This window comes from Pseudomonas baetica, from assembly GCF_051216495.1.
In the GTDB taxonomy this organism is placed as follows: domain Bacteria; phylum Pseudomonadota; class Gammaproteobacteria; order Pseudomonadales; family Pseudomonadaceae; genus Aquipseudomonas; species Aquipseudomonas baetica_B.
In genome coordinates, this window is record NZ_JBPKAM010000056.1 from 1 (window position 1) to 42,671 (window position 42,671).

Annotated in this window: 32 protein-coding genes and 2 pseudogenes; 20 read left to right on the top strand and 14 right to left on the bottom strand. The window is 59.7% G+C overall.

Annotated features, from left to right (window positions below):
* Window positions 1-108 precede the first annotated feature (108 nt).
* Complete coding sequence (gene gpmI, locus ACSFE6_RS19450; RefSeq protein WP_435429110.1) at window positions 109-1,638, bottom strand: 2,3-bisphosphoglycerate-independent phosphoglycerate mutase; 1,530 nt, start codon at window positions 1,636-1,638, stop codon at window positions 109-111.
* Between the two features lie 153 nt (window positions 1,639-1,791).
* Between gpmI and ACSFE6_RS19455 the strand changes: the two genes are divergently transcribed.
* Genes ACSFE6_RS19455 through secB form a run of 3 tightly spaced genes read left to right on the top strand, consistent with a single transcriptional unit; the run spans window position 1,792 to window position 2,990 of the window.
* A complete protein-coding gene (locus ACSFE6_RS19455; RefSeq protein WP_110965898.1) occupies window positions 1,792-2,205 on the top strand; it encodes a rhodanese-like domain-containing protein in 414 nt (137 codons plus the stop codon).
* Between the two features lies 1 nt (window position 2,206).
* Complete coding sequence (gene grxC / locus ACSFE6_RS19460) at window positions 2,207-2,461, top strand: glutaredoxin 3 (protein ID WP_053153180.1); 255 nt, start codon at window positions 2,207-2,209, stop codon at window positions 2,459-2,461.
* Between the two features lie 43 nt (window positions 2,462-2,504).
* Window positions 2,505-2,990, top strand: a complete 486-nt coding sequence (gene secB, locus ACSFE6_RS19465) for a protein-export chaperone SecB (protein WP_435429111.1) — start codon at window positions 2,505-2,507, stop codon at window positions 2,988-2,990.
* 130 nt (window positions 2,991-3,120) lie between these two features.
* Here secB and trmL read toward each other — a convergent pair whose 3' ends face one another.
* Window positions 3,121-3,576, bottom strand: a complete 456-nt coding sequence (trmL, locus tag ACSFE6_RS19470; RefSeq protein ID WP_433768022.1) for a tRNA (uridine(34)/cytosine(34)/5-carboxymethylaminomethyluridine(34)-2'-O)-methyltransferase TrmL — start codon at window positions 3,574-3,576, stop codon at window positions 3,121-3,123.
* On the opposite strand from trmL, the gene ACSFE6_RS19475 reads away from it, so the two are divergent.
* Window positions 3,575-4,015, top strand: coding sequence for a hypothetical protein (locus tag ACSFE6_RS19475; protein WP_435429112.1), 441 nt, complete (start codon window positions 3,575-3,577; stop codon window positions 4,013-4,015). The two genes, trmL and ACSFE6_RS19475, sit on opposite strands and share 2 nt — an antisense overlap.
* Before the next feature lie 552 nt (window positions 4,016-4,567).
* On the opposite strand, the gene ntrC is transcribed toward ACSFE6_RS19475, so the two are convergent.
* The 5 genes from ntrC to glnA form a co-directional block, all read right to left on the bottom strand.
* Complete coding sequence (gene ntrC, locus ACSFE6_RS19480; RefSeq protein WP_435429113.1) at window positions 4,568-6,004, bottom strand: nitrogen regulation protein NR(I); 1,437 nt, start codon at window positions 6,002-6,004, stop codon at window positions 4,568-4,570.
* Window positions 6,001-7,086 (bottom strand): nitrogen regulation protein NR(II), encoded by a 1,086-nt coding sequence (gene glnL / locus ACSFE6_RS19485; RefSeq protein WP_435429114.1) that lies wholly within the window; start codon window positions 7,084-7,086, stop codon window positions 6,001-6,003. The genes ntrC and glnL overlap by 4 nt, the downstream gene beginning before the upstream one ends.
* 220 nt (window positions 7,087-7,306) lie before the next feature.
* The gene (locus ACSFE6_RS19490; protein WP_435429132.1) at window positions 7,307-7,903 is read right to left on the bottom strand and encodes a DUF4124 domain-containing protein; all 597 of its coding nucleotides are present in this window, start codon (window positions 7,901-7,903) and stop codon (window positions 7,307-7,309) included.
* 14 nt (window positions 7,904-7,917) lie between these two features.
* The gene (locus ACSFE6_RS19495; RefSeq protein ID WP_435429115.1) at window positions 7,918-8,427 is read right to left on the bottom strand and encodes a DUF4124 domain-containing protein; all 510 of its coding nucleotides are present in this window, start codon (window positions 8,425-8,427) and stop codon (window positions 7,918-7,920) included.
* 214 nt (window positions 8,428-8,641) lie between these two features.
* Window positions 8,642-10,048, bottom strand: a complete 1,407-nt coding sequence (glnA, locus tag ACSFE6_RS19500) for a type I glutamate--ammonia ligase (protein ID WP_110965907.1) — start codon at window positions 10,046-10,048, stop codon at window positions 8,642-8,644.
* A 329-nt stretch (window positions 10,049-10,377) separates the two neighbouring features.
* On the opposite strand from glnA, the gene thiI reads away from it, so the two are divergent.
* Complete coding sequence (thiI, locus tag ACSFE6_RS19505) at window positions 10,378-11,832, top strand: tRNA uracil 4-sulfurtransferase ThiI (protein WP_435429116.1); 1,455 nt, start codon at window positions 10,378-10,380, stop codon at window positions 11,830-11,832.
* A 139-nt stretch (window positions 11,833-11,971) separates the two neighbouring features.
* Window positions 11,972-13,792, top strand: coding sequence for a translational GTPase TypA (typA, locus tag ACSFE6_RS19510; protein ID WP_435429117.1), 1,821 nt, complete (start codon window positions 11,972-11,974; stop codon window positions 13,790-13,792).
* Window positions 13,793-13,858: 66 nt separating this feature from the next.
* Here the strand turns inward: typA and ACSFE6_RS19515 are convergent, their stop codons facing one another.
* From ACSFE6_RS19515 to ACSFE6_RS19530, 4 genes are all read right to left on the bottom strand, one after another.
* Window positions 13,859-15,226, bottom strand: a complete 1,368-nt coding sequence (locus ACSFE6_RS19515) for an efflux transporter outer membrane subunit (RefSeq protein ID WP_435429118.1) — start codon at window positions 15,224-15,226, stop codon at window positions 13,859-13,861.
* Window positions 15,223-18,312: an efflux RND transporter permease subunit gene (locus ACSFE6_RS19520; protein WP_435429119.1), complete on the bottom strand. Its 3,090-nt coding sequence runs from the start codon at window positions 18,310-18,312 to the stop codon at window positions 15,223-15,225. The genes ACSFE6_RS19515 and ACSFE6_RS19520 overlap by 4 nt, the downstream gene beginning before the upstream one ends.
* Window positions 18,312-19,490 (bottom strand): efflux RND transporter periplasmic adaptor subunit, encoded by a 1,179-nt coding sequence (locus ACSFE6_RS19525; protein ID WP_435429120.1) that lies wholly within the window; start codon window positions 19,488-19,490, stop codon window positions 18,312-18,314. Before ACSFE6_RS19525 ends, ACSFE6_RS19520 begins: the two co-directional genes overlap by 1 nt.
* Before the next feature lie 588 nt (window positions 19,491-20,078).
* On the bottom strand, window positions 20,079-20,519 hold the full coding sequence (locus ACSFE6_RS19530) for a YkgJ family cysteine cluster protein (protein ID WP_435429121.1): 441 nt from the start codon (window positions 20,517-20,519) through the stop codon (window positions 20,079-20,081).
* Window positions 20,520-20,774: 255 nt separating this feature from the next.
* On the opposite strand from ACSFE6_RS19530, the gene ACSFE6_RS19535 reads away from it, so the two are divergent.
* The 5 genes and pseudogenes from ACSFE6_RS19535 to ACSFE6_RS19555 all read left to right on the top strand — a co-directional run bounded on the left by ACSFE6_RS19535 (window position 20,775) and on the right by ACSFE6_RS19555 (window position 29,914).
* Window positions 20,775-23,225, top strand: coding sequence for a glycogen/starch/alpha-glucan phosphorylase (locus ACSFE6_RS19535; RefSeq protein ID WP_435429122.1), 2,451 nt, complete (start codon window positions 20,775-20,777; stop codon window positions 23,223-23,225).
* A 272-nt stretch (window positions 23,226-23,497) separates the two neighbouring features.
* A pseudogene (locus ACSFE6_RS19540) lies at window positions 23,498-26,702 on the top strand (DUF2339 domain-containing protein).
* Window positions 26,699-28,069, top strand: coding sequence for a DUF3999 domain-containing protein (locus tag ACSFE6_RS19545; RefSeq protein ID WP_435429123.1), 1,371 nt, complete (start codon window positions 26,699-26,701; stop codon window positions 28,067-28,069). The pseudogene ACSFE6_RS19540 and the gene ACSFE6_RS19545 overlap by 4 nt, the downstream one beginning before the upstream one ends.
* A 228-nt stretch (window positions 28,070-28,297) precedes the next feature.
* Window positions 28,298-29,308: a class 1 fructose-bisphosphatase gene (locus tag ACSFE6_RS19550; RefSeq protein ID WP_110965915.1), complete on the top strand. Its 1,011-nt coding sequence runs from the start codon at window positions 28,298-28,300 to the stop codon at window positions 29,306-29,308.
* A 3-nt stretch (window positions 29,309-29,311) separates the two neighbouring features.
* Entirely contained in the window at window positions 29,312-29,914 is a 603-nt protein-coding gene (locus ACSFE6_RS19555; protein ID WP_435429124.1) for a DUF924 family protein, read from the top strand.
* Window positions 29,915-30,046: 132 nt separating this feature from the next.
* Here the strand turns inward: ACSFE6_RS19555 and ACSFE6_RS19560 are convergent, their stop codons facing one another.
* Together ACSFE6_RS19560 and ACSFE6_RS19565 are read right to left on the bottom strand one after the other, a co-directional pair.
* Window positions 30,047-30,811, bottom strand: coding sequence for a methyl-accepting chemotaxis protein (locus ACSFE6_RS19560; protein ID WP_435429133.1), 765 nt, complete (start codon window positions 30,809-30,811; stop codon window positions 30,047-30,049).
* Window positions 30,812-30,904: 93 nt separating this feature from the next.
* A pseudogene (locus tag ACSFE6_RS19565) lies at window positions 30,905-31,939 on the bottom strand (HAMP domain-containing protein); the annotation flags it as partial.
* A gap of 281 nt (window positions 31,940-32,220) precedes the next feature.
* On the opposite strand from ACSFE6_RS19565, the gene ACSFE6_RS19570 reads away from it, so the two are divergent.
* Both ACSFE6_RS19570 and ACSFE6_RS19575 read left to right on the top strand, forming a co-directional pair.
* A complete protein-coding gene (locus ACSFE6_RS19570) occupies window positions 32,221-32,475 on the top strand; it encodes a hypothetical protein (RefSeq protein WP_435429125.1) in 255 nt (84 codons plus the stop codon).
* Between the two features lie 31 nt (window positions 32,476-32,506).
* Window positions 32,507-33,076: a lipocalin family protein gene (locus ACSFE6_RS19575; RefSeq protein WP_435429126.1), complete on the top strand. Its 570-nt coding sequence runs from the start codon at window positions 32,507-32,509 to the stop codon at window positions 33,074-33,076.
* A gap of 113 nt (window positions 33,077-33,189) precedes the next feature.
* Here ACSFE6_RS19575 and ACSFE6_RS19580 read toward each other — a convergent pair whose 3' ends face one another.
* On the bottom strand, window positions 33,190-34,554 hold the full coding sequence (locus tag ACSFE6_RS19580; RefSeq protein WP_435429127.1) for a formimidoylglutamate deiminase: 1,365 nt from the start codon (window positions 34,552-34,554) through the stop codon (window positions 33,190-33,192).
* A gap of 146 nt (window positions 34,555-34,700) precedes the next feature.
* On the opposite strand from ACSFE6_RS19580, the gene hutC reads away from it, so the two are divergent.
* From hutC to ACSFE6_RS19615, 7 genes are all read left to right on the top strand, one after another.
* Entirely contained in the window at window positions 34,701-35,411 is a 711-nt protein-coding gene (gene hutC, locus ACSFE6_RS19585; RefSeq protein WP_173677901.1) for a histidine utilization repressor, read from the top strand.
* Window positions 35,408-35,977 (top strand): HutD/Ves family protein, encoded by a 570-nt coding sequence (locus ACSFE6_RS19590; protein ID WP_435429128.1) that lies wholly within the window; start codon window positions 35,408-35,410, stop codon window positions 35,975-35,977. Before hutC ends, ACSFE6_RS19590 begins: the two co-directional genes overlap by 4 nt.
* A 521-nt stretch (window positions 35,978-36,498) precedes the next feature.
* Window positions 36,499-38,181 carry a urocanate hydratase gene (gene hutU / locus ACSFE6_RS19595; protein WP_435429129.1) on the top strand — a complete coding sequence of 561 codons (1,683 nt, stop codon included), beginning with the start codon at window positions 36,499-36,501 and terminating at the stop codon, window positions 38,179-38,181.
* A 152-nt stretch (window positions 38,182-38,333) separates the two neighbouring features.
* On the top strand, window positions 38,334-39,806 hold the full coding sequence (locus ACSFE6_RS19600) for a purine-cytosine permease family protein (RefSeq protein ID WP_435429130.1): 1,473 nt from the start codon (window positions 38,334-38,336) through the stop codon (window positions 39,804-39,806).
* 69 nt (window positions 39,807-39,875) lie between these two features.
* Window positions 39,876-40,844 carry an ABC transporter substrate-binding protein gene (locus ACSFE6_RS19605; protein WP_435429131.1) on the top strand — a complete coding sequence of 323 codons (969 nt, stop codon included), beginning with the start codon at window positions 39,876-39,878 and terminating at the stop codon, window positions 40,842-40,844.
* Window positions 40,845-40,915: 71 nt separating this feature from the next.
* Window positions 40,916-41,767 (top strand): ABC transporter permease, encoded by an 852-nt coding sequence (locus ACSFE6_RS19610; RefSeq protein WP_175390019.1) that lies wholly within the window; start codon window positions 40,916-40,918, stop codon window positions 41,765-41,767.
* Window positions 41,764-42,594, top strand: coding sequence for a quaternary amine ABC transporter ATP-binding protein (locus ACSFE6_RS19615; protein ID WP_433738255.1), 831 nt, complete (start codon window positions 41,764-41,766; stop codon window positions 42,592-42,594). Before ACSFE6_RS19610 ends, ACSFE6_RS19615 begins: the two co-directional genes overlap by 4 nt.
* Window positions 42,595-42,671 lie beyond the last annotated feature (77 nt).

The following is a 42,671-nucleotide window of genomic DNA, read 5'->3' on the forward strand; positions in this document are numbered from 1 at the left end:
CCCCCCCCCCCACCCCCCCCCCCCCCCCCCCCCCCCCCCCCCCCCCCCCCCCCCCCCCCCCCCCCCCCCCCCCCCCCACAGGGTTTTGCAGTGTTTGGGCGAGCGGAATTAGACGAGAATCGAAGTCCCGGTCATTTCCGCCGGTTTTTCAAGGCCCAGCAGCTTCAGCATGGTCGGTGCCACGTCCGCCAGTACGCCGCCTTCACGAACCTTGAGGTCGCGCTTGCCGACATAAATGAACGGTACTGGCTCGGTGGTGTGTGCAGTGTGTGCCTGGCCGGTGGTTTCGTCGGACATTTGCTCGACGTTGCCGTGGTCGGCTGTGATCAGCGCTTCGCCGCCGACTTTTTCCAGGGCATCGACAATGCGGCCGACGCACTGGTCCAGGCACTCGACGGCTTTTACCGCGGCTTCGAACACACCGCTGTGGCCAACCATGTCGCCGTTTGCGTAGTTGACGACGATCACATCGTAACGCTGGTTTTCGATGGCATCGACGATGCGGTCGGTCACTTCCGGCGCACTCATTTCTGGTTGCAAGTCGTAGGTGGCGACTTTCGGTGACGGGATCAGGATGCGCTCTTCGCCCGGGAAGGGTTCTTCGCGACCACCGGAGAAGAAGAAGGTCACGTGGGCATACTTCTCGGTTTCAGCGATGCGCAGCTGGGTCTTGCCGTTTTTCGCCAGGTAATCGCCCAGCACGTTTTCCAGGCTGCCGGGGGCGAAAGCTGCGGGGGCCGGGATGCTGGCGGCGTATTGGGTCAACATCACGAAACCGGCCAGCTTTGGCTGACGGTCGCGCTCGAATTCCTTGAAGTTGTCTTCGACGAACACGCGGGACAGCTCCCGGGCACGGTCGGCGCGGAAGTTCATGAACACCACGGCGTCGCCGTCTTCGACTTTCACCGGCTCGCCGATGGAGGTGGCTTTGACGAATTCGTCACTTTCGCCGCGCTCGTAGGCAGCTTGCAGGCCTTCCTGGGCGGAGGCGGCGTTGAACTCGCCTTGTCCATCGACGATCAGGTTATAGGCCTGGGATACGCGGTCCCAGCGGTTGTCACGGTCCATCGCATAATAACGACCGATCAGGCTGGCGATGCGGCCTTTGCCCAGCGCCTGGAAGGTGGCATCGAGCAGTTCGATCGACGATTGCGCGCTTTTCGGCGGTGTATCACGGCCATCGAGGAAAGCGTGCAGGTAGATGTTTTTCGCACCGCGCTTGGCCGCCAGTTCGGCCATGGCGACCAGATGGTCCTGATGGCTGTGCACGCCGCCGTCGGACAGCAGGCCCATGAAGTGCACGGCCTTGCCGGCAGCAACGGCTTTATCTACCGCGGCGCAGATGGTTGGGTTCTCGAAAAACTCGCCGTCGCGGATCGATTTGGTCACACGAGTGAAGTCCTGGTACACCACGCGGCCGGCACCGAGGTTCATGTGGCCGACTTCGGAGTTGCCCATCTGGCCGTCCGGCAGGCCGACGTCCATGCCGCTGCCCGAGATCAGGCCGTTCGGCACCGTGGCCCACAGGCGATCGAGCACAGGCTTTTTAGCCGCATAGATGGCGTTGGCTTCCTGGCTTTCACTGTGACCGAAGCCGTCGAGAATCATCAGGACCAAAGGTTTAGGCGTGGTAGTCATGGAATTCACTCTGGCTTGAGTTAAAAAGGTGCGATGGAAAAGGGAGTGGCAGTTTAAAGCGAAGTTCCGGCCACGTCACCGCCGGACGGGGTTTGGCCCACCATGGGGGCTGTGTATACTGGCCGACATTTTAACGCCCTGGAACCTCCTTCGATGGTTGCTCACCTGATTGAATTTGCCACTAACCACTACATTCTCGTCGGAATCTTCGTCGTACTGCTGGCCCTGCTGATTGCCTATCAGATGCAAGGCGGCGGCCGCAGCCTGAGCACTGGTGAGCTGACCGCCCTGGTCAACAAAGACGCCGGCGTGGTGGTGGACATCCGTCCAAGCAAGGACTACGCCGCCGGTCACATCGTCGGCGCCGTGAACATTCCTCAGGACAAACTGGCTGCACGCATCGGCGAGTTGGAAAAGCACAAGGCCAAGACCATCATCCTGGTCGACGCCCTGGGCCAGACCGCCGGTACCCACGCTCGCGAACTGATGAAGGCCGGTTTCACCGCCGCCAAGCTGTCCGGAGGCGTTTCCAGCTGGAAAGCCGACAATCTGCCGCTGGTGAAGTGATATGAACAACGTCGTCGTCTATTCCAGCGATTACTGCCCTTACTGCTCGCGAGCCAAGTACCTGCTCGAGAACAAAGGCGTGGCCTTCGAGGAGATCAAGGTCGATGGCAAGCCGCAGGTGCGCGCCGCAATGGCTCAGAAAGCCGGACGTACGTCCGTGCCGCAGATCTGGATCGGCAGTACCCATGTGGGTGGTTGTGATGATTTGTTTGCCTTGGAGCGCGCCGGCAAGCTCGACGCATTGCTCAAGGCCTGAATTTCGTACCCAATAAAAGACCCAAGATCACTAAGGATCTGAGATGACTGACCAACAGAACACTGCAGCTGGCGAAGAAGAATCCGCACCGCAATTCTCCTTGCAGCGCATCTACGTACGTGACTTGTCCTTTGAAGCCCCGAAAAGCCCGGCGATCTTCCGCCAGCAGTGGGAGCCGAGCGTCGGTCTGGATCTGAACACCCGTCAAAAGGCGCTGGAAGGCGACTTCCACGAAGTCGTGCTGACCTTGTCGGTTACCGTGAAAAACGGTGATGAAGTGGCATTCATCGCTGAAGTGCAACAGGCGGGGATCTTCCTGATCAAAAACCTGGATGCACCTTCGATGAGCCACACCCTCGGTGCGTTCTGCCCGAACATCCTGTTCCCGTACGCTCGCGAAGCGCTGGACAGCCTGGTGACCCGTGGTTCGTTCCCGGCACTGATGCTGGCTCCGGTGAACTTCGACGCGCTGTACGCGCAAGAGCTGCAACGCATGCAGGCGGCCGGCGAGACGCAGACTGTTCAGTAAACGGTCTAAAGCACCAAGGCGATTTCAATGTGGGAGCGAGCCTGCTCGCGAATAGGGAGTGTCAGAGACTTCAATGTCGACTGATGCACCGCATTCGCGAGCAGGCTCGCTCCCACATTTGTTTTGAGTGTTATTTGAAGTCGTTCTGGCGCCAGGCTTCGTAAACGGCCACCGCCACGGTATTGGACAGGTTCAGGCTGCGGCAGCCTTCGCGCATCGGCAGGCGCAGGCGTTGTTCTCCGGGCAGGGCATCCAGCACTTCGGCGGGCAACCCACGGCTTTCCGGGCCGAACAGGAAGGCATCGCCCGGGGCGAAACTGACGTCGTGGAACGGCCGCGAGCCTTTGGTGGTGAAGGCGAACAGCCGCGGGTTCCCCAGGCTTTCCAGGCAGCTGGCCAGGTCCGCGTGGCGTTGCAGGGTGGCATACTCGTGGTAGTCGAGTCCGGCCCGACGCAGGCGCTTGTCGTCCATCTCGAAGCCCAACGGTTCGATCAAATGCAGGTGGCAGCCACTGTTGGCGCACAGCCTGATAACGTTGCCGGTATTCGGCGGAATTTCCGGTTGAAAAAGGATGACGTGAAACATGCACGGCTCCGAAGGTAAAGATGAGCGGCATTCTACGCCGCAAGCCGACCCTCGTTCGAAACTATTCCCGCGTGTGATGGCCTCACTGGCGATTTTCGGGGTGATGGTGGGGATGATGATCGGTCGCCTGACCACGCCAGACCCCAGCGAATTGCAGCAGGTCGAGGTGACGAATGACGGGCTGGTGGTGTGGTTCAACAACGAACCCAAGACCCATGGCGAGATCGTTGATGGCAGCGTCGCGTTGCTGTTCGATGCGCAAGGCAAGGCGCAACAAGGCCAGCTCAAGCTCAACGACAGGAGCGTGAACTGGCGGGTGCGTTTGAGTGATGGCGGATTGTTGTTGACGGCGGTGGCGGCCCGCCCCCTGAAGGGCGACTGGGCGGGTAGCGAGGTCGATGACCGCTGGCGGTTGGAGATCCATCTCCGGGAGCAATAAAAGAGGGAATCCCCGGCCTGCCTGTACCAAGGTTCCCGAAACGGGAGGGCTCGCGCATGGCGTCGTGAGCCCGGTGTAAAGAGGGAATCCCCGGCCTGCCTGTACCAAGGACCCCAAAACGGCAGGGCTCGTCGCTTGTGCGTCGTGAGCCCGGTGTAAAGAGGGGAATCCCCGGCCTGCCTGTACCAAGGTCCCCGAAACTGGGTCGTGAACTGAATCACTGATGAGACCATTGCAGGGGGCGTGCCAGGTTTAAACAGGTTGAAACAGAAAGTCGCGTAAGAACATTAAAAGCCCCGTAATTCCGGGCTTTCGTGTTTATTCGACAGGGGTTCGATTGCGAACTCAGGCGGGATTTCGGATCAGGTGCTGTGCGCGATTGCGGTTCACGGTGCATTGCGGCGGTGCATGAATACCCTAAAAGCTTCGCGAGCAGGCTCGCTCCCACAAGGTCCAGTGGTGCTCACTCGAAAGTGAAAACACTGCAAATCCACTGTGGGAGCGAGCCTGCTCGCGAAAGGGGTGTGACTGCCCGTGAAGAACCAGGGCTAGTTAACCCTCATCCCCCTCATCCTCATCGCCGCCATCTACTTTCATCCCCAGCTCCTTGATCTTGCGGGTCAAGGTATTACGCCCCCAGCCCAGCAACACCGCGGCATCCCGACGGCGTCCCGCCGTGTGCTTGAGGGCGGTTTCGATCATGATCCGCTCGAAGGCCGGTACGGCGCTGTCCAGCAGGCTCGACTGACCGCGAGCCAGGGCCTGGTCGGCCCACTGGCGCAGTGCCTGCTCCCAGTTGGTCACCGGTGCCGAGTCCTGTGGCAGGCTCAACAGTTCTGGTGGCAGGTCACCGATGTGCACTTCGCGGCCCGAAGCCATCACCGTGATCCAGCGACAGGTGTTCTCCAGCTGGCGCACATTGCCCGGCCAAGGCAGGTTTTTCAGGTATTCCTCGGTTTCGTTTTTCAGCAGTTTCGGCTCGACAGCCAACTCTTGCGCGGCACGGCTGAGGAAATGCTTGGCCAGGGTTGGAATGTCTTCACGACGATCCGAAAGACGCGGGATGTGAATACGGATCACATTGAGGCGGTGGAACAAGTCTTCTCGGAATTTCCCGGCGTGCACCAGGGTTTCCAGATTCTGGTGGGTCGCAGCGATGATCCGCACATCGACCTTCACCGGTACATGTCCGCCAACCCGGTAAAACTCGCCATCGGCCAGGACCCGCAGCAGACGTGTCTGGGTGTCGGCCGGCATGTCGCCGATTTCATCGAGGAACAGCGTACCGCCGTCGGCCTGCTCAAAACGCCCGCGACGCAGGTTGGCAGCCCCGGTGAACGCGCCCTTTTCATGGCCGAATAGCTCGGATTCCATCAGGTCTTTCGGAATCGCCGCCATGTTTAGCGCGATGAACGGCGAAGCCGCGCGCGGGCTGTGGCGGTGCAGGGCGTGGGCCACCAGTTCTTTACCGGTGCCCGATTCACCGTTGATCAGCACGGTGATGTTGGAATGGCTCAGGCGACCGATGGCGCGAAACACCTCCTGCATCGCCGGTGCTTCACCGATGATTTCCGGGGTGCGGGTCAGGGTCGGAGCGACTTCCAGGCCTTGCTGTTCCTGGGCGTGCTGGTTGGCGCGCTTGACCAGGGACACCGCTTCGTCGACATCGAATGGCTTGGGCAGGTATTCGAACGCGCCGCCCTGGTAGGACGCGACAGCGCTGTCCAGATCGGAATGCGCCGTCATGATGATCACTGGCAGCCGTGGATGCTGTTCGCGAATCCGCGCCAGCAGGTCCAGGCCGCTGGCGCCGGGCATGCGGATGTCGGAGATGATCACGTCCGGTTGCTGGCGCGCCAGGCGGCTCATCACGCCATCGGCGCTGTCGAAGCTTTGCGTGGTCATGCCTTCCTGCTGCAAGGCTTTTTCCAGTACCCAACGGATAGAACGGTCGTCATCGACGATCCACACGGTTTCACTACGGCTCATGTCGATGTGGCTCCTTGTTCCAGTGGCAGAAAGATCGAGAACGTGGTGTGGCCGGGGTGGCTGTCACATTCGATCAGGCCCTGGTGCTGGCTGATGATGTTCTGGGTAATGGCCAGGCCCAGCCCGGTACCGTCCGGACGACCGCTGACCATGGGAAAGAAGATGGTTTCCTGAAGTTCCGCAGGAATGCCCGGGCCGTTGTCGATGATTTCGATCTTGGTTACCAGGCGGTGGCGCACGTGGCCGATGGTGAATTGACGCATGGTTCGAGTGCGCAGGGTGATGCGGCCCAAGCGCAGTTCGTTCTGGCTGCTGATGGCCTGCATCGCGTTGCGCACGATGTTCAGCACGGCCTGGATCATCTGCTCGCGATCGATCAGCACGTCGGGAATGCTCGGGTCGTAGTCGCGCACCAAAGTGATGCAACCCTGGCTTTCGGCCTCGACCAGCTGGCAGACGCGCTCCAGCACTTCGTGGACGTTGCACATGGCCAGCGATGGCAGCTTGTTGGAACCGAGCATGCGATCGACCAGATTACGCAGGCGGTCGGCTTCCTCGATGATGACGTTGGTGTAGTCACGCAAGCTTTCTTCCGGCAGCTCGCGGGCCAGCAATTGCGCCGCGCCACGGATGCCACCCAGCGGGTTCTTGATCTCATGGGCCAGGCCACGCACCAGCATCTTGCTGGTTTCCTGCTTCGACAGCTGTGCTTCTTCCTTGGTGATCCGCAGCAGACGGTCGCGCGGATGGACTTCAAGCAACAACAGGGTTTCGCCACTGCTCAGGATCGGCGTAACCGCGTAATCAACCGTGAGGGTCTGGCCGGTGAGGGCGGTGAGCATCGCTTCGCGCTTGGTGAACGGATGCGCCTGCTGAACCGCCTGGCGCAAGGAATTCAGCGCCTCGGTGGATTCGGTGAACAACTCGCTGATGAACTGCCCATGGCTACGCTGGCCGCTGATGGCCAGGAGCATCTCCGCCGCCGGGTTCATGTACTCGAGGCGCAATTCGGCATCGAGCAGGATGGTGGCGGTGGTCAGGTTGTCGAGTAGCAAACGATGCAGTGCGTCGCTGATGGTCATTCAGGACCTCTTTTGGCGCATGAATAAAGAGCTGATGCGAGGAAACTGCAAAAACCAAACCAAGGCTCCGAAAAGAAGCGCTCATCGCCTGAAACGGGCGTTTGACGCTCAATTGCGTGGCGCTTTGCCTGTTTTTGCGGGTACTTTCGAACCAAAATGGGTTGCAATTCGAGCGAGGTGCAACCAATCGCACCAATATAGTGCGCAAAGCTGAACAAGGTTAAAAGAAGCGCAAAAGCGGGTTTCTTTCTTCAGCGGGTTTGTCGGCGAGTGGACATTCCGGCCGTTGGCCGTAGTCGTCGAGGGCGCAGGGTTTGGCCTTGCGTTTCTGTGCCAGGGACACGCGTTGCATGTGGAATGGCTGATTGGCTGTGCGCTCGACGGTTTGACCTTGTTCGTCGAGGATCTCCACGGACAGCTGATGTGTGCCGCGGTCGATATTGTTCAGCGCAAAGACCGGGCTTGAACCCGGTTCGGCGGTGGGGCGGCCATCAAGTAACAATCGATAGCGATGACCTGATTGCAGCCCTGGTTCGCTGGTAACGCTGACGATGATTTCGCCGGCGGTGCTGCGTACGGTGGCATCGGGTTCTGGCACCAATATGCGCAGCAGATCGTAATGCAAGGGTGGCTTTTTCCCGGCCTTCTTTGCAGGGCTGGCGGGGGTGCTCTCCGTGGCGGATATACGATTGCTTGGTGCCAGCGGCACGCGTTTGGCGTTGCCGGATGTTGGCTGATCGGTGAAAACCCGATTGCCTTGAGCATCAATGTAAGTGAACACCTCCGCCGTTGCCGGCCATGCAAACAGGCAGGCCATCAGCAGCCAGCCCCTCACGGCCTGTGCACCCGCTGCACGGTAAAGGTCACGGTGGGGCTTTGCTGGATCACGGTTCCGCCTTCGATCACTTGCACGGCGAGGCTGTGCAGGCCGCGGTCGATGTTCACCAGTTGCAGGGTCGGTACGTTGCCTGGCTGGCCATAGGGTTGATCGTCCAATAACAGCCTGAACAGATGCGGGCCTTGCAGGCGTGGCTTGATCAGCACGTTGACGGTGAACGTGCCGTTGTTGGCGCGCAGGGCTTCGGTGGTGGGCAGGCCGGTGAGTTCGAGTACCTCATAAGCGATTTGAGGTGGTTCGGTGGTTTTGGCGTCTGGCGCAGGCTTGTCGGGCGACTGCGAATCAACGCTATTGAGTGGCGACAGCTCGACCGACTGAGCCTTTACGCCATCAGGCGGTTGATTGCTGTAAGCGGTGTTTCCGTCGGCGTCAGTGTATTTGTAGATCTGCGCTGCGGCGGGCAGGGCGATCAGCAACAGGATGAAGAGAAAACCACGACCCATAAAATCGACCGGAAACGAAAAGCGTTGGGGGCAGCATAGGCCAGAGGTGGTGGTTGGCCCAGCGTGTTAACAATTGGGTATGGATTTACCCGACTGTCCCAGGCGCCACAACTCCCACAAAGGGATTTTCGGTGATCGTTAAATTGCGGGCATAAAAAAGGCCTTCCGAAGAAGGCCTCTTTTTTGTCACGCCGCTTGCGCAGGCGCTACTGGATTAGCAGCTGTAGTACAGGTCGTATTCCAGTGGGTGTACGAAGGTGCGTACCTTGATTTCTTCTTCGCTTTTCAGAGCAATGTAAGCGTCGATGAAGTCGTCGGAGAACACGCCGCCTTTGGTCAGGAACGCACGGCCTTTGTCCAGCTCTTCCAGGGCTTCTTTCAGGCTGCCGCAAACTTGTGGGATCTCTTTCGCCTCTTCAGGCGGCAGGTCGTACAGGTTTTTGTCAGCGGCATCGCCAGGGTGGATCTTGTTCTGGATGCCGTCCAGGCCAGCCATCATCAGTGCGGCGAAGCACAGGTACGGGTTGGCAGCCGGATCCGGGAAGCGGGCTTCGATACGGCGGGCTTTCGGGCTCGACACGTAAGGAATACGGATCGAAGCGGAACGGTTACGGGCCGAGTAGGCCAGCATTACCGGAGCTTCGAAGCCTGGAACCAGACGCTTGTAGGAGTTGGTAGCCGGGTTGGTGAAGCCGTTCAGGGCCTTACCGTGCTTGATGATGCCGCCGATGAAGTACAGAGCGGTATCGGACAGGCCGGCATAGCCTTCGCCTGCGAATGTGTTCTTGCCGTCTTTCCAGAGGGACATGTGTACGTGCATGCCCGAGCCGTTGTCGCCGTACAGAGGCTTAGGCATGAAGGTCGCGGTACGGCCGTAGGCATCGGCAACGTTGTGCACGACGTACTTCAGGGTTTGGGTTTCGTCGGCTTTCTTCACCAGGGTGTTGAACTTGACGCCGATTTCGTTCTGGCCGGCAGTTGCCACTTCGTGGTGGTGAACTTCGACGGTCAGGCCCATTTCTTCCAGTGCGTTGCACATGGAGGTACGGATTTCGTGGTCGTGGTCGAACGGTGGAACCGGGAAGTAGCCGCCTTTGACGCCTGGACGGTGGCCTTTGTTGCCGCCTTCCACGTCCTGATCGGACATCCAGGAGCCTTGTTCGGAGTAGATCTTGAACATGGAACCGGAAATGTCGGACTTGAACTTAACCTGGTCGAAGATGAAGAACTCTGGCTCTGGACCGGCGTATGCGGTGTCACCGATGCCGGTGGACTTCAGGTACTCTTCGGCGCGCTTGGCGATCGCTCGTGGGTCGCGGTCGTAGCCTTGCATGCTCGAAGGATCGACGATGTCGCAGACCAGGATCAGGGTCGGCTCTTCGGTGAACGGGTCCAATACGGCAGTGCTGTCGTCCGGCATCAGGATCATGTCGGAAGCTTCGATGCCTTTCCAGCCAGCGATGGAGGAACCGTCGAACATCTTGCCGACTTCGAAGAAGTCTTCATCCAGCGCGTCGCGAGCCGGCATGGTCACGTGGTGCTGAGTACCGCGGGTGTCCGTGAAGCGCAGATCAATCCACTTGACGTCATGATCTTTAATGAGTTGAACCGACTTCGACATACTGTCCTCCGGGGTGGCTTAGGGCGGGTAGTGGATGCCCTTAAATGTTTGTGATGCCGGCGCGAATACTCTGCCAAGGCAACCTGCCTCACAAGGGAGCAAATTGCATGCCAGTGCCCCAGCATGGGTTTTTTGCCCCAAATTCACGCTTATAGAGGTGAAAAAGGCTTTAAGGCTGAAAATCTCGCCCCTTAATGTAGCGCTTAAATTGAAAAGTGACCCGTTTTGGTGCGTTCAAAGGTTTCTGCACATTAACTGGTTAAACCTTGAGCAATTTCCGCTATAATCCGCGCCCCCCTTTTTCGGCAGGCCTCGCGCGCGCTGTTTCCATGAAATTAATCGTAAAAGTCTTTCCCGAGATCACCATCAAGAGCCGCCCTGTCCGGACGCGTTTCATCCGTCAGCTGGCCAAGAACATCCGTGCCGTGCTCCGCGATCTGGACCCGGCCGTGGTGGTGAACGGCGTGTGGGACAACCTCGAGCTGGAAACCCGCGTCACCGACCCCAAGGCCCTGAAAGAGATGGGCGAGCGCCTGAGCTGCATGCCCGGCATCGCGCACTTCCTGCAAATCGACGAATACCCGCTGGGCGACTTCGACGACATCGTCGAAAAGTGCAAGCAGCACTATGGTGATGCGCTGGCCGGGAAGATCTTCTCCGTGCGTTGCAAACGCGCCGGCAAGCACCCATTTAGCTCTATCGACATCGAAAAGTATGTCGGCAGCCAGTTGCGCCGTCAGTGCGGTGCCGCCGGGATCGACCTGAAAAAGCCGGAAATCGAAGTCCGCATCGAAGTTCGCGACCAACGGTTGTTCGTGATCCATAGTCAGCACAATGGCATCGGCGGTTATCCGCTGGGCGCGCTGGAACAGACGCTGGTGCTGATGTCCGGTGGTTTCGACTCCACCGTGGCGGCTTACCAGATCATGCGCCGTGGCCTCATGGCCCACTTCTGCTTCTTTAATCTGGGCGGACGTGCCCATGAACTGGGCGTCATGGAAGTCGCGCATTTCATCTGGAAGAAGTACGGCAGCTCGCAACGCGTGTTATTTGTCAGTGTGCCGTTCGAGGAAGTGCTGGGAGAAATTCTCGGCAAAGTCGATAACAGTCATATGGGCGTAGTATTGAAGCGTATGATGTTGCGCGCTTCCTCCCAAATTGCCGATCGACTGCACATCGAGGCGCTGGTCACCGGCGAGGCGATCTCCCAGGTGTCCAGCCAGACGCTGCCGAACCTGTCGGTGATCGACTGCGTGACCGACAAGTTGGTCCTGCGTCCACTGATCGCCAGTCACAAGCAGGACATCATCGATACGGCCAATGAAATCGGCACCGCCGATTTCGCCCGGCACATGCCGGAGTACTGCGGGGTGATTTCGGTCAATCCGAAGACCGCCGCCAAGCGCTACCGCGTGGAGCACGAAGAGAAAGAATTCGACATGGCCGTCCTTGAGCGCGCGCTCGAGAACGCCAAGCTGGTACCGATCGATCGCGTGATCGATGAACTGGGCCAGGACCTGCAGATTGAAGAAGTCAGCGAAGCGCTGGCCGGTCAGATCGTTATCGACATCCGTCACCCGGATGCCGCCGAAGATGATCCGCTGGAACTCGCTGGCATCGAGGTACAAACGATGCCGTTTTATGCACTGAACGCTCGTTTCAAGGAACTGGACCCTACTCGCCAGTACCTGTTGTATTGCGACAAAGGCGTGATGAGTCGCCTGCATGCCCACCATTTGCTCAGTGAGGGGCATGCCAATGTGCGCGTTTATCGACCGAGCTAAGTGCCCGGGGCTGTTTGCCTGTGGCCTGCGTCACCGGCCCCCCGATGCCACCGTCAAGCTGTAACGGCTTTCACGGACGCTACTGTTAATCGCTGCCAAGACTTGTCAGCACACCGAATCCTCTGATCGAGATACACAAGTGATCGAAAATCTACGTAACATCGCCATCATTGCCCACGTTGACCACGGTAAAACCACCCTGGTAGACAAACTCCTGCGTCAATCCGGCACCCTGGAGCGCAACGAGCTCAACGACGAGCGCGTGATGGACTCCAACGACCAGGAAAAAGAGCGCGGTATTACCATTCTGGCGAAAAACACCGCCATCAACTGGAACGGCTACCACATCAACATCGTGGACACCCCGGGCCACGCCGACTTCGGCGGCGAAGTAGAGCGCGTAATGTCGATGGTCGACTCCGTTCTGCTGCTGGTTGACGCTCAAGACGGCCCTATGCCGCAAACCCGTTTCGTGACCAAGAAGGCTTTCGAAGCCGGTCTGAAGCCGATCGTCGTGATCAACAAGGTTGACCGTCCGGGCGCGCGTCCTGACTGGGTTCTGGACCAGATCTTCGACCTGTTCGACAACCTGGGTGCCACCGACGAACAGCTGGACTTCAAAGTTGTCTACGCCTCGGCCCTGAACGGCATCGCCGGTCTGGACCACACCGACATGGGCGAAGACATGACCGCGCTGTATCAAGCGGTTGTCGACCACGTTCCAGCGCCAGCTGTTGACCGTGACGGTCCGTTCCAGATGCAGATTTCCGCTCTGGACTACAACAGCTTCCTGGGTGTGATCGGTGTTGGCCGTATCGCTCGTGGTCGCGTCAAACCGAACACTCCGGTCGTGGCTATCAGTGCCGACGGCAAGCGCCGCAACGGTCGTATCCTGAAGCTGATGGGTCACCACGGTCTGCACCGTGTGGACGTTGAAGAAGCAGCGGCTGGCGACATCGTCTGCATCAGCGGTTTCGACGAGCTGTTCATCTCCGACACCCTGTGCGACATCAACACCGTCGAGGCAATGAAGCCTCTGACCGTTGACGAGCCAACCGTTTCCATGACCTTCCAGGTAAACGACTCGCCATTCTGCGGTAAAGAAGGCAAGTTCGTGACCTCCCGTAACATCAAGGATCGTCTGGACAAAGAGCTGCTGTACAACGTTGCACTGCGCGTTGAAGAAGGCGACTCGGCTGACAAGTTCAAGGTTTCCGGCCGTGGTGAGCTGCACCTGTCGGTACTGATCGAAACCATGCGTCGCGAAGGCTTCGAGCTGGCCCTGGGCCGTCCTGAAGTGATCATCCGTGAAGTCGACGGCGTGAAGCAGGAACCGTTCGAAAACGTGACCATCGACATCCCTGAAGAATCCCAGGGCAAGGTCATGGAAGAGATGGGCCTGCGTAAGGGCGACCTGAGCAACATGGTGCCGGATGGCAAAGGCCGTGTTCGTCTGGAATACAACATCCCTGCTCGCGGTCTGATCGGTTTCCGTAACCAGTTCCTGACCCTGACCAACGGTGCTGGCATCCTGACCTCGATCTTCGATCGCTACGCCCCAGTGAAGTCCGGTCACATGTCCGGTCGTCAGAACGGCGTTCTGGTATCGGTAGAAACCGGCAAGGCGCTGACCTACTCCCTGGAAACCCTGCAGGCTCGTGGCAAGCTGTTCGTTGAACACGGTCAAGAGATCTACAACGGTCAGATCGTCGGCCAGAACAGCCGCGACAACGACCTGGGCGTGAACCCTACCAAGGGCAAGAAGCTCGACAACATGCGTGCTTCGGGTAAAGACGAAACCATCGCGCTGGTTCCACCTGTTCGCTTCACCCTGGAACAGGCTCTGGAGTACATCCAGGAAGACGAGCTGTGCGAAGTGACTCCTAAGTCCATCCGTCTTCGCAAGAAGATCCTGGACGAAAGCGAGCGTACCCGCGCTGCCAAGAAAGCCAAGGCTTAATTAGCCCCGGCTGAATGAAAACGCCCCCGGTCGAAAGGCCGGGGGCGTTTTTGTTTGTGTGGCGTCTTATTCAAGCTGTTCCTGCGTGGGGGCAATCCCCAGGCTATGGTTGATTGCCACCCAGTGCAGTGCAACATCCGTTTGTGCTTGTACTTGGCTGCGTCGCACGTTGAACAGGCTACGCTCGGCATCCAATACTTCCAGCATGGAAACGGTGCCTGCCTGGTACTGCTGCCTGGCCAGGTCGACCGCGCGGGACGCTGCAGCAGTGGCTTTATCGAGTTCGTTCTGTCGACTGATACCCTGGCCGTAAGCCTGAATCGACGTGTGCGCTTCGCGCAGTGCCTGCAGAAGGCTCTGCTGGTAAGCCAATCTCGCCTGTTTACGACGGGCATCGCCCGCCTCGATGCGTGAGTTGTTCCGACCGAAGTCGAACAACGGTTGGAACAATTGGCTGGTCAATGCCCAAGGCGCTGCGCCGCCCTGCTCAAATAATGCCAGTGCACTCAACGTCAATTGAGGGTAGCGAGCTGCTTTCACGGCTACCAAAGATTCATCGGCGGCGTGCAAGCGTTGTTCTGCCGCTCGTACATCCGGCCGTTCACGGAGTACCTCCGCGGGAATCGACAACAGTTCCGGTAGTGCAGACTCGGAAAATTGAATGGATGGGGGAGGTGGTTCGGCAAGAAGGTGATCGATCCTTGTCTGCTCGCTGGCCAGCAGGTAAGCAAGGTTGTAGCGGGCAGACATTGCCTGTTGCCGCGCGGTGGGTATTTCTGCCTGGGTGATCGCGAGTTGGGATTCGATGCGTTCCAGATCAAGGCGGTTTGCCGATCCTGACTCCAGGCGTGCTCGCGTGATGCGCGCGGTCTGTGTCTGATTGATACTTGCCTCGGTGGCGATGTCCATCAACCGTTGGGCCAGTCTGTGCTCAAGGTATTGGTTGGCCACTTCCGCCATCAAGCTGAGCCGCAAACTCAGATAGTCCTGTCGGGTTGCCTCCAGCTGCGCACTGGCTTCATTGCGCAGGGCTTTCAGGCGACCGAACAGGTCCAGTTCCCAAGCCAGGTCCACACCGTAGGAATATTGGCTGTTAGCACCGTCCAATGCCGTCCGGGACCTTTCGTACTTGGCTGTGATAGCGACCTCGGGATACCGCCCGGCCGTGGCCAGGTTGTGTTGGGCGCGTACTTCCCGGGTCCGCTCGATCGCTGTTGCCAGGTCCAGGTTGTCGCGAAGTGCATCTGCCATGAGGCGATTCAGCACCGGGTCTTCGAAGCTTTCCCACCAGCGTTGCGAAAGGGACGCCAGGACCGGATCGGCCTGCGTCAGTGACGCGGTTTCCACCGTCGGTCTCGCGGTACCGGGATGACTGGTACAGCCTGTGATGGCAGACAACAGGAACAGCGTGATCAGGGGCGTTCTGAACATCATTTCGAATGCTCCATTTCGAGAACCTGGTGGCGCTTGTCTCCATGGAACAGACGCTCCAGTGCCAGGAAAACCACCGGTGTGGTCAACAAGGTCAGTACCTGGCTGAGCATCAGGCCGCCAACGATCACCACACCCAGTGGCTCACGCAGTTCCGCGCCAGTGCCGAAAGCCAGCATCAACGGCACCGCGCCCAACAGGGCCGCCAGGGTCGTCATCAGAATCGGTCGAAAACGCGCCAGGCACGCCTGATGGATCGCCTCTCGGGCCGACAGGTCATGTTCGCGCTGGGCTTGCAGGGCAAAGTCGATCAGCAGGATGCCGTTCTTCTTGACGATGCCGATCAGCATGATCAAACCGATCAACGCCATGATCGAGAAATCCAGTTGCCACGCCCACAGCAACAAAATCGCGCCGATTCCTGCCGAAGGCAGGGTGGAAAGGATGGTCAGCGGATGCACCAGGCTTTCATAGAGCACACCGAGAATGATGTAAACGGCGACCAGCGCAGCAAGGATCAGAAACGGCTGGCTGGCCAGCGATGCCTGGAATGCTTGAGCGGAGCCCTGAAAGGTACCGTTCACTGACGTCGGCATGCCAATCTCCAGCTCCATATTCTGCAGCGTGGTCACTGCCTGGCCCAAGGCGACGCCCGAGGCAAGATTGAAGGACAGGTTGGCCGCTGGCAGCATGCCGTTGTGGTTGATCACCACAGGGCCGCTCGTGGGTGGTTCTATCCGCGCAAAGGCCAGCAGTGGGACCATCTCGCCGGTCAGTGGAGCGCGTAAATGGAAATAGCTCAGGCTTTCGGTGTTGCCACGTTGCTCGGTGGATAGTTCGAGCACAACCTTGTACTGATTGGCTTCGGTTTGATACTCGCTGATCTGGCGCTGTCCGAAGGCGTCGTAAAGCGCATTATCGAGGTCGCGAGCGGTGAAGCCATAGCGTGCAGCTTCGTCGCGATCCAGTGTAATTCGCGTGATGTTGGCATCCAGTTGCAGGTCGTGGGACACGTCACGGAACAACGGACTGGTGCGCAGACGATCGGCCAAGGCTGTAGCCCAGATCGCGAGCTCATCGCTGTTCTGCGCTTGAAGGACGTATTGATACTGGGCTCTGGGCTGCCCCGCGCTGAGGTTGATGTCTTGAACCGCGCGAAGGGATATCTGGATACCCGGTACCTGCGCCAACTGTGGACGCAGTCGGTCGATGACCTGGCTGATGGTGACGTCGCGTTCCCCGGGATCGCTCAGGACCAGCCACACCCGACCGTTGCCGATCGAGTCGGTGGTGCTGCCACCGACGGCATGGTTGTAGCTGATGACCGCCGGGTCCTTGCTGAATATCGCCTCCAGCTGCTTGTGCCTGGCGACCATTTCCTCAAAGGAAATATCGGCGGATGCACGGGTAAAGCCCATGATGAAGGCCGTATCCTGCAAAGGAAAAAAACCTTTGGGGATCATGACGAAGCTGGCAACGCTGAGTAACACGCTTGCCAGAAACACTGCCAGTGTGCAGCGCTGGTGTCCCAGCACCCACTCCAGCGCACGGTTATAGGCTCTCAGCAGGCAACTGAAGAAGCCCTTCGATTGCGTGTGTTTGGGAGCCTTCATAAACAGGGACGCCAGTGTCGGCGCGAGTGTCAGGCAGGCCAGGACCGAAATGACGAGTGTGGCGACCAGGGTGAGCGCGAACTCGCTGAACAGCCGTCCCACGACGCCTCCCATGAACAGCAAGGGGATCAATGCGGCCATCAAAGACACGCTGATCGTGACCACCGTGAAGCCGATTTCGCTGACACCCTTGAGTGCAGCGGTGCGCTTATCCTCTCCGAGCTCAAGATGGCGGTGAATGTTCTCGACCACGACGATCGCGTCGTCGACGATGAATCCCACGGAGATGACGATGGCCACCAGTGTCAGGTTGTTCAGGCTGAATCCCGCCAGGTACATCACCGCGCAGGTCGATACGATGGATACGCCGAGCACGAGGGTGACAATCAGCGTCGCCGACCACTGCCGCAGAAACAGCGCCATCACGCCAATCACAAGGACAATGGCGATGGCCAGCGTCAACTCGACTTCATGCAATGACGAACGGATGGTACGGGTACGATCATTGATCACCTCGAGCTTCAAATCCGCCGGCAAAATGGCCTGGAGCCCCGGTAAGGCTGCCTTGATGCGATCGGCGGTGGCGACGATGTTCGCTCCGGGTTGGCGCCGGATCAGCAGCGACACACCGGACTCGCCATTGGGCCAGCTTTGCACGTAGTCGTCCTCCGCGCCCAGGCTGACACTGGCCAGATCCTGCACCCGAACGGGCGCCCCGTCGCGATAGGTGACGATGACGTCGTCATACTGCGCGGGTTCGAACAATTGGTCGTTCACCTCCAGATTCGATACCCGATGCCCTCCGAACAGTGCCCCTTTGGGCAGGTTGACACTGGCGTGCTGCACTGCGGTGCGGATATCCGCCAGGGTCACGCCAGCGGCCGCGAGTACCTCCGGCCTTGCCTGGATGCGGATGGCCGGGCGACGCTGGCCGATCAGGTTGATCAGGCCGACGCCATCAAGCTGGCTCAGCCGACGCAAAAGCACCGTCTCGGCCAAGTCGCTGACTTCGGTCAGGGGAAGCGTGTCGGAGCGGACGCCAAGGATCATGACCGCGCCATCCGCCGGATTCACCTTGCGCCAGACCGGCAGGCTGGGCATGTCGCTGGGCAGTCGGGCCGAGGCCGTATTGATAGCCACCTGCACTTCTTGAGCGGCCGTATCGATGTTTTTCTCGAGGCTGAATTGCAGCGTCAGGGTCAACTTGCCCAGAGAACTGGTCGAGGTCATTTCGGTGATGCCGGCAATTGAACTGAGTTGCGCTTCCAGAGGTGTCGCTACCGATGACGCCATGGTTTGAGCGCTGGCACCGGGCAGGCTGGCGGTAATCTGGATCGTGGGGAAATCCGCTTCAGGTAAAGGCGCGATGGACAGGCGCAGGTAGGCGACAACACCGAGCAGAACCAGGGCGAAACTCAACAGAAGGGTGCCAACCGGGCGGTCCACGCACCAGGTGTAAACGTTGCGGCTTGTCATCAGAGCGCACTCCGGCTGGCAACGGGCATCACTGCTGCTTCGTTGGCTTCGATAAGGTTGACCGGCAATCCAGGACGCAGTCGCGAGTAGCCGTCCGTGACGATCTTTTCACCCGGCTGAACGCCTTCCACCACGGCGATGGCTGCATCGGAGTACGTGACCTGAACGGGTTGGGAGAAGGCTTTGCCATCGCTGACGCGCCAGACAAACGTGCCTTTCGCTCCCTGGCGTAATGCCCGTTGCGGTACGACAAAGGCATCGTTCAAGGTGCCGGCCTGAAGCTTGATCACGACCGACTGATCCGGCCATAGATGTTCTTGAGAATTGGCTACGGTGCCTTTGATCCGCACGGTCCCGGTAGCGGCGGAAACCCGGTTATCGATCAGTTCCAGATTTCCCTCCCCTAGAAGGGGGCCGCCGTCACCGGCGTAGGCGCGCAGCACCACCGCCGATTTATCGACACTGGCCATCAGCGTTCGTAGCTGGGGAAGACGGGCCTGGGGCAAAGCGAATTCAATGCTGATGGGGTCCAGTTGCACGAGCGAGAACAGCGCCTGCGCATCGCTTGCCCTCACATAATTGCCTTCGTGGCGGTTGTGGATGCCGATGCGACCATCGGCAGGCGCATGAATCCGTGTGTGGGACAACTGGACTTGAGTGGCTGATACCGTGGCTTGCTGACTGTTGACCGTCGCTCGTAACTGGGCAACCACCCCGATTTGTTGATCCAGTGTCTGTGTCGAGACAGCTTGTGTGCTTGCCAGCGCGCGATAACGCTTGAGATCGAGCGTTGCCGACGCCAGTTGAGCTTGCGCAACGGCCTGTTGGGCCTTGGCCGCTTCCAGCGCGGCGACAAGGGCGCGATCGTCGAGGCGCGCCAGCAAATCACCCTGCTTGACGAACTGCCCCTCGCTGACCGGCAACTCCAGTAACAGTCCATCCACCTGCGGCCGGATATCGATGCTGCGCAGTGAGCGTACGTTACCAATGGCATTGAGCAGGATCGGAACGTCGCGCCGTCCGACCTCGACGACGGTCACCGGCACGGCGGGAGCGGCTGACGGGGCGGTCGTTGACCCGGCTGGCCATAGCCGGTAGGTCAGGCCGCCGATGATGAGCAGACTGCAAAGCGTCAATGAGACGCTGATCAGCGTCTGACGTATTTTGTTTGATTGCATGGTGGGCACTTCCCTGGTGGTTGATGTTTTCACCACAGAAAGCGAATCAATGATTAGCCAGGCAGCCTTGAGATCAGAGCATGACGATGCGTTGGTCGCTGACGGTTAATGCATATTCCGGGTGAGTGGCCCGATGTTGTTTTCCAGGTATTAACGAACGGTTATCAAGCAGTCATATGATTGATGCGGATTAATTCATGTTGTTACGGTTGTAGTTGTGTATTGGAGTGCATAACTTCAAATATGGATGTTTCCTATAAAGTTACAGGAATGGTCCTACATTAAATAAATGGTTAATGGTGTAGGCGAAGTAGTATCGGCGTCAGTGACACTCTTCGGAAACTGAGTGCCAGCAGGCGCTATAGCGGCCTGAAAGGGATGGCGCAGCTTGTGCTTGATGGGTGGCTGATGGCCAAGCCAGCTGGTGTTTATGGCGGTAATTGATCAAGAGCGTTTTTTCGCTAATCAATAGGTCGCTGAAATGACTATGCTTCTGAAGTGCAGAAGCCCGAGCAATTTTCGGGCTTCTGTCAGTGTCGATTAATTGTTGCTGAATAATCTTTTCAGGCGTGCATTTGCAAGCAATCGTCAGAACTTTTCCAGCGTTCGACGGCTATTGGTTTCGCGCTCAACTTCCTTCGGCTTGTAGGCGCAATATCCCGGGCGTGGCCCGATCTTCGGATGGTTGCGGCAGGTGTCCGGGCGCTTGTCATAAATGGTGCACAGTCGGCTCTTACGATCCAGGTAATAGCAATCGTTGTTGCTCATGCGTTGCAGGGTGAAGATGCCCGACTTCTGATTGAAGCGCTCCACCAGCCCTTCCTTTTGCAGGCGCTTGGCGATGTTCTTTGGTGGATCGCCCAGCTCGAACTCATCGACCACGCCGATGCGCACCAGGTCTTTGATCTTGACCTCGACCGGCAGGGTGCAGCAGCTGGAAATGCACGAGCCGCACATCGGGGCGGAGTACTTGGCCCAGGTATCGAGTCGGTCGATCTCGGCGGCGGCGATCAGGTTGGGCTTCATCATCGGTTGTTACCAGGCGTGTGCATCAGGGCGCGCGATCATACCGGGACTGGTGGATTTTTGAACAACCTTTCACCGGATTTTTTCGCCGTAGTCCGATAAACAGCCAATCCGGCACGGCATCTGCATTGATTAACGGACATGACAATCAATTGCCGACCCCATTGCACTCATAGGAAAAACTGCCGAACCAGAGCCTCTACCGCCTGTCAGACCGTCTAGGCTCAGACAACTCCAAGCTCGCTCGAGGTCCGATCGATGACTCAAGAACCACTTGTTCGCGAAGCAGAGGTGGCCGCATTCCGCGACGCCGTCTTGACCAAACTCACCTACGCGGTGGGCAAAGACCCGGATCACGCCTTCGACCATGACTGGTTCGAAGCCATTGCGCTGGCGGCGCGTGATCATATGGTCGAGCACTGGATGGACCACACGCGACAGATCTACCGCAAAGGTCAGAAGCGTGTTTATTACCTTTCCCTGGAGTTTTTGATTGGCCGACTGCTTTACGACAGCCTGAGCAATCTCGGCCTGCTCGACGTAGCCCGCGAGGCGCTGACGGAATTGGGTGTCGACATCGAGCGTATTCGTCTGCTGGAACCGGATGCTGCGCTGGGCAACGGCGGCCTCGGTCGTCTGGCGGCGTGCTTCATGGAAAGCATGTCGACCCTGGGCATCGCCGGTCATGGCTACGGTATTCGCTACGAACACGGCTTGTTCCGCCAGGCCATCGTCGACGGTTGGCAGCAGGAGCAGACTGAACACTGGCTGGATTTCGGCAATCCCTGGGAGTTCGAGCGCCCTGAGGTGGTTTACCCGATCGGCTTCGGTGGCAGCGTCGAGACCGTGACCGATAGTGAAGGCAAGTCCCGGCAAGTCTGGCATCCGGCCGAAACCGTTCGGGCCATTGCCTACGACACACCAGTGGTCGGCTGGCGCGGGGCGAGCGTGAACACCTTGCGTCTGTGGCGGGCCCGGGCCATGGAAGATTTGCATCTGGAACGCTTCAACGCCGGTGACCACTTGGGTGCAGTGGCCGAAGTGGCCCGGGCCGAAAGCATTTCCCGGGTGCTCTATCCGGCGGACAGCACCGAGGCCGGCCAGGAGCTGCGTCTGCGCCAGGAATATTTCTTCGTCGCAGCATCCCTGCAGGATCTGCTGCGCCGCCATCGCAACATGCACACCTCGGTGCTGACCCTGGGCGATCACGCGGCCATCCAGCTCAACGATACGCACCCGTCGATTGCCGTGGCCGAACTGATGCGTCAGTTGGTCGACGTGTATGACGTGGCGTGGGACGCGGCGTGGCAGATCACGGTCGATACGCTGTCCTACACAAACCACACGCTGCTACCCGAAGCGCTGGAAACCTGGCCGGTCGGTTTGATGGAGCGCATGTTGCCGCGGCACATGCAGATCATCTACCTGATCAATGCCCAGCACATCGACTCGCTGCGGGCCAAAGGCATTCACGATTTCGACGTGTTGCGCGCGGTGTCGCTGATCGAAGAGGACAACGGACGACGCGTGCGCATGGGTAACCTGGCGTTCCTTGGTTCCCACAGCGTCAATGGCGTGTCGGGGTTGCACACGCAACTGATGCGCAAAACGGTGTTCTCCGAACTGCACAAACTCTATCCGCAGCGGATCAACAACAAGACCAACGGCATCACCTTCCGCCGTTGGCTGTACCAGTCCAACCCGGAATTAACCTCGATGTTGGTTGATGCGCTCGGGCCTGAGGTGCTGGACAAACCCGAGGAGCGCTTGCTCGATCTGGAACCGTTCGCCGAAAAGACCGCGTTCCGCAAGGCGTTCGCCGAGCAACGCCTGCACAGTAAAAAGGCCTTGGCCTACATCATTCACGAACGACTGGGAGTGGCGGTCAATCCGGCGGCGATGTTCGACGTGCAAGTCAAACGGATCCACGAGTACAAGCGTCAGCTGCTCAACCTGATGCACACCGTGGCGTTGTACCAGGCGATCCGCGCCGAGCCTGAAATCGACTGGGTACCGCGGGTGAAGATCTTCGCCGGCAAGGCGGCGGCCAGTTATCACCAGGCCAAGTTGATCATCAAGCTGACCAACGACATCGCTCGGGTGGTGAACAACGACCCGACCGTGCGCGGATTGCTCAAGGTAGTGTTCCTGCCCAACTACAACGTCAGCCTGGCGGAGAGCATCATTCCGGCGGCGGATCTGTCCGAGCAGATTTCCACCGCTGGCTTCGAGGCCTCTGGCACCAGCAACATGAAGTTCGGCCTTAACGGGGCGCTGACCATCGGTACGCTGGACGGTGCCAACGTAGAAATGTGCGAGCGCATCGGCGCCGAGCATATGTTCATCTTCGGCCTCAGCGCCCAGCAGGTAGAAGCGCGCAAGCAGAACCACGAATTCAGCGCGGTGCCGGACATTGCCGCGTCCCATCGACTCAACGACGTGTTGCAGGCCATTCGTGGCGGGGTGTTTTCGCCGGATGACCCGTCACGCTATGCCGGGTTGGTCGATTCGCTGGTGGACTACGACCGCTTCTTCGTCTGCGCCGATTTCGACTCTTACTGGGCCGCACAAATGCGCGTTGAGGCCCACTGGCACGATTCCAAGGAATGGTGGCGCTCGGCGGTGCTGAACACGGCGCGGATGGGCTGGTTCTCGTCGGACCGGACGATTCGCGAGTACGCCACGGATATCTGGAAGGCGTTGGGCTGACTTTTAGCCGTAATTGCGAGCAAGGCCCGGCGCTTGTTGGGCCTGATCGATATACTAAGCATCAGTTCAGCCAGGCTCGGGGCTTGGCGCGATCCATTGTGGGAGTGAGCCTGCTCGCGATAGCGGCCTGACATTCAACATTTATGCTGACTGTCATGACCTCTTCGCGAGCAGGCTCGCTCCCACATGGTTTGTGTGGTTTCACACTAGACTGATTCGAGCGCTGTACCGCTTGGACTTGCTCCCCACGGGGCTGCTTAGGGATATCGACCATGCAATGGATGTTCATGTTGATTGGCCTGTTGCTGGGCTGGGTGCTGGACGAGTCATTTGGCGATGCGCTGCTGGGTGCGTTGCTCGGCTTGGCGATCGGCCAGGCCATTCGCCTCGGCCGGTTGGCATCGCAAGTCAGTGAGCAGCGCCGGTTGCTGGAACAGGCACAGGTGGCATTGCATGGAGTCGAGCAACGGTTGGCCCTGCTGGAAGCGTCTGGCGCCACTGTCCCGCCATCCAGTGAATCCGTCATCAGTGAATCCGTCATCAGTGAAACCGTTCAGGTCCCTGACAGGGTTGTCGTCGAGCCCCCTGAACTGATCTGGGAGCTGCCGCCGGAACTCGAAGCGGCTGCCGAAACCAGCCCTCGACCGCCGGTCGACCCCTGGAAACCTCAACCAACGGCCCGCGAACCACAACAACCCGCTATCCCACGGGGCCCCAACTTCATCGAAAAAGCCATCAACGCTGCCCGCGCGTGGCTGTTGGGCGGGAATACGGTATTGCGGGTCGGTGTGGTGCTGTTGTTTCTCGGTCTGGCGTTCCTGTTGCGTTACGCCACCGAAGGCATGGTGGTGCCGATCGAGTTGCGTTACGCCGGTGTCGCGATGGCGGCGCTGAGCCTGTTGGGGCTGGGTTGGTGGTTGAGATCGCGCAACAGCAGTTACGCCTTGATGCTGCAAGGCGCTGGCGTGGCGGTGTTGTACTTGACGGTGTTTGCGGCGATGCGCTTGCATCCGTTACTCGATCCTTCGGCGGCGTTTGGCATTCTGGTCGCCATCACGGTGTTCTCGGCGATTCTCGCCGTGACCCAAAATGCCATGGGGTTGGCTGCCGCCGCCGCGCTGGGTGGATTCGCGGCGCCGATCCTGGCCTCCACCGGTTCCGGCAGCCACGTCGCCTTGTTCAGCTACTTCGCCTTGCTCAACGCCGGCATCCTCGCCATTGCCTGGTTCAAGGCCTGGCGCTTGCTCAACGTTATCGGTTTTGTGAGCACCTTCGGCATTGGTGTCGCCTGGGGCCTGCGGTCCTACACGCCGGATTTGCTGTGGAGTACCGAGCCTTTCCTGGTGCTGTTCTTCCTGCTGTACCTGGCCATCGGGCTGCTGTACGCCCGCCGCAAGTTACAGGCGTTAAATGACCCGCCCGAGGATGAGGGTCGAGAGGCGCTGTTGCGCTGGTCGGCGCGCAAGGGTGATTACGTCGATGGCACGCTGCTGTTCGGTCCACCGTTGGTGGGCTTCGGGTTGCAGTTCGCCCTGGTGCAGCATCTGGAGTTTGCCGCTGCCTTCAGCGCCTTGGTGCTGGGGATGATCTACATGGGGCTGGCCCGCTTGCTGATGGGAGGCCGCGCTATCCTGTTGGGGGAAACTTGTCTGGCCCTGGGGGTGATTTTTACCAGCCTCGCGATTCCATTGGGGTTGGATGCTCGCTGGACGACCGCCGCTTGGGCAGTGGAAGGCGCGGGGATTTTCTGGCTTGGCCTGCGTCAGCAACGACCGTTGGCCCGCGCCTTTGCCTTGCTGTTGCAACTGGGAGCTGCGCTGGCGTTTCTCAGCGAGTTGGGCCGTGGCGAGAGTAGTCTGCTCGACGGCACACCGTTAGGCGCACTGATGTTGGGCGCTGCCCTGTTGTTCAGCTTCTATCAGCTGCATAAAGCGTTACCGGAGCAAATCAAGCCCTGGGAGCGCATGGGCACTCCGGTATTGGCCTGTCTAGGTTTGGCGTTCCTTTATCTGCTGGCGCCGCTGTTTTTCTTTAGCCATGGCACGGTGATCGGTTGGGCCTTGGCCGGTCTGGTGACGTTGCTGGCCGGCCTGCGCATTGTGTCGCGCACCGTGCTGTTCATGGCGCTTGCGATCCAGTTGTTGGCGGGCGCGTTGTTTCTCATGCAATGGCCGCTGCCGGGTGAGACGCTGCGACCATTGGCCCACGGCGCATTCTGGGCACCACTGATGCTGGGGTTGGCTGGGTTGATCGGTGCTTGGCGTTTGCATCTCGGCAACGCTGATGGATTGAATCTTCAGCGGTTGTCCCAAGTGTGGCTGGTTTGGGGCGCGGCCTGGTGGGCATTGGCGTGGGGCAGTGAAGTGCTGCGCTTGGCGCCATTGCCGCTGCAAGCGACGTTGATGCTGATTGTCGCGGCCGTGAGCGTTGCACTGTGGACCGTGTTGGCGCTGCGCCTGAAGTGGCCGTCGCTGGGGATGCTCTGCACAGTGTTGATGCCGGCAGCTGCGCTGGTGTTGCTGGCGGCATGGCACTCGCGTTTTCACCCGGCCGCCCATTTTGGCTGGCTGGCTGGCCTGGCCCGCGCTGTTCGTGGTGCATTTCGTCTCCCTGCGGCGCCTGGCGTCGATGTTGCCAGTGCGGTTTTTGAGCACCGCTCACGTGCTGGGCTGCTGGTTGCTGATCGCTGTGCTGGCCTTGGAGCTGCGCTACGGCTTGTTGCTGTTGTCCGAGCAATACAACGCCTGGCGCTGGCTGGGCTGGGCGATTCTGCCGAGCCTGTATCTGGTGTTGATCGCAGCGCCCCGCGACTGGCCGTGGCCGGTATCGTCTTACCCCCGCGAGTATCGCCTGTACGCCGCTGCGCCACTGGCGCTGTTGATGCTCGTTTGGTTCTGGTTGGCGAACGTCTTCAGTGACGGCGCCGCCGAACCGTTGCCTTATGTGCCGCTGATCAATCCATTGGAATTGGGTTTGATGTTTGCGTTGTTCGGCATTTATGTCTGGTCCCGCAGCGCCCTGAGTCAATTGGCGGTGCGCTGGACATTCGCGGGCGCAGCCATACAGGCGATCACGGGCGTCTCGCTGTTCGTATTCTTCACGGCATTGGTCATGCGTACCGCGCACCAGTGGAGTGGGGTGCCCTTCGAGCTTGATCTGTTGCTTGATTCCATGCGGGTGCAGGCGGGCCTGTCCATCGTCTGGACCTTGATAGCCCTGACCCTGATGATCGGCGGTCATCTGCGTGGGCGACGCGAGGTCTGGTTGATTGGTGCTGTGCTGATCGGCGTTGTCGTGGCCAAACTGTTTTTTGTCGAATTGAGTAACCGTGGCGGACTCGCCCGGATCGTCTCGTTCATTGGCGTGGGCGTGTTGCTGCTGGTCGTGGGCTACTTCGCTCCGTTACCGCCCAAACGCGTCGAGGCTGTGCCGGAAGCTGAAAAACCGGCCCCGAAAACCGAAGGAGTGTCGTCTTGAGTCAGAAGCTGAACCTGAGCTGGTTGGGTGCGGTTGTGATGGGTATGGCGCTGACGGCCGGCGCTTCGGAAAAACCGGCGGACTTCGCCACGCAGATACCGCTGTCGGTGAGCGGCGAAGGCCCCTGGTATCGCCTGGAACTGCCCCTGGCGGTACAGCTGAATGCATGGCAGGCAGACCTCGGCGATGTACGCGTGTTCAACGCCGTCGGCGATGTGCAGGCCTATGCCCTGGCCCGGGAAACCGCGAAGTCCGATGACAATCGCACGCTGACGGACGTCAAATGGTTCCCACTGTACAACTCGGCGGACGACACCGAACGCGCGCCGAGCGTGCGGGTGCAATCTAACGCCAACGGTGCACTGGTCGAAGTCCAGCCCTCCAGTCAGTTGGAGGTGGGTGAAGAGGTGTTGCGTGGCTGGTTGCTCGATGCCAGTGGCATCAAGGCACCGTTACATCAGTTGATACTCGACTGGACCAGCGAGCGTGACGGTTTCCAGCGTTTCAGCATCGAGGCCAGCGACGATTTGCAAAATTGGCAGTCCTGGGGCGAAGGGCAGGTGGCGCGCCTGACCTTTGCCGACGAACGGGTCGAACAGCATGAAATCGGCCTGCCGGGGCAGTCGGCGCGCTATCTGCGATTGCTGTGGAGCACGCCGCAAGCGGCTCCCATCCTGACGTCGGCGCAATTGCAGAGCGCCAATCCCCGCAACCTGCCGTTGCCGTTGGTCTGGTCGCAAGCATTGGCCGGCACCAGCGTGAAGGCCGGTGAGTACACCTGGCAATTGCCGGCGGGGCTGAATGTCGAGCGTGTGCAGGTGACGCTGGACCAGCCCAACAGCCTGGCACCCGTGATCTTGTCCGGACGTCGGGAGACCAGCCTGCCGTGGCAGCCGCTGAGCAGTGGTCTGTTGTATCGCCTGACCCAGAATGGCCAGGACGTGGTGCAGAACGAATTGCAGTTGCCGGGGCAAACCGTGCAGCAGTTGAAACTGACCGTGGACGAGCGTGGCGGTGGCCTGGGTGCGCAAGCGCCCACCGTGAAATATGCCGTGCGCGCCACGCAACTGGTTTTTCTGGCACGGGGGCCGGGGCCGTATACGCTGGCGCTGGGCAGTGCGACGGCGAGAGCGGCCAACTTGCCGTTGTCGACCCTGATTCCGGATTACAGTGCGGCAAAACTTTCGACCTTGGGCCGGGCTTCGGTCGATGGAGACACGTTGCTGAGTCCGCCGGCCACGACCGTTCCGGTACCCATCGGTACGGACTGGAAAAAATTCGGCCTATGGGCGGTATTGTTGCTCAGTGTGCTGTTTCTGGCGGTGATGGCGTTCAGTCTGCTGCGCAAACCCCCGGTTAAACCCTGAAAGTTGCCATTCGCGAGCAGGCTCGCTCCCACCGTTGGAATGTGTATTGCTGTGGGAGCGAGCCTGCTCGCGAAAGCGATTTACCGGTCGGTAAAGTCTCCATTTCCATCTACGCTAATCCCCGCGCATGAACTCTCTTCAACCGATCACGTCTGATAGGAGGAAATGCGCCCCGACTCGCGTTAAACTGCGCGGGTTTTTAGCCCCCCCATTCCACCGGAGCCGTCCATGTCCCGCGTTACCTTGAGTCGCTATTTGATTGAGCAGACCCGCAGCAACAACACTCCTGCCGATCTGCGCTTCCTGATCGAAGTGGTGGCGCGTGCTTGCAAGGAGATCAGCCACGCCGTTTCCAAGGGCGCCCTGGGTGGCGTTCTGGGCAGCATGGGCACTGAGAACGTTCAGGGCGAAGTGCAGAAGAAGCTCGACGTACTGTCCAACGAAATCCTGCTCGAAGCCAACGAGTGGGGCGGTCACCTGGCCGGCATGGCGTCCGAAGAGATGGACAACGCCTACCAGATCCCGGGCAAATATCCGAAAGGCGCGTACCTGCTGGTATTCGACCCACTGGACGGCTCGTCGAACATCGACATCAACGCGCCAGTCGGCACCATCTTCTCCGTGTTGCGTTGCCCGAACGAATATCTGAGCCAGAACGAAGCCCTGAATGAAAAGGCCTTCCTGCAGCCAGGCACCCAGCAGGTTGCCGCCGGTTATGCGATCTATGGCCCGCAAACCATGCTGATCCTCACCCTGGGCAATGGCGTCAAGGGCTTCACCCTGGACCGTGAAATGGGCAGCTTCGTCCTGACTCACGAAGACATCACCATTCCTGAATCCACCCAGGAATTCGCCATCAACATGTCCAACCAGCGTCACTGGGAAGCCCCGGTGCAGCGCTACGTCAGCGAATTGCTGGCTGGCGAAGAAGGCCCGCTGAAAAAGAACTACAACATGCGCTGGGTTGCCGCGATGGTTGCGGACGTGCACCGTATCCTGACCCGTGGTGGCCTATTCATGTACCCACGTGACGCCCGTGAGCCATCCAAGCCAGGCAAGCTGCGCTTGATGTACGAAGCCAACCCGATGTCGTTCCTCGTGGAGCAAGCGGGCGGCGCGTCCACCGACGGCCACCAGCGCATCCTCGATATCCAGCCTGAAGGCCTGCACCAGCGCGTAGCGGTGTTCCTCGGCTCGAAGGAAGAAGTGGCCCGCGCCACGGCGTACCACAAGGAATAAGCCATGAAGGCGCCCTGGCAGCCGTTGCTCGATTGGTGGTTCGGACATGCCGGATCAGCTAAGGAAGTGGCGGCGCAGAAGGGCAAGTTATGGTTTGGCAAGCGTGACAGCCAGGACCTCGAAGCGCGCGAGCGATTCGGGGCCCAGGTCGAACAGGCACTGGCCGGCGGATTGACCGAGTGGACGCAATGTCCTGAAGGTTGGCTGGCCCTGGTGCTGTTGCTCGATCAACTGCCACGCATGCTCTTTCGCGATTCTCCCAAAGCCTTTTCCGGTGACATCAGAGCCCAGGCGCTGGTGGCACAGGGCATTGCCGCGGATTTCGATCGGCAATTGCAGCCGATCCAGCGGGTATTCATCCTCCTGGTATTCGAGCACTGCGAAAACCTCGACGTGCAAAACGAATGCATCTCGCGCTACATCGAACTGCTGGAGCAACAGCCGGACAGTGACAAGGCGCTGTTTGCCGATTACCTGGACTATGCCGAGAAGCATCAGAAGGTGATTGCGCAGTTTGGGCGGTTTCCCCATCGCAATGAGGTGTTGGGGCGCGAGTCTACGGCGCAGGAAATTGAGTTTCTTTCGAAGCCTGGTTCCAGGTTTTAAATCTCCTTTGCCAGTGATGGCCTCTTCGCGGGCAAGCCCGCTCCCACAGTGGTTTGTGTCGTACACATATATTGTGCTCACCGCGATACCTGTGGGAGCGGGCTTGCCCGCGAAGGGGTCCGCAAGAGCGCCTTAGATCCTGAAACTACCCACCAACTGCTTCAATCGCGCTGCCTGCTGTTCCAGATCGGCACACGCGCGCAAGGTCGATTGCAGGTTCTCCACGCCTTCCTGGTTCAGCGTGTTGATCTCGGTGATGTCAACGTTGATCGATTCCACCACGGCCGTCTGTTCTTCCGTCGCTGTGGCCACGGATTGGTTCATGCCGTCGATTTCACCAATGCGCTGGGTCACGCTGCCCAGGCGTTCACCGGCCTGGTTGGCGATGCCGACGCTGTTTTCGCTCTGGCGCTGGCTGTCGGTCATGATGGTGACCGCCTCACGGGCGCCGACTTGCAGCTCTTCGATCATTTTATGCACTTGCTGCGCCGAATCCTGAGTGCGGTGGGCGAGGTTGCGCACTTCATCGGCCACTACCGCAAAACCACGCCCGGCTTCACCCGCGCGCGCGGCTTCGATGGCGGCATTGAGGGCCAGCAAGTTGGTCTGTTGGGAGATGCTGGTGATCACTTCCAGGATCTGCCCGATGTTGACGGTGTTGCTGTTGAGCGTCTCGATGTTGCCGCAGGAATCGCTGATCTTTGCAGACAGTTGATGCATCGCCGAGATGGTTTTATCCACAACCTGCTGACCCTCTTCGGCCAGGGAGCGGGCATCGCTCGAGTGCTGGGAGGCGAGGGCGGCGTTCTGGGCGATTTCCTGGGCGGCGGCGCCGAGCTGGTTGATCGCCGCGGCGACGCTGCTGGTGCGCGAGGCTTGCTGATCTGAGTTGAACATCGACGAGTTGGAGGCGGCCACTACGCGCAGTGCCACTTCGTTGACCTGCCCGGTGGCCGAGGACACTTCGCGGATCGAGGTGTGAATCCGTTCGACAAAACGGTTGAACGACAGTCCCAAGGCACCGAATTCGTCGTGACCGTGAATGGTCAGGCGTTTGGTCAGGTCGCCTTCGCCTTCGGCGATGTCGTGCATGGCACGACCCATGGTAAGCAACGGCCGCATCAGGAAGCTGATCAGCATGCCCAGCAAAGCGATGATGATCACCACCGCAATTACCATGGCAATGATCGCCGAGGTGCGGAATTCGCTGAGCATCGAGAAGGCGGTCTCCTGGTCCAGCACCAGCGCGACATACCAGTCCGCCGACGGTACGCCGTTGACGTGGGTGAAGGACATGAACTGACGCTTGCCGTCGATTTCCACCTCTTTCATACCTGGGCTGACTTTGGGCGCACCGTTCGGGTAGGCATCGGCCAGGTTCTTGAGCACCAGTTTGCTGTCGGGGTGGATCAGGATCTTGCCGTCGGCGCCGACGATGAAGGCATGGCCGTGACCGCCAAAGTTCAGCGAGTTGATGATCGCGCTGACGCTGGACAGGTCAATGTCGGCGCCTGCCACGCCGATCATCTGGCCTTGCTGCTTCACGGGCGTGGCGACGGTGATCACTAGTTTGCCGGAGGAGGCGGCGATGTACGGTTCAGTGACGATGGTCTGTTGTGCGCTGTTGGCGGCTTTGTACCAGCCACGGGCGCGCGGGTCGTAATCCGCTGCGCGGTTGCCCGCCGGGATTGAGAACATCACACCATCAGTGCCGCCGAAGTAGCTCAGCTGGAAATTGCCGGTGTAGGCGGGCAGGTCGATGGCGCGTTTCAAACTGGCCGGCGCACTGCCGTCGACGGCGATTTGCTGGGACAGCGATTGCAGCAACTGGATGCGGCTTTCCAGCCAGGTCTGGATGTTGCTGGTGGTCAGGCTGCCGAGCTCCTGCATCGAGGCCTCGGTGTTGCTGCGCAACGTCTGACGCTGGCGATAGTCGTTGAACAGGATGAAACAGGCGAATGCAACGGCCACCACGAGGGCGGCAGCCAACAGGATTTTGTGGCTGAACTTCATGTTTCTGGTCATTAAGTGAGCTACCGCGGAAAGTCTCGTGGACAAGGGAGGCACATGCCACGGGTAGGGGCATTGCGCTGCCCTGCATGTCGGCTGAACGGCGCCAAAGATTAGGCGGATTCCTAAAAAGTCGACGAAATGCTCCGAGGAAACGGAAAGTGGCTGATTTTTAGGCAAAAGGTAGACGAGCGGCCCGATAAATAGCCCGCGAGGAAGGGAACCCGCGAGGGGTTTTCACTTCTAAGGTCTTGCTTGGCAGCCATGCCAACCCCCTTCGTCCCCGGAGTTACACCATGTCGCTGCGTTCCCTCGCCCTGCTTTCGTTCTGCGTGTTGTTGGCTGCGTGCAGTAAGGTCAATCAGGAAAACTACTCGAAACTCTCTTCCGGCATGTCCAAGACCGAGGTTGAAACCTTGCTGGGCAAACCGGCCGACTGTTCGGGCGCGCTCGGCATGTCCAGTTGCACCTGGGGCGACAAGAACAGCTTTATCAGCGTGCAGTTTGCCGGTGACAAAGTGCTGATGTTTTCCGGCCAAGGCCTGAAGTAAACCGGGGCCAAGCGCCCACGGGAGAAAAATAATGAAGCGGTTATTGATAATGCTTTTTGCCGGCCTGGTGTTGGCCGGCTGTGCCACTTCTGGCCAGGATCCGTTGGCGCCCAAGACCGTCAACAGCGTCAACCTCAAGCGCTACCAAGGCACCTGGTACGAGCTGGCGCGCATGCCGATGTACTTCCAGCGCAATTGTGCGCAATCCGAAGCTCACTACACGCTCAAGCCTGACGGCAATGTGGCGGTGCTGAACCGCTGCCTGACCCCGCAGTGGGAGTGGGAAGAGGTCAAGGGCACGGCTTATCCACAAGTGCCGGGCAAGACCGACAAGTTGTGGGTCGAGTTCGATACCTGGTTCTCGCGGCTGATACCGGGTTCGGCGAAGGGCGAATATTGGGTGCTGTACGTCAGCGATGACTACAAGACCGCCATCGTCGGAGACCCGAGTCGTCGTTACCTGTGGCTGCTGTCGCGCACCCCGACCGTCAATGGTGTGGTGCGTGAAGAGTTGCTGAGCAAGGCGCGTCAGCAAGGCTACGACACCACGCGGCTGATCTGGCGGGCGTCGGATACGCAGATGGCGAAGACTTCCAACTGATCACACATTCCCTTGTGGGAGCTGGCTTGCCAGCGATGAGGCCGTCAGATTCTGCATCATTGCTGTCTGATCGACCGCCATCGCTGGCAAGCCAGCTCCCACAGGTATTTGTATTAGCCTAAAAGATCGCGCAGGACTTGAGTGAATGCGCGATTACTTTCTTCTTCCCCAGCATGCCGCCCGTCACGCACAACCCACTGGCCATTGACCAGCACATCCCGCACCTGACGGTCACCACCAGCAAACAACCACCGGTTCAGAATTCCGTCACCACTGGCCGTCGCCAAGTACGGATCGCTGCCGTCCAGCACCAGCCAATCGGCACGCTTGCCCACTTCCAATGCACCAATCGGCTGGCCCAGTGCCTGAGCACCGCCATCCAGTGCTGCATCAAACAGCGTGCGCCCGACCATCGGTTGATCCGCGCCATACAAACGATTACGTCGCTGATCGCGCAGGCGCTGCCCGTATTCCAGCCAGCGCAACTCTTCCACCACGCTCAAGGACACGTGGCTGTCGGAGCCGATGCCCATGCGTCCGCCCTGGGCGAGGAAGTCCACGGCCGGGAAGATCCCGTCGCCGAGGTTGGCTTCGGTGGTCAGGCACAAGCCGGCGATGGCGCGACTCTTGGCCATCAGCGTGACTTCTTCCGGATTGGCGTGGGTGGCGTGGACCAGGCACCAGCGTTGATCGACTTCGACGTTTTCATACAGCCATTGCAGCGGACGGCGGCCACTCCAGGTCAGGCAGTCGTCGACTTCCTTCTGCTGTTCAGCGATGTGAATGTGCACAGGGCATTGTTTGTCGCTGGCCGCCAACACTTCGCTGATTTGCTGCGGTGTTACCGCGCGCAACGAGTGGAAGCACAGGCCCAGCGACTGTGCCTTTTGCTGAGCCAGCAAGGGTTGCAGGCGTGATTGCAGCTTCAGATAGTTTTCAGTGCTGTTGATAAAACGGCGCTGGCCTTCGTTCGGAGTCTGGCCGCCGAAACCGGAGTGGCTGTAAAGCACTGGCAGCAGAGTCAGACCGATGCCGGCGGAGCTGGCGGCCTGGCTGATGCGCAGGGCCAGTTCGGCTGGATCCGCGTAAGGCTGGCCATTGTTGTCGTGGTGTACGTAATGAAATTCCGCCACCGAGGTGTAACCGGCCTTGAGCATTTCGATGTACAGCTGGCGGGCGATGACGCCGAGTTGTTCCGGGCTGATTTTTCCGACGAGGCGATACATCAGATCGCGCCATGTCCAGAAACTGTCATTCGGATTACCGGCCACTTCCGCCAGCCCGGCCATGGCCCGCTGGAAAGCGTGGGAGTGCAGATTCGGCATGCCCGGCAGCAGCGGGCCACTCAACCGCTCGGCGCCATCTGCATGGGAATCGGCCTGGATATGGGTCAGGACGCCATCGGCGCTGACCTCAAGACGTACATTGTTGGCCCATCCACTAGGCAGCAGCGCGCGTTCGGCAAAGAAGGCGGACATGGTTCAGCACCCCATCGTGTGTTATTTGTATATACATATACAGACGTTTGCCTCGTCGGTAAACTCCGGCAAGCTAGCGACATTAACCAAATGACCAAGGATTAACCGTGCCGACTCCGCCTCCAGTCTCTCCGTTGGCCGCGAACATGGGCGACAGTCCGGCGCCCTTGTACGCCCGCGTCAAACAAATGATCACCCAGCAAATCGACAGCGGTAACTGGCCACCGCACTACCGCGTTCCGTCGGAAAGCGAGCTGGTCAGCCAGTTGGGCTTCAGCCGCATGACCATCAACCGCGCCCTGCGCGAGATGACCGCCGACGGTCTGTTGGTGCGCATGCAAGGCGTCGGCACGTTCGTCGCCGAGCCGAAAAGCCAGTCCGCACTGTTCGAAGTGCACAACATCGCCGACGAAATCGCCTCCCGTGGTCATCGCCACACCTGCAAGGTCATCACCCTTGAAGAAGAGGCCGCCGGTTCCGAGCGGGCCCTGGCCCTGGACATGCGCGAAGGCCAGAAAGTGTTCCATTCGCTGATCGTGCATTTCGAAAACGACATTCCGGTGCAAATCGAAGACCGTTTCGTCAACGCACTGGTGGCCCCGGACTACCTCAAGCAGGATTTCACCCTGCAAACGCCTTACGCCTACCTCAACCAGGTCGCGCCGTTGACCGAAGGCGAGCATGTGGTCGAGGCGATTCTGGCTGAGTCTTCCGAATGCAAGTTGCTGCAGATTGAAAAGGGCGAGCCGTGCCTGCTGATCCGCCGACGTACCTGGTCCGGTCGTCAGCCGGTGACCGCCGCCCGTTTGATCCACCCCGGTTCCCGTCATCGTCTGGAAGGTCGGTTTCATAAATGAATGAGCTGAAAGTTTTACGTGCAGTTGATTACCCGCGTATGCCGTGGAAAAACGGCGGCGGCAGCACCGAAGAAATCACCCGCGATGCCGGCACCGGTCTTGAAGGCTTTGGCTGGCGCCTGTCGATTGCTGACATTGGCGAGTCGGGCGGGTTTTCCACCTTCGCCGGTTACGAGCGGATCATCACCGTGTTGCAGGGCGACGGCATGACCCTGACGGTGGATGGTCAGAACACACGACCGCTGTTACCGCTGGACCCGTTTGCCTTCAGTGGCGAGAGCAAGGTGTCCTGCACGCTGCTTGGCGGAGCGATCCGCGATTTCAACCTGATCTATGCACCGCAGCGCTACAGCGCACGGTTGCAGTGGCTGGATGGCAAGCAGCGGTTTTTCAGTGAGGCCGGGACTGTGCTGGTGTTCAGCGTCAGTGATGAGCTTGAGGTGAAAGTCGGTAACAGTGCCTCGCAGCTGGGTCGTCATGATTGCCTGCAACTGGTCGGTAACACCGGGTTGCTGGAAGTCTCCAGTAATGGCGCCTGCTGTGTGATCGAACTGACTGCACGCTGATTACGGGTTGATTCGATCTTTTGTGGCGAGGGAGCTTGCTCCCGCTGGACTGCGAAGCAGCCCCGAAACCATTCAACCGTGATTTAACAGTTGAATCCGACTAGCCGGGTTTACGACGGCTTCGCCGCCGAGCGGGAGCAAGCTCCCTCGCCACAAAAGCAGTAACCCACGTCGTTCCCCAAAGCGCACCACTTTGTTACCGAACGCCCCAGCGTGGCGCAAAACCGCACTCAAGTAACAACTGCTAGCTCCCCACCAAAATCCCCCCGAAAAATTTCATCTACGCCTGAGCCCTTGATCCAGGCGCTCTCCAGCCCTTTCAGAATTTTTCTTGAATGCTCATCCAACAAGTTGGCCGCTTGATTGCATATGCTTGTATGTACAAGTAAAGACGTATGCGTATGAGTCGCTCGAGAGACTCCTCGCAACGTCCACTGATTCGCCTGTCGCGCAACGATGCGCACAGGCTGGCTTACCCACCGCCAGGGTTGGTTTGGATTGATCGCTGAGGAGTCTTTTTCGTGACTGACAACAAAATTACCAAGTTCCGTGACGTCGAAATCCGTGCTGCGCGCGGCAACAAGCTGACCGCCAAAAGCTGGCTGACCGAAGCGCCGCTGCGCATGCTGATGAACAACCTCGACCCGGAAGTCGCCGAGAACCCTAAAGAGCTGGTGGTTTACGGTGGTATCGGTCGCGCGGCACGTAACTGGGAGTGCTACGACAAGATCGTCGAGAGCCTGACCAACCTGAACGACGACGAAACCCTGCTGGTGCAATCGGGCAAGCCGGTCGGCGTGTTCAAGACCCACAGCAACGCCCCGCGCGTGCTGATCGCCAACTCCAACCTGGTGCCACACTGGGCCACCTGGGAACACTTCAACGAACTGGACGCCAAGGGCCTGGCCATGTACGGCCAGATGACCGCCGGCAGCTGGATCTACATCGGCAGCCAGGGCATCGTCCAGGGCACCTACGAAACTTTCGTCGAAGCCGGTCGCCAGCACTACAACGACAACCTGACCGGCAAGTGGGTCCTGACCGCAGGCCTGGGTGGCATGGGCGGCGCCCAGCCGCTGGCCGCGACCCTGGCCGGTGCCTGCTCGCTGAACATCGAGTGCCAGCAGATCAGCATCGATTTCCGCCTGAAAACCCGCTATGTCGACGAGCAAGCCAAGGATCTGGACGACGCCCTGGCGCGTATCGCCAAGTACACCGCTGAAGGCAAGGCGATCTCCATCGCCCTGTGCGGCAACGCCGCTGAAATCCTCCCGGAACTGGTGCGTCGCGGTGTGCGCCCGGACATGGTCACCGACCAGACCAGTGCCCACGACCCGCTCAACGGCTACCTGCCAGCCGGCTGGACCTGGGACGAATACCGCGCTCGCGCCAAGACCGAGCCGGCCGCCGTCGTGAAAGCCGCCAAGCAATCGATGGCCGTACACGTCAAAGCCATGTTGGACTTCCAGAAAATGGGCGTGCCGACCTTCGACTACGGCAACAACATCCGTCAGATGGCCCAGGAAGAAGGCGTGGAAAACGCTTTCGACTTCCCTGGCTTCGTACCGGCCTACATCCGTCCGCTGTTCTGCCGTGGCATCGGCCCGTTCCGTTGGGCGGCACTGTCGGGCAACGCTGAAGACATCTACAAGACCGACGCCAAGGTCAAAGAACTGATCCCGGACGATGCCCACCTGCACAACTGGCTGGACATGGCCCGCGAGCGCATCAGCTTCCAGGGTCTGCCAGCGCGTATCTGCTGGGTTGGCCTGGGCTTGCGCGCCAAACTCGGCCTGGCCTTCAACGAAATGGTCCGCAGCGGCGAGCTGTCGGCGCCGATCGTGATCGGTCGCGACCACCTGGACTCCGGCTCGGTGTCGAGCCCGAACCGTGAAACCGAATCGATGCAGGATGGTTCCGACGCCGTGTCCGACTGGCCACTGCTCAACGCACTGCTCAACACCGCGAGCGGCGCGACCTGGGTTTCCCTGCACCACGGCGGCGGCGTCGGCATGGGCTTCTCCCAGCACTCGGGCATGGTGATCGTCTGCGACGGTACTGACGAAGCGGCCGAGCGTATCGCTCGCGTGCTGCACAACGACCCGGCCACTGGCGTGATGCGCCACGCCGATGCCGGCTACCAGATCGCCATCGACTGCGCCAAGGAACAAGGGCTGAACCTGCCGATGATCACCGGCAAGTAACACAAAAAACTGTGGGAGCTGGCTTGCCAGCGATGGCGATGGCATTGCTGGAATTGATGTTGAATGTGCCGACGTCTTCGCGGGCAAGCCCGCTCCCACAGGAATCGAGTAAACCGGGCGGAACAATTAAAACAATCCACAGAGGTTGAACCATGGCGGTTAACAGCGAACGTGCAGGCAACAAACCGTTGATCGAGAAACGCTCGATCGACTACATCCCGGAAGCGGAAAGACACGGTCGTCTGTTCAGCCAGTTCACCCTGTGGATGGGTGCCAACCTGCAAATCACCGCGATTGTCACCGGGGCCCTGGCTGTGGTGCTGGGCGGTGATGTGTTCTGGTCTTTGATCGGTCTGCTGATCGGGCAACTGCTCGGCGGCGGGGTGATGGCACTGCACGCGGCGCAAGGTCCCAAGCTTGGCCTGCCGCAGATGATTTCCAGCCGGGTGCAGTTCGGTGTTTACGGCGCGGCCATCCCGATCGTGCTGGTATGCCTGATGTACCTCGGTTTCACCGCCACCGGTACCGTGTTGTCCGGCCAGGCCCTGGGCCAGTTGTTTGGCGTCAGTGACACCGTCGGTATCCTGATTTTCGCCAGTGTCATCGTGCTGGTCACGGTGCTCGGTTACCGGGTGATCCACTGGATTGGCCGTGTCGCCAGCATCATTGGTGTCATTGCCTTTGTGTATCTGTTCAGCCGTCTGATGAGCCAGACCGACGTTGGCGCACTCCTGCAAATCCGCCACTTCAGCTGGAGCAGCTTCCTGCTGGCGGTGTCGCTCGCGGCGTCCTGGCAGATCGCTTTCGGCCCTTACGTGGCTGACTATTCGCGCTACCTGCCAAGCAAGACGTCTTCGGTGAAAACCTTTTTCGCCGCGGGTGCAGGCTCGGTGATCGGCGCGCAGGTGGCGATGATCCTCGGCGTGTTTGCCGCCGCCTCGGCCAACGGCCAATACGCCGGCCATGAGGTGGCCTACATCGTTGGTTTCGCCGGCAGTGGTGCCACCGCTGCGCTGCTGTACTTCAGCATCGCGTTCGGCAAGGTCACCATTTCCACGCTGAACTCCTACGGCAGCTTCATGTGCATCGCGACCATCATCAGCGGCTTCCGAGGTGACCTGAAGGTCTCGCGGTTGCAGCGTCTGGTGTGGGTGCTGGTCATCGTCGGTGCCGCGACCCTGATGGCGTTGCTCGGCCAGCATTCGTTCCTCGGTGCATTCAAGTCCTTCATCCTGTTCCTGCTGGCATTCTTCACGCCATGGAGCGCGATCAACCTGGTGGACTACTACTGCATCACCCGCGAACGCTATGACGTGCCGGCACTGGCCGATCCGAACGGTCGCTACGGTCGTTGGAATGTCCTGGGTATCAGCGTCTATGTCTTCGGCGTGCTGGTGCAGCTGCCGTTCATCTCTACTAAGTTCTATACCGGTCCGCTGGTGGCAGCCCTGGGTGACGTGGATATTTCCTGGATCATCGGTCTGGTGCTTCCCGCCGCCCTGTATTACGTGTGCGCGAAAAAATGGCATGGCACAGTGCCCGATCACCTGATTCTGCCGGTCGAGCAGGACAGTGTTGTACAACCAGAAACAAGTGGGGCCGGTCGCGCTGCGGCGCGGGCCTGATTGGACGTGGACAGGGCTGGATGCCTCTTGACTGCCGTAAGCCAATTCATGATTAGGAGCGTCACAACAATGAAATCGAACAAGACCCTGCTGACCACATTGCTTTCCATGGGCCTGCTGGCCAGCGCCGGCGCCACTCAGGCGGCGGGTTGGTGCGAGTCGGGCAAACCGGTGAAGTTCGCCGGCCTGAACTGGGAAAGCGCCATGCTCCTGACCGACGTGCTGCAAGTCGTGCTGGAGAAAGGCTACGACTGCAAGACCGACAGTCTGCCGGGCAACTCCATCACCATGGAAAACGCCCTGAGCAGCAACGATATCCAGGTGTTTGCCGAGGAGTGGGTCGGCCGCAGCGAGGTCTGGAACAAGGCCGAGAAGGCCGGCAAGGTTGTCGGCGTCGGCGCACCGGTTGTCGGTGCCGTTGAAGGTTGGTATGTGCCGCGTTACGTGATCGAAGGCGATGCCAAGCGTAAGCTGGAAGCCAAGGCGCCGGACCTGAAAAACATTGCCGACCTGGGCAAGTACGCCACCTTGTTCAAGGATCCGGAAGAACCATCCAAGGGCCGCTTCTACAACTGCCCGGCCGGCTGGACCTGTGAGCTGGACAACAGCGAAATGCTGAAAAGCTATGGCCTGGAAAACAGCTACACCAACTTCCGCCCAGGCACCGGCCCGGCGCTGGATGCCGCCGTGCTGTCGAGCTACAAGCGTGGCGAGCCGATCCTGTTCTACTACTGGTCGCCAACGCCGCTGATGGGCTTGGTCGACGCGGTGAAACTCGAAGAGAAGCCGGGCGTGAACAAGAGCGTGACCATCAAGGTCGGCCTGTCCAAGACCTTCCACGACGAAGCGCCGGAACTGGTGAGCGTGTTCGAAAAGGTCAACCTGCCGATCGACCTGCTGAACCAGAACCTGGGTCGCATGAGCAAAGAGCGAATCGAGTCGCCAAAACTGGCCAAGATCTTCCTGAAGGAACATCCTGAAGTCTGGCACCAGTGGGTGAGCGAAGACGCAGCCAAGAAAATCGACGCGGCCTTGTAGGTTGAGCTTCTCCGGCTGTCGACAGCGACAGCCGGATGCTTGATCGCAACCCCTTGATTGAGAGTCTCTTTATGTTTCCCGAAAGCTTTACCTTTTCCATCGCCGACTGGGTCAACGGTTGGGTCGATTCGCTGGTCACCAACTACGGCGACGTGTTCCGGCACATCTCCGACACCCTGTTGTGGGCCATCGTCAATCTCGAAGGGCTGCTGCGTGCGGCGCCCTGGTGGCTGATGCTGGCCATCGTGGCCGGTGTGGCCTGGCACGCGACCCGTAAAGTCGTGACCACGGCAGTCATCGTCGGTTTGTTGTTCCTGGTGGGTGCGGTCGGCCTCTGGGACAAACTGATGCAAACCCTGGCGCTGATGATGGTGGCGACGGTCATCTCGGTGCTCATTGGCATTCCGCTGGGGATTCTCTCGGCGCGCAGCAACCGCCTGCGTTCGGTGCTGATGCCGCTGCTGGACATCATGCAGACCATGCCGAGCTTCGTGTACCTGATCCCGGTGCTGATGCTGTTCGGCCTGGGCAAGGTTCCGGCGATTTTCGCCACCGTGATCTACGCCGCACCGCCGCTGATTCGCCTGACCGATCTGGGCATCCGCCAGGTCGACGGTGAAGTGATGGAAGCGATCAACGCCTTCGGTGCCAACCGCTGGCAGCAACTGTTCGGCGTGCAACTGCCTCTGGCCCTGCCGAGCATCATGGCCGGGATCAACCAGACCACCATGATGGCCCTGTCGATGGTGGTGATCGCTTCGATGATCGGTGCCCGTGGCCTGGGCGAAGACGTGTTGGTGGGGATTCAGACCCTCAACGTCGGACGTGGCTTGGAAGCCGGCCTGGCGATCGTGATTCTGGCAGTGGTGATCGACCGCATTACACAGGCGTACGGTCGCGCACGGCATGAGGTGAGCAAATGAACAACGCAACCGTAAGCAAGATCGAAGTCAAAAACGTCTTCAAGATTTTCGGCAACCGTTCCAAAGACGCGCTGGAAATGATTCGCCAGAAAAAGACCAAGGACCAGGTGCTGGCCGAGACCGGTTGCGTGGTCGGCGTCAACGACCTTTCGCTGAGCATCGGCAGTGGCGAGATCTTCGTGATCATGGGCCTGTCGGGCTCCGGCAAGTCCACACTGGTCCGTCACTTCAATCGTCTGATCGACCCGACCAGCGGCGCGATCCTGGTGGACGGCGTGGACATCCTGCAATACGACATGGAAGCCCTGCGCGAATTTCGTCGGCGCAAGATCAGCATGGTGTTCCAGAGCTTCGGCCTGCTGCCCCACAGAACGGTGGTGGACAACGTCGCCTACGGTTTGAAAGTGCGCGGCGAGAGCAAGCAGATGTGCACCGAGCGTGCGCTGCACTGGATCAACACCGTGGGCCTCAAGGGCTACGAAAACAAATACCCGCACCAGCTTTCCGGCGGCATGCGTCAGCGTGTGGGCCTGGCCCGCGCACTGGCGGCGGACACCGACATCATCCTGATGGACGAAGCTTTCAGCGCCCTCGACCCGTTGATTCGCGCCGAGATGCAGGACCAGTTGCTGGAGCTGCAAAAGACCTTGCACAAGACCATCGTCTTCATCACCCACGACCTCGACGAGGCCGTGCGTATCGGCAACCGCATCGCGATCCTCAAGGACGGCCGCCTGATCCAGGTCGGCACGCCGAAAGAGATCCTGCACTCGCCGGCGGATGAGTATGTCGATCGGTTCGTGCAGCGCAGGGCGGCGGTGGTTTAAAGGTTTGCGGCGTCAGTGCCGGCCCCTTCGCGAGCAGGCTCGCTCCCACAAGTGGAATGCGGTTCCCTGTGGGAGCG

Coding starts and splice junctions, on each gene's coding strand:
- gpmI (WP_435429110.1), bottom strand. CDS start 1,638: ATGACTACCACGCCTAAACCTTTGGTCCTGATGATTCTCGACGGCTTC.
- ACSFE6_RS19455 (WP_110965898.1), top strand. CDS start 1,792: ATGGTTGCTCACCTGATTGAATTTGCCACTAACCACTACATTCTCGTC.
- grxC (WP_053153180.1), top strand. CDS start 2,207: ATGAACAACGTCGTCGTCTATTCCAGCGATTACTGCCCTTACTGCTCG.
- secB (WP_435429111.1), top strand. CDS start 2,505: ATGACTGACCAACAGAACACTGCAGCTGGCGAAGAAGAATCCGCACCG.
- ACSFE6_RS19475 (WP_435429112.1), top strand. CDS start 3,575: ATGCACGGCTCCGAAGGTAAAGATGAGCGGCATTCTACGCCGCAAGCC.
- trmL (WP_433768022.1), bottom strand. CDS start 3,576: ATGTTTCACGTCATCCTTTTTCAACCGGAAATTCCGCCGAATACCGGC.
- ntrC (WP_435429113.1), bottom strand. CDS start 6,004: ATGAGCCGTAGTGAAACCGTGTGGATCGTCGATGACGACCGTTCTATC.
- glnL (WP_435429114.1), bottom strand. CDS start 7,086: ATGACCATCAGCGACGCACTGCATCGTTTGCTACTCGACAACCTGACC.
- ACSFE6_RS19490 (WP_435429132.1), bottom strand. CDS start 7,903: ATGGCCTGCCTGTTTGCATGGCCGGCAACGGCGGAGGTGTTCACTTAC.
- ACSFE6_RS19495 (WP_435429115.1), bottom strand. CDS start 8,427: ATGGGTCGTGGTTTTCTCTTCATCCTGTTGCTGATCGCCCTGCCCGCC.
- glnA (WP_110965907.1), bottom strand. CDS start 10,048: ATGTCGAAGTCGGTTCAACTCATTAAAGATCATGACGTCAAGTGGATT.
- thiI (WP_435429116.1), top strand. CDS start 10,378: ATGAAATTAATCGTAAAAGTCTTTCCCGAGATCACCATCAAGAGCCGC.
- ACSFE6_RS19515 (WP_435429118.1), bottom strand. CDS start 15,226: ATGATGTTCAGAACGCCCCTGATCACGCTGTTCCTGTTGTCTGCCATC.
- ACSFE6_RS19520 (WP_435429119.1), bottom strand. CDS start 18,312: ATGACAAGCCGCAACGTTTACACCTGGTGCGTGGACCGCCCGGTTGGC.
- ACSFE6_RS19525 (WP_435429120.1), bottom strand. CDS start 19,490: ATGCAATCAAACAAAATACGTCAGACGCTGATCAGCGTCTCATTGACG.
- ACSFE6_RS19530 (WP_435429121.1), bottom strand. CDS start 20,519: ATGATGAAGCCCAACCTGATCGCCGCCGCCGAGATCGACCGACTCGAT.
- ACSFE6_RS19535 (WP_435429122.1), top strand. CDS start 20,775: ATGACTCAAGAACCACTTGTTCGCGAAGCAGAGGTGGCCGCATTCCGC.
- ACSFE6_RS19550 (WP_110965915.1), top strand. CDS start 28,298: ATGTCCCGCGTTACCTTGAGTCGCTATTTGATTGAGCAGACCCGCAGC.
- ACSFE6_RS19555 (WP_435429124.1), top strand. CDS start 29,312: ATGAAGGCGCCCTGGCAGCCGTTGCTCGATTGGTGGTTCGGACATGCC.
- ACSFE6_RS19560 (WP_435429133.1), bottom strand. CDS start 30,811: ATGTTCAACTCAGATCAGCAAGCCTCGCGCACCAGCAGCGTCGCCGCG.
- ACSFE6_RS19570 (WP_435429125.1), top strand. CDS start 32,221: ATGTCGCTGCGTTCCCTCGCCCTGCTTTCGTTCTGCGTGTTGTTGGCT.
- ACSFE6_RS19575 (WP_435429126.1), top strand. CDS start 32,507: ATGAAGCGGTTATTGATAATGCTTTTTGCCGGCCTGGTGTTGGCCGGC.
- ACSFE6_RS19580 (WP_435429127.1), bottom strand. CDS start 34,554: ATGTCCGCCTTCTTTGCCGAACGCGCGCTGCTGCCTAGTGGATGGGCC.
- hutC (WP_173677901.1), top strand. CDS start 34,701: ATGGGCGACAGTCCGGCGCCCTTGTACGCCCGCGTCAAACAAATGATC.
- ACSFE6_RS19590 (WP_435429128.1), top strand. CDS start 35,408: ATGAATGAGCTGAAAGTTTTACGTGCAGTTGATTACCCGCGTATGCCG.
- ACSFE6_RS19600 (WP_435429130.1), top strand. CDS start 38,334: ATGGCGGTTAACAGCGAACGTGCAGGCAACAAACCGTTGATCGAGAAA.
- ACSFE6_RS19605 (WP_435429131.1), top strand. CDS start 39,876: ATGAAATCGAACAAGACCCTGCTGACCACATTGCTTTCCATGGGCCTG.
- ACSFE6_RS19610 (WP_175390019.1), top strand. CDS start 40,916: ATGTTTCCCGAAAGCTTTACCTTTTCCATCGCCGACTGGGTCAACGGT.
- ACSFE6_RS19615 (WP_433738255.1), top strand. CDS start 41,764: ATGAACAACGCAACCGTAAGCAAGATCGAAGTCAAAAACGTCTTCAAG.